The following is a 55,668-nucleotide window of genomic DNA, read 5'->3' on the forward strand; positions in this document are numbered from 1 at the left end:
TCCCGCCGCAGCGCCGTCCGCCACAGACCGCACAGCCGCGCCTCGGTGGGATCGCGGGGCTCCACCACCGGACGCACCCGGTCCGCCATCGAGTCCACATGGCGCGCCAGGGCCTTGGTGTCGATCTTGCCGCTCGGGGTCTGCGGCAGCTCGGGCAGGATCAGGATCCGGCCGGGGAGCATGTACTCGGGCAGCGAGGCGGCCAGGTCGTCCCGGATCAGCTCCTGCGGCCCCTTCATGTGGACCTGGTCCTCGTCCATGCCCTCGTGCCGGACCTGTTCCTCGCTGACCGTGCCGCCCACGCAGAAGTACGAGGGGCCGGTCGGCCGCCCCGCCCGCCGCAGGATCTCCGTCATCCGCCGGGCGGCGGGCAGGTCGTCCCCGGAGCGGGAGCTGTAGCCGGCCGGCATCAGCCCCAGGCGGGCCGTGTTGGTCATCAGGCGTTGCAGCTCGCGCCCCAGATCGACATGGCCCAGCCGGTCCCGGCCCCGCCCGGCGCGGCCGACGAGCGTGATGCCGAGGGCCGACCGTTCGTAGGCGGCCTGGTTGATGGCGATCACATGGCGTTTGAGGACCAGTTCGTCGCTGATCCGCTCCAGCCGGCCGTCCCGGTGCAGGTACTGGCCGCTGGGCAGTCCCGTCCCGCTGCCCGGGTGGAACTGCACGTACAGGTCGAGGTCCGGCCGCGGGGGCGCGGCACCGGCGGGCACCAGCTCGAAGGCGGCCAGGAAGAGGTCGCCGTCGTGCCCCCCGAGCCGCCGGGCGACGGCGCCGTCGTACGCCGTCCCCGCGAGGGCCAGTCCGTGGGCGGGCAGCACCTCGTCGAAGAGCCCGGCGATGTGCCCGGCCTCGATCTCCAGCACCTCCCGGACGTTCTTGCGGTACACCGCCTCGATGGCCGTCCTGCGGCCGACGAGACGGACCCGCACACCGGGCCGCGCACGGGGGCCGGCGGGCTCGGTCAGCACGAGTTCGTGGCGGACCGGGTGGTAGTAGTGGAGGCCCGCCGCCAGGCCCTCCACGCCGACGCACTCCAGGTACAGCTGGGCCGCGTACAGGGAGCCGGGGGAGGCGTAGGCGTACTTCGGCAGCAGCCGGTCCGCGCTGTGGTACTGCCCGAAGTGGCGCAGGATCAGGCCGAGTTCGTCCAGGGTCAGCTCCTCGGGGCGACGCGGAGCGACCGCGGCCGTGTCCGCTCCGGGCCGTCGGCCGAGCGCCGCCAGGACGTCCGCCACGACCGGCGGTCCGCCCTCGTAGAAGCGGTAGGTCTTGCGCGCGAAGGCCATCCGCCGCTGCTCCCGGTCGGCGACGGCACCCGGCAGGCGCACCGTGGGCCGTCCGGCGAGGTCGGCCGCGTCCCGCACCCCGGCACCGGCGAGCTGTGCCCGGACCTGGAGCCGGGAGGACTTCGAGGCGTGATGCGCGCCGAACTCGCCCTGGTCCATCAACGCGGCCTCACGCGGGCTGAGTTCGACGCAGGCGACCAGACCGCCCGCCCCGGTGACCGGATCCGTGCTCAGCAGGACGGCCGCGTTCCGCACCCAGTCGTGGGCCTCGACGGCCAGCCGCACCTCGTCCAGCTCGATCCTGAAGCCGCGCAGTTTCACCTGGTTGTCGGCCCGGCCGGCGAACTGGGCGGTGCCGTCGGGATTCCACCGGGCCAGATCCCCGGTGCGGTAGAGCCGTTCATGGCCGGGCTCACCCGGCCGGACAAAGGGGTTCGGCCGGAAGCGCTCCGCGGTGAGGTCGGGGCGGTGCAGGTAGCCGCGTGCCAACTGCACTCCGCTGATGTGCAGTTCACCTGTTTCGCCGTCCGTCACCGGACGGCCCCCGGGGTCCAGGATGTGGTAGCGCAGGCCCGGCACGGGTCTGCCGATCGGCACGGTCTCGGGGCCCTCGTCCAGGGCGGCCGGATCGACCGTGTGGGCCGAGGTGTTGATGGTGCACTCGGTCGGCCCGTACAGGTTGACCAGCGCGGTCCGGGGCAGCGCCCGGGTCAGCCTGCGGGCCAGCGGGCGGGTCAGCGCCTCGCCGCCGCTGAACAGATGGGTGAGCGAGGTGCACCTGCCGAGTTCGCCGGTGTCGACGAGGGCCTGGAGGAGCGTCGGCACGCACTGCAGCGCCGTCACCGCGTGCCTGTTCACGGCCTCGACGATCCGCACCGGATCCCGGTGGATGCCACCGGACCCGATCACCACCCGGCTCCCGCAGGCCGGGGCGAGGATCTCCCACTGGGCGGCGTCGAAACCGACCGGAGTCTTGTGCAGCACGGTCGCCCCCGGGCCCAGCCCGAAGGTGCCGGCGAGCCAGCGCATCTGGTGCGCCAGGGCCCGGTGCTCGACCGCCACGCCCTTGGGCCGCCCGGTGCTCCCCGAGGTGTGGATGACGTACGCCAGATCCGTCGGGCGCGGTCCTTCGGGCAGCACCGCCGGATCGGTGTCGGAGCGGCCCTTGACGAACTCCACGACGTCCTCGAGCGTGACCACGGTGATGCCCGGCCCGAGAAGCTCCGCGAGCCGGCCGCGCAGCGAGTCCTGGGTGAGCACCACCCCCGTCCGGGCGTCCCGGGCGACCAGGCGGATGCGCTCCTCGGGATAGTCGGGCGGGAGCGGAAGGTAGGCGCCGCCCGAGCGCAGCACGCCCCACGCACCGACCACCAGGTCCAGGGAGGGCTCGACGAACAGGCCCACACCGTCGTCCGCCGAGACACCCAGCCGGTGCAGGAAACGCGCCACGTCGTCGGCCCGGTCGGCCAGTTCGCGGAAGGTGAGTGCCTCCCCGTCGTGGACCACGGCGAGATCGCCGGGCCGCTCCCGGGCCCGGGCGCGCAGCAGATCGGGCAGACAGGGCCCGGCGGCATCCTGACTCTTCATCGACGTCCCCCCGTGCTCGGATCGCGCTTCGACCTCCGCTCGAACGTACGGACAGGAATTCGCACCGGCGCCGCGGGCCACCCCCGCAATCCATGAAGTGCGGCAACCCGAACCATGGTTCGCGTGGTCAACCCCGGTCCGCGGCGGCAGATTCGGGGCCGAGCATGCGCTCCCGGCGACGGACCGGACCTCGGGCGCGCGTCGAGGGAACCGACAGCGACGGAACCGAAGCGGGGGTCACATGAGCGAGCTATCGACCGGCAGCGTCATCGGCTCACTGGACGAACTCGTGGGCAACACACCGATGTTGAGGCTGAGACTGCCCGGACTGCCCGAGGACGCCCATGTGCTGGCCAAGCTGGAGGCGGCCAACCCGCTCTCCAGCATCAAGGACCGCGCCGCGCTGTTCATGCTGCGCGCCGCCGAGGAGAGCGGCGCCCTGCGACCCGGCGGGACGATCATCGAGTCGACCTCCGGGAACACCGGGATCGCCTTCGCCGCGCTGGCCGCCGCCCGCGGCTACGGCTGCCGGATCGTGCTCCCCGACAACGCCTCCCGCGAGCGCCTGCTCACCCTGCGCATGCTCGGCGCCGCGATCGAACTCACCGACCACACCCTCGGGTTCGCCGGCTGCGTGGAGCGCGCCGAGGAACTGCACGCCGCGACCCCCGGCTCCTGGTACGCGGCCCAGCACATCAACCCCGCCAACGTCCGCGCCCACTACGAGACCACCGGACCGGAGATCTGGCGGGACACCGCCGGCCGCGTCGACCACCTGGTCTGCGCGGTCGGCACCGGCGGCACCCTGACCGGGGTCGCCCGTCGGCTGCGCGAGCACAACCCGCGGCTGCGAGTCGTCGCCGTGGAGCCGGCCGGCTCGCCGCTGCTCTCCGGCGGCGCGCCGGGACCGCACCGCATCCCCGGTCTGAACGGCGGATTCACCAGCCCGGTCACGGACGTCACCCTCATCGACGAGGTCATCGCCGTCGAGGACGCCGACGCCGCGGCCGCCACCCGCGCCGTCGCCGCCGCCACCGGACTGCTCGTCGGTGTCTCCTCGGGCGCCGCCGCCCACGCCTGCGTGGAACTCGCCCGCCGCCACGACCTGTCCGGCGCCACCGTCGCCACCGTCTTCCCGGACACCGGGGAGCGCTACCTCAGCTGGTGGCCCGAGGCCCAGGACCTCCCCGCCCCCCCCGACGGCACACCCCGCTGACCGGCCGCCGCCGAGGCCCGGCCCGCCGCGACACACCGGTGACCCCGGCCCTCCAGACCTGCCCTTCAGCCGCGCACCTCACATTCGGCCCCGCTGTCTCGTCGGAGGTTCAGGCGCACGGACACCCCCGGACCGCACCCAGGAAACGGAGCACAACCGACCCATGAATCGCGAGCGTTGTCTGCTCCTCGTCGGCGCCACCGACGAAACCGTGGCCAAGGCACGGCAGTTGGGCCTGCACGTCCTGCTGTTGCAGCACCCCACCAAGGTCAACGCCGAGCAGGAGCGCCTCGCCGACCATGTCGAGGTCGTCGACTACACCCGCTGGGACATGGTCCGGCCGATCGCCGAACGCCTCCACCGTGCCCCCGGCTTCGCCGCCGCCACCTCCCTCACCGAGCCCGGTCTGGAGAACGCGGCCCGCGTCAACGACCTGTTCGCGCTCGGCGGCACCGGCCACGAGGTGACCCGGCGCTTCCGCGACAAGGCGGTCATGCGCGCCCATCTGGCCGACGGCCCCGACGCCGTCCGCGCCCGCCCCCTGCGCAGGCGGCCCGACCTGGACGCCTTCGGGGAGCGGTGCGGATACCCGTTCGTCGTCAAACCGACCGACGCCACCGCGAGCATCGGCGTGCACCGCCTCGACGGACCCGCCGACGCCGACCGGGTCTGGGCGGCCGTGCAACGCCTGTCCGGCACCCGCACCGACCGGGTGTCCACCCTGATGCTGCTCCAGGACTTCCTGATGGAGGAGTTCGTCGACGGCCCCGAGTACAGCGTGGAGTCCTTCAGCCGGGCCGGACGGCACGTCGTCATCGCCGTCACCGAGAAGTTCACCGACCCCGCGCACTTCGCCGAACTCGGGCACGCGGTACCCGCGCGTCTCGGCACGGAGACCGAGGAACGGGTGCGCGCGTCGGTCGTCGCCCTGCTGGACCGCCTCGGCTTCCGGGACGGCGTCTGCCACACCGAGATCCGGATCGGCGCCGACGGCCCCCGCGTCATCGAGAGCCACAACCGGATCGCCGGGGACGCCATCACCGACCTGGTCCACCACGTCTACGGCATCGACACGGTCAAGCTCGCCCTCGGCGCCCCCTTCGGCCTCGCCGAGCGGCTGCCCGACCGGCCCACGCCCCGCGGCGGAGCCGCCGTACGCTCGGTGGTGGGCCGGCCCGGCGACGTCGTCGCCTCGGTGGACGGCGAGTCCGAGGCGCGGGCGCTCCCCGAGGTGCTGGCGGTACGGATCAGCGCCGCGCCGGGCGAGACGGTACGGCCGCTGCGGGACAACTGGGACCGCCTCGGCCTGGTCGCCGTCTCGGGCGCGGACACCACCGACGCGGTCCGGCGCGGCGCCGAGATCGTCGGCACGGTGCTGAAGGTCCGGGTCGAGGACCCCGACGGACGGCCCGGCCTCGCCGAGGCCGCCCCGGTCAGCGACCGGACGGTGATACCGGCATGAGCGTCCTGGTCCTGCACCGCAACCCCTTCGCCGCCTTCCCCTACCGCCGGTGGCTGGACGGCGACGCCCCCGGCCTCGGCGAGCGCACCCCCTACCCCGGCGACGTCGTCGTACTCGCCGCCCGCGACAAGATCCTCTCGGCGGGGGAGCCGCTCCCGTCGGCCGCCGACCACGACCTCACCCACCTCGAACTCTTCGACACCCTCGACGACCCGGCGGTGCCCTCCCGCGCGCTCGCCCTCGCCGAGCGCCACCGCGTCACCCACGTCATCGCCCACCACGAGGCGGACATCGCCCTCGCCGCCCGGCTGCGCGAGCGCCTCGGCCTGGACGGCGCGTGGAGCGCCGACATCGCGCCGTTCCGCGACAAGGCCCTGATGAAGAGCCTCGCCCGGCGCGCCGGCATCGAGGTCGCCGCGCACGCCGTGCCCCCACACGCGGCGGAGGCCCGCGACTTCGCCGCCCGGCACGGACTGCCCGTGGTGCTCAAGAACCGGGAGGGCTACAACTCCATCGGGCTGACCGTCGTCACCGACCAGGACACCCTGGAGTCGCAGACCGCCCGCGCCTACCGGGACGGCCCGCGCCGGGACCTGCTGATCGAGGCGTACGTGCCGGGGCGGATGTGCCACGTCGACGGGCTGGTCGTCGACGGCCGCACCGTCGCCGCCTGGCCCTCCCAGTACCAGTACGACCTGGCCTCCTTCGGCGTCGACCCCGGCCCGCGCGTCGACCTGACCCTGGACGTCGACGACCCCCTCACCCCCCGGCTGCTCGCGCTGGTCGAGCGGACCCTCGCCGCCCTGAAACCGGCCGGCTCCCGGCTGCGCACGCACGCCTTCCACGCGGAGGTCTTCCACACCCCCGACGACCGTCTGGTGCTCTGCGAGATCGCCTGCCGGTCCGGCGGCGCCAAGATCCGGGAGGTCTTCGAGGTCCTCTTCGGTATCCGCCTCGCCGTCCACGTCACCCGCGCCGAGGCCGGGCTCGGCCTGCCCGAGGTCCACGGCGCCGTGGACGAGCGGGGCCTGCTGCGGCCGCGCGGGATGTCCGGGCAGGTGCTCACCATGAAGCGGCCCGGGCTGGTGCGGTCGCTGCCCGCCGTCCCCGACGAGGAGTGGGTGAGGGGGTTCTGGCTGTTCGCCGAGGAGGGCCAGGTGATCGCCCCCGCCTCGGGCTCCGCCGACTTCCTCACCGCGACGGTCGGCTCGGCCCCGACCCGCGCGGAGTGCGAACGCCGGCTGCGCGACCTCGGCGCCCGCGTGCACGCCGCGACGAAGATCGTGCCGGTGCCCGAGGACCGGCCGGCGGACGCCTCATGAGGCGGCGCCTGTCGTCCGTCCGCTTCAAGTACATGGCGGGCATGGTCGTCGACGCCACCGGCAGCGGCATGTACCTCCCGCTGTCGCTGCTCTACTTCCACCACGTCACCGGCCTCTCGCTGACCGAGGTCGGCGCGATCGTGACGGCCGCCTCCGTGATCGGCCTGATCAGCAACCCGGTCGCCGGCGTCCTCATCGACCGCTTCGGCGCCCGCGCCGTCCTGGTCGGCGGATACGTGCTGCGCGCCTCCGCCTTCTGTCTCTATCCCTTTGTCGACAACCCCGTCGCCATGTTCGCGGTGCTGCTGCCCGTGGCCCTCGGCGACACCTCCTACCCGCCGGCCATCCAGTCCTTCGTCGCGGAGATCGTCCGGGGCACCGAGCGGGACAAGCTCCTCGCCCTGCAACGCAGCCTGCGCAACGCCGGCATGGGCGCCGGCGGCCTCCTCGCGGGCGCCGCCCTCGCCCTCGACGACTCCGGGTTCTACGCCGTCGTCCTCGGCGCGGCCGCCGGGTACCTGTTCGCCGCGGCCCTGCTCGGCACCATCCGCACCGGCTCCGGCGCCCGCCCGCCCGGCGCCCGCGTCTCCCGCAGGGGCGGCTACCGCATGGTGGCCCGCAACCGGCCCTTCCTCGGACTGACCCTGCTCAACATTCCGACGGCCTTCGCCTACATGGTGCTCTCGGTCGCCCTGCCGGTGTACCTCACCCGTGAACTCGACGCGCCCGTCTCCCTGGTGGGCGTCCTCTACGCGGTCAACACCGTCGGTATCGCCGTGCTCCAGATCCCGGTCACCCGCCTCCTGGTGAGGTACCGCAGGACGCGCGCCGTGGCGCTCGGCGCGGGAGTCTTCGGGCTGTCCTTCGTCCTGTTCGCGGTGCTGGGCGGCCTGTCGACCGGGGCGGCGCTCATCGCCGGGGTGTTCGCCGCGACCGCCCTGTTCACCGTGGGCGAGCTGCTGCACGGCGCCACGGCCTCCGCGCTCGTCGCCGAGGCCGCCCCCGAGGCGACCCGCGGCCGGCACCTCGCCGTCTACCAGCTGTCCTGGGCGGTGCCCATCGCCCTCGCGCCGACCGTCCTCACCGCACTGCTCTCCCTGTCCGCCACCGGGATGTGGCTCCTCCTGGCGGCCGGGGTGGCGGGCTCCGCGCTCGGCGTGCTGCGGCTGGAACACCGGCTGCCGCCGGCCGCCGTGCACCCGGCACCGCCCGAGGCCGAACCGGCCGCGTCCGAACCCAGCCCGACCGGAAAGGTGGCATGACCCCCATGGGGATATCGAGTTGGCGTGTGCTCGGCGAGGAGGACCCGGAGTTCGCCCAGGAGGACGTCCCCGGGCAGAGCGGCCTCGTCAGCCAACTGCGCCCGCTGATCGTGGAGTTGACCGAGCCCGGCGACCTGGTCTTCGACCCCTTCGCGGGCTGGGGCACCACCCTGGTGGCCTGCGCCGCCGAGGGACGGCTCGGCGTCGGCACCGAGATCAACCCGGTCCGCGCCCGGCAGGCCGGCGAGCGCGTCGCCCGCCACCCCGGTCAGCGCATGCTGTGCGGCGACGCCCGCAGGCCCCCGCTCGACCCCGGCACCGTGGACCTGGTCCTGTGCGACCTGCCCTACTTCGGCACCAACCTGGACCTCGACGAACCCGACCCGGGCCAGCTGTACGCGCTGCGCGACTACGACACCTATCTGGCCGCGCTGGACGAGGCGTTCGCGGCCGTGGCCCGGGTGATGCGGCCCGGCGCGCACGCCGTGATCGCCGTCCAGAACCGGCGGATCGCCGACCGGTTCGTCCCGCTGGCCTGGGACGCCGCCCGGGTGCTGGGCCGCCATCTGACGCTGGGTGACGAACGCGTCCACCTCTACGACTGGCCGGTCAAGGACGAGGGCGACCCCCTGCGCACCAACCGCTCGCACGAATACCTGCTGATGGCCCGGAAGTGAACCACCCGGCCGCCCGGGGCCTGCCCGGCGGGCGCCCGCCGGGCGCCCGTCAGGCGTCCCGCCACAGCCGCAGTTTGTCCGGGTTGAGCACCGACCAGATCTGCCGGATCCGGCCGCCCGCCACATCGAAGGCGAGCACCGACACGGGCACCCCGTCCACCTCCGCCACCAGACCGGGCTGACCGTTCACCGTGGACTCCCGCAGGGTCAGCTCCGGCACCACCTCGATCCGCCCGGCGAAGAAGCGCGCCACCTCCTCGGCGCCCTCGATCGGCCGCAGCACCGCCCGTACCAGCCCGCCGCCGTCGCCGGTCGCGGTGGCGTCCGGCGCCAGCAGGCCGATCAGTGCGTCGATGTCCTTGGCCGCCCAGGCCCGTTTGAACGCCCTGACGGTGTCGGCGCGCCCGGCCGCGGGGGCCGACGGGGCGACGGCGGGCTGGGCGGCGCGGATCCGGCGGCGCGCGGAGGAGGCCAGCTGACGGCAGGCCGGCTCCGTACGGCCGACGATCGAGGCCACCTCGGCGAAGGTGTAGCGGAAGACGTCGTGCAGGATGAACGCCACCCGCTCGGCCGGGGTCATCACCTCCAGCACGACGAGGAACGCCATGTTGATCGACTCGTCGAGGGTGATCCGGTCGGCCGGGTCCGCCGCACCTCCGCCGCCCCACCGTCCGCTCACCCACTCCCGGCCCGCCGGCAGCGGCTCCGGGACCCACTCGCCGACGTACCGCTCGCGCCGGGCCCGCGCCGAACCCAGCAGATCGAGACAGATACGGCTGGCGACCGTGGTCAGCCAGCCGCCCGGCGACTCGATGGCCTCGCGCTGCCCCGCGGACATGGCGTACCAGCGGGTGTACGTCTCCTGCACCACGTCCTCGGCCTCGGTGAGCGAGCCGAGCAGCCGGTAGGTGAGGTTGATCAGCTGCTGCCGCTCGCTCATGATCGCGGCCAGGCTCGGATCGGTCCGTTCCTGCCCGGACCCGGATGCTTCGCTCATGGTGTCGCCGACTCCCTCGGTCGCTCGGTCCCCGTCAGGTCCGACGAGACATCGGGTCGAACTGTGAGGCCGGCGGCTCGCCTCACATTGTGCGGGGCTGCGTCGTCGTAACTGGTGAACGGAACATTAGCCAGGTCACGAAGGAAGGGAACCGATGTCGGAATCCGTGAATGTCTCGATCATCTACTACAGCGCCACGGGCACCGTGCACGCCTTGGCGCAGGCGGCGGTCGAGGGTGCGGAGAAGGCCGGTGCTCAGGTACGGCTGCGCAAGGTCCCCGAGACGACCCCGCAGGAGGTGATCAACCTCCGCCAGGAGTGGGTCCAGCACCTGGAGGACACCGCCGACGTCGAGAACGCGGGCCACGACGACCTGGAGTGGGCGGACGTGGTGCTGTTCGGCACCCCCACCCGCTTCGGCAACCCGGCCAGCCAGCTGCGGGTGTTCATGGAGAGCACCGGCCCGCTGTGGTTCCAGGGCAAGCTCGCGGGCAAGGTGTACTCGGCCTTCACCGCCTCCAACACCGCCCACGGCGGCCAGGAGTCCACGTTGCTGGCGCTCGGCAACACCTTCTACCACTGGGGCGGCATCATCGTCCCGCCCGGCTACACCGACCCGATCCAGTTCCAGTCGGGCAACCCCTACGGCACCTCTCATGTGGCCGGCACCGGTGCGCCCGGTGACGTCCAGTTGCAGGCGGCCCGCCACCAGGCCCGCCGGTCCGTCGAGATCGCGGCCGCGCTCAAGGCGGGCCGCGCCGCCTGAACCGGCGCGGTCCGCGCGGCCGTGAGCCGGCGGTTCCCGTGGCCGGGCGGGTCCCCACGAACCCGCCCGGTCCCGGGCCTGCCGTACCGGCCCGTCCTCAGCGGGCGCCCGTCCAGTTGTGGGCGACGTCCAGGACGATCCGGTCGGTCAGCACCTGCACCCGGAACGGCAGCCGGGCCCGCAGGCCGAGTCCGACCAGCGTCTCCCCTTCGAAGCTGCCGCCGAACCGGGTGTCCCGGAAGGTGCGGTACCCGGTGAGGTCGACTCCCGGCAGGGGCCTGCTCACCCGGCCCGGATAGGTGGGCTCGCCGGTCTCGTGGTCGTAGGCGGGCGCGGCCACCCGGACCTCCAGGACGGCGCCGCCGCCGACCGGTATCGGACGGCCGGAGCCGTCCTGGTACAGCCGCTCCACGTAGCGGACCGAGTAGCCGAGACCGGAGCGGCCGGCGCCCGGCACGTCGATGACCATCCGGTCGTAGCAGGCGTGCCGTCCGGTCCTGACGTTCGTGAGCGGTTCGGTGGTGGCGGTCGGCCTGACCTCCGGCAGGCTGCCCCAGCCGGTCGGACAGGCGGTCGCCTGTGTGGTGGCCGCCGACGCGGTGGCGGCGGGCAGGGCCGGAAGGGCCAGGGCCGCGACGGCGGCCAGGGTGATCGAGGTGGTTCTGATTCTTCGCATGTCGTCCCCCGACAAGTGCGTGGATCTGATATCGGGTGAGACAACCGGAATGGCCGAATGGTTGCGGTGCCGACGGAAGGATCACCAGCCCCGTCCGTGCATGAATGGCGCGCTCCGGATCGGGTACGCGTCCCGGACGACCTTCGCCGCTACCAGGGGATCTGTGATGGAGACACCCGCGAACCACCTCACCGCCACACCGGCACGGCAGGCGCTGGAGGCGCTGGCCGACAACCAGGACGACTCCGCGGCGCTGGACACCCTCGCCGGGAGCGAGGTGCTGGTGCCGGTGCCGGACGACGTCACCGACGAGGACGCCACCGATCCGGAGGCCGTCGCCCTGCCCGTCCTGGAGCAGCCGGACGGCGGGCCCGTGGTGCCCGTGTTCACCTCCGAGCCCGCGATGGCCGAGCTGCTGCCGTTCGTCGGCCGCTACCGCCTGGTCCCGCTGGGCGCGCTCGCCGCGCAGTGGCCGACCGACGAGCTGAACCTCGCCATCGACGCCGGGTCACCGCATCCGCTCACTCTCACCTCCGAAGGGGTGCGCACCCTGCTGGTCCGGCCCTGAGCCGGGGCCGGACCAGCCCGGCCACCGACGTGACGGAGGGGGGAGCGGCCGGGCCTTCCGGGCGGCGCCTCGCGCGGGGCCGAGTGGCACCGACTCCGCTCGGGCAGCGCGCTCACGGTCGCCGTGTCCCGAAGATAGGACCGCCGCCGGGCGCCGTCGCTCCCTCTTGCGCGGTGCCTGTCCGCAATACGCGGCGGACCGGAAACGGCCGGATTCAGCCCGAGGAGCGCAGCGTCCGCGACGGGGACTCCCCGAAGCGCTCCCGGTAGCGGCGCGCGAACCGGCCCAGATGCGCGAAGCCCCACCGGTAGGCGACCTCCGCCACAGTGGTCGAGCCGGGAGCGGCCGCCTTGAGCTGCTGGTGGACGCGGTCCAGGCGCACCTCGCCGACGTACGCCATCGGAGCCACCCCCACATGCTTGCTGAACGCCTCCTGAAGGGTGCGCACACTCACCTGGGCGATCTCCGCGAGCCGAGCGGCGTCGTAGGGCTCGGCGGGCAGTTCCTGCACGACGTCCATGACCCGTTTCACCGCGGCGGGCCGCATCGGTGGCGGCGGCCCCTCCAGTTCGGCCCGGCAGGAGTGGTCGGCGGCCAGCAGCAGCCCTTCGAGGAGGGTCTGTTCGAGCCGGGCCCGGATGATGGGGCGGCGCAGCAGACCGTCCGGGATCTCGTGGTCCTGGAGCATCCAGCGCACCAGTCGCGCCCAGCTGAGGCCGGGCCCGCACGCGACGTCGATGTACGGCTCGAAGCGCGGCGGGCGGCGCACCGGCCGGCCGAGCATGGCCTCCAGGCCGCTGAGCAGGGCCACCTTGTCGATCTTCACGGTGAGGGAGTGGCAGTCCGGCGACCAGTCGTCGACGCGGACGCCGTACTCGGGGTCGACGATGACGGCCCGCCGGGAGGTGGCGCCCAGTTCCCGGCCGCGGCCCTGCCGGATGCCGAAGGTGCCCGTCAGGGGCACGGTCACGTGGTAGACGCCGGGTTCCCCGCAGCTCATCCGGACCCCGGTGCCGAAACTGATGTCGCCGACGACCAGCGGGGCGAGGTCGACGACGCTCAGCCTGGTGCGGAACCGGGCGGCGGGGCCGGTGACTTCGAGCCGCAGGTCGTAGTAGTGGGCGGCGATCGCCTCGTGGCTCTCCTCCACCGACCGCGTCGTGTACGCGAAGTACGCGCCGGTACCGTCCTCGTGCACGGTCAAGGTGATGTCTCCCCGTCCCCTCACAGGGTTGTGGGAGTGATGATGCCCGGGGTCCGCGGATCGGAACAGCCCGCCGGGCCCGCGGTCAGGCCGGCAGCGTCCGGGCGAGCGCGTCCCGCTGGAGCGGGCGGACCTCGGCGTGCAGCTCACGGCCCCGGTCGGTGAGGGTGACCCAGACTCCGCGCCGGTCCTCCGCGCAGATCGAGCGCTCCACCAGGCCGTCCTTCTCCAGGCGTCCGATCAGCCGGGACAGGGCGCTCTGGCTCAGATGCACCCGGCCGACGAGGTTCTGCACCCGGCAGTGGCCGCCCTCCTCGGGGGTGGTGGTGGCGAGGATGTCGAGGACCTCGAAGTCGCTCGCGCCGAGCCCGTGCGGATGCAGCACGCGGTCGATCTCGCACATGGTGCGCGCGTGCACCGACAGGATGTCCCGCCACTGTTCCTCTAGCCCGGCCCCGGCCGTCCTGACTGCCATACCCGCACCGTAGCACCGATCCGGCCAATTGTTGAGTGTGCAACTAGTGCATGTGCAATCTACCGGGCCGCGGTCACTTCCCGGGGTCCTGGAGAAGTCCGATCGGGTTGCCCTCGGCGTCCTTGAGGGAGGCGATGAGCCGGCCGCCGCCGACGTCGGCCACGTCCTGGAGCACCTCGGCGCCCGCCGCCACCAGCGCCTGCTGGGTCGCGTGGATGTCGTCGACGTGCCAGTAGGCGACCGGGCCCGTCATGCCCTTGGCGTGGCCGTTGGGATCCAGTCCGACGTCCTGTCCGGCGTCCTTGTAGCCGACGTAGTACGGCTCGTCCGCGTAGGGCTCGGTGCCGAGCAGGGCGCCGAAGACGGCCTTGGCCCGGGCGAGGTCCTTGACGGGGTAGATGATCGTCTGCACGCCGGCGGTCATGGGGCACTCCTCGAAGGAACGGTCCGACGCGTTTCGCCGGTGTCCTCACGCTAGGCCGGGCCCCGCACGTCCCGCTTCTCGAAAACTGACCGCCTGCCCCGGGCGAGCCCCGAAGCGCCGGAGCGCGCCGCACGGCCGGCAGGCCGAGCGGCGCGCTCGCGGGGATACGGGAGGGAGCCCGTCAGGCCGACGCGCGCCGGACCAGCTCCGTCGGGAGGATCACCGCGGCCGGGTCCTCGCCCCCTATCTGCGCCAGCAGCACCCGGACCATCTCGGTGCTGATCCGGTCCCAGGGCTGGCGGATCGTGGTGAGTGCGGGACGGGCGGCGACGGCGGCGGGCGAGTCGTCGAAACCGCCGACCGAGACGTCCTCCGGCACCCGGCGGCCGGCCCGCTCCAGCGAGGTCAGCACACCCTGCGCCATCAGGTCCGAGGCCACGAACACCGCGTCCAGGTCCGGGGCCTGCGCGAGCAGCCGGTCGGCGCCCGCCTCACCGCTGGCCCGGCTGTAGTCACCGGAGACGATCAGCCGCTCGTCGGCTTCGATCCCCGCCTCGGCCAGCACCTCCCGGTACCCGGCGAGCCGCTCGACACCGCCCGGGGTGTCCAACGGGCCGGTGACCACGCCGATCCGGCGACGGCCCAGCGAGAGCAGATGGCGCACCATGTCGCGGGCGCCGTCCCGGTCGTCCGCCGCCACATAGCTGACCTTGGACCCCATCCCGATCGGCTTGCCGCAGGCGACCAGCGGCACCCCCGCCTCCCGCAGCCGCTCGGCGACCGGGTCGCCGGAGTGGCTGGAGACCAGCAGCACGCCGTCGACATGGCCCGCGGTGATGTACCGCGTGATGCGCCGCCGTTCGTCCTCGGTACCGGCGATCATCAGCAGCAGCGGGATGTCGTGGGCGGCCAGCGCCTGGGTGCAACCCCGCAGCAGCACATTGAAGTTGGGGTCCTCGAAGAACCGCTCCTGGGGCTCGGTCAGCAGGAAGCCGACCGAGTCCGAACGTCCGGTGATCAGGGAGCGGGCGTGCCGGTTCACGACGTAACCGGTCTTGCGGATGGCGGCGTTGACCGCGTCCTGCGCCGCCGGGCTGACGTAGTGACCGCCGTTGAGGACCCGTGAGACCGTGCCCCTGGAGACTCCCGCCTCGCGTGCCACATCGTGGATCGTCGGCGGCCTGCGCCGGCCCCCCGTGTTGCTCATGGTCATGACTTTACGGCCCCGGACAGCAGATCAAGACTCCAGAACCGCTGGATGACCAGGAAGAGCGCGATGAGCGGGACCACCGCGATCAGTGCTCCGGTGATCACCAGCGTGTACAGCGCCGGGGTGTTGGCGCCCTGTTCGAGGAGTGTGTACAGACCGAGCGTGATCGGGAACTTCTCGTCGTCGCTGAGCATGATGTAGGGCAGCAGGAAGTTGTTCCACACGGCCACGAACTGGAACAGGAACACCGTCACCAGGCCGGGCACCATCATCGGCAGGGCGACCCGGGTGAAGATCCGCCACTCGCTCGCGCCGTCCATCCGCCCGGCCTCGACCACGTCGGAGGGCACGGCCGCGGCGGCGTAGATGCGGGACAGGTACACGCCGTAGGGGGAGAGGACCAGCGGCAGCAGCACCGACAGATAGGAGTCGGTGAGGTCGGCCTCGGCCAGCAGCAGGTACTGCGGAACGGCCAGGATCACCGGCGGCATCAGCACGCCCGCCAGCAGCACGTTGAAGATCGTCTCCCGGCCGCGGAAGCGGTAGATCGCCAGCGCGTAGCCGCTGAACGCCGAGACGACGGTGGACAGCAGCGCGCCGAGACCGGCGTACAGGGCGGAGTTGCCCATCCACTGCCAGTACAGGCCGTCGCGGTAGGCGTTCAGGTCGGAGACGTTCTGGGTGAAACCGCTGCCCGGCAGGAAGGTGAAGGTGGAGAAGAGTTCGCTGCCGGACTTGGTGGCCGCGATCACCACCCAGGCCACGGGCAGCAGACAGTAGGCCGCGCCGATCAGCAGCGTGAGGGTGGGCAGCAGCGCGATCCGGCCGCGCAGCGGCGGGCGCTGGGCGGTGCCGGGCGTGGTGCCGGCCGCGTGCCGGGCCTTGCGGACGGCGAGGGAGCTCATCGTGCGGTCTCCTGCTTCTGACGGCGGTTCGCGGCTCGCAGGAAGCCGAAGGAGAGCACCAGCGTGGCCAGGGCGATGATCACGGCCTGGGCGGCGGCGGCATGGATGTCACCCTTGCCGAAGGCGTCCTGGTACACCTTCATCAGCGGACTCCAGGTGGTGGAGACGGAGTTGGTGAGCGGCTTGAGGGTGGTCGGCTCGTTGAACACCTGGAGCGTGGCGATGATCGAGAAGAAGAAGGTGAGCACCAGTGAGGGCGCCACCATCGGGATCTTGATCTTCAGGGCGACTTGCAGCGGGGTGGCGCCGTCCAGCTTGGCCGCCTCGTACACCTCGGCGGGGATGGCCCGGAGCGCGGTGTAGATGACGATCATGTTGAAGCCGGTGCCGCCCCAGACCGCGATGTTCGACAGCGCCAGGTAGAGCGGGCCGCCGTCCAGCAGGTCCGGCTGCGGCATGCCCAGCCGGTCGAGCACGAAGTAGAAGGGGCTGACGTCCGGCAGGTACAGGAAGCCCCACAGCAGCGCCGCCACCACTCCGGGGATGGCGTACGGCAGGAAGATCGCGAGCCGGGTGAAGGGGGTCAGGCGCACCTTGTCGGAGTCGAGCATCAGCGCGAAGACCAGGGCGAGGCCCAGCATCACCGGCACCACGATGCAGCCGTAGCCGAGCACGCGCAGGGCGCCTGCCACCAACTCGCTGTCGCCGAGGGCGTCGGTGTAGTTCTGCAGGCCGGCCCAGACCTCCGTGCGGGCGCCGGCGCCGAGGCCGAGCCCGGAGACCTGCACCTTGCGGAAGCTGAGGTAGACCGCGTAGCCGATGGGCAGCGCGAAGAAGAGCAGGAACAGGACTGTTGCGGGGAGGAGGAAGAGGTAGGGCGCGCTTCGCGCTCGTTTGAGGGTGGTGGCGGGAGACGGGAGGGCGTACGGGGCCCCCTTGACCCCGTACGGCCTCCGGCGTGCGGTCGTCACTCCGCGACCTCGAAGCCCTGCTTCTTCATGTCGGCGACGGTGTCGTCCTGCATGGCCTTCAGGGCGGCCCCGAAGTCCGACTTGTTCTTGGCGGCGGCGCCGAAGGCGTCCTTGAAGGTCGTGTAGGCGACGTTCACGTTCGGGCCCCAGGCGGACGGAGCGGTGCTCTTGGCTATCTCGGCGGCCTGGGTGTAGAAGTCCGCCTGGTTCGAGAAGTACTCCGGCGGGGTGGCGAACGCGCCGGACGTCTGGGCGTTGGTGGCGGCGGGGTAGATGCCGCTCTCCTTGGCCAGCGCCTGAAGGGCGTCGTCGTCGGTGTTCAGCCAGGCGGCGAACTTGGCGGCGGCGGCCCGGTGGTCGGAGTCCGTGGTGACGGCGGTGGAGGAGCCGCCCCAGCTGCCGGTGAGGTTCTCGCCCTCGGACCACTGGGGGAGCGGGGCCATGGCCCACTTGCCCTTGGTGTCGGGCGCGGCCGTGGTCAGGGTGCCCGGCGCCCACACGGCGGAGACCCAGGCGATCTGCTTGCCGGTGTTCAGCGCCTTGTTCCAGGCCGGGGTGTACATCGGCTGGTTGTCGATGGCGCCCTCCTTGACGAGGTCGCCCCAGAACTTGGCGACCTTCTGGGTCGCCGCGTCGTTGATGCCGACCTTCCAGGACTGGCCCTCGGTGGTCCACCAGGCGGCGCCGGCCTGCTGGGCCAGACCCGCGAAGAGGCCGGAGTCGTTGGCGGAGAAGGTGGTGAGGTCGGTCTCCGGGGACTTCTTCTTCAGCTGCCGGGCGGTCTCGGCGAACTCCTCCCAGGTCTTGGGGACGTCGAGGCCGTACTTCTTGAAGAGGTCCTCGCGGTAGTAGAACATCATCGGGCCGATGTCCTGCGGGACCGCGTAGACGGCGTCCGTGCCCAGCGTCGTCTGCTGCCACACCCCGTCGGCGAACTTGGTCTTGGCCTCGCCGGTGTCCTCGGCGATGTCGGCGAGGGCGTCGTTGCTGACCAGCGTCGGCAGCGCCTGGTACTCGGCCTGCACCAGGTCCGGGGCCTTGCCGGCCTTGTGCGCGGTGAGGATCTTGGTGACCAGCGTGTCGCCGGACGCCTGCTTCTTCACCGTGACGGTGATCTTGTCCTTCTTGCCCGGCCCGTCGTTCCACAGCTCGACGACCTTGTCCATGCCGGGCGTCCAGGTCCAGTACGTCAGCGAGACCGGTCCGGATTCGGCCTCGGTGTCGTCCTCGGAGGAACCGCAAGCGGCGAGGGCGGTGGCGCCGAGTGCGACGGCGACGGCGGACGCTGCGACCTTGAAGAGTCGCCGGCGCTGGGTGTTGGGCATGGATCTCTCCCCTGACCTGGGGTCCTCGCCTGGTGCGAGGACCTGCCATGCTTCTGTGAGCGTTCACAGTAGAGAAACATCCCGGACACTTGTCAATGGTTGTTGCTGTGCGGTTATGTTGGGCTCGCACCGCCGCCGCTGTCTGTGCACGTTCCCAAATGATCGATTAATCGGGAGAGATTCCATGCCGGAGACCACCCCCAAGGGCCTCACCGGGCTCGCCTTCGGTGGGGACTACAACCCCGAGCAGTGGCCGGAGAGCGTCTGGCACGAGGACGTCCGGCTGATGCGCGAGGCCGGCGTGACGATGGTGAGCGCCGGGATCTTCTCCTGGGCCCTGCTGGAGCCCGAGCGCGGCGGTTACGAGTTCGGCTGGCTGGACCGCCTGCTCGACCTGCTGCACGAGAACGGCATCCGCGTCGACCTCGGCACCCCCACCGTGGTCCCGCCGGTCTGGTTCTACCGGGAGCACCCCGAGGCCCTGCCGCTGGCCGCCGACGGCACCCGCTACGAGTTCGGCTCCCGCGGCGCCATCTGCCACAGCAACGCCGACTACCGCGCGGCCGCCGCGAACATCACCACCAAGCTCGCCGAGCGCTACGCCGACCACCCGGCCCTGGCCATGTGGCACGTCCACAACGAGTACGGCGTCCCCGTCTCCGCCTGCTACTGCGAGTCCTGCGCCGCGCACTTCCGCCGCTGGCTGGCGACCACCTACGGCACCGTCGAGGCCGTCAACGAGGCCTGGGGCACCGCCTTCTGGGGACAGCACTACACCGACCTCGCGCAGATCAACCCGCCGCGCACCACCCCGACCGTCGGCAACCCCGCCCAGGCGCTCGACTACCGGCGCTTCGCCGACGCCACCCTGCGCGAGAACTTCGTCATGGAGCGGGACATCCTGCACCGGCTCACCCCGGGCATCCCGGTGACGACCAACTTCATGACCGCCCTCAGCCAGTGCGACTCCATCGACTACTGGGCCTGGGGCCGCGAGGTCGACATCGTCACCAACGACCACTACCTGATCACCGACGGCCGCCGGACCCACGTCAACCTCGCGATGGCCGCCGACCTCACCCGCTCGGTCGCCGGCGGAGCGCCCTGGATCCTGCTGGAGCACTCCACCTCGGGTGTCAACTGGCAGCCCCGCAACCCCGCCAAGGCCCCCGGCCAGATGGCCCGCAACTCCCTGTCCCATGTGGCGCGCGGCTCCGAGGGCGCCATGTTCTTCCAGTGGCGGCAGTCCCGGCGCGGTGCCGAGAAGTTCCACTCGGCGATGCTCCCGCACGGCGGCACCGAGACCCGCGTCTGGCGCGAGGTCGTCGAACTCGGCGCGCACCTCGACTCGTTGAGCACGATCCGCGGCACCCGCACCCGGGCCGACGTGGCCGTCCTGTGGGACTGGCAGTCCTGGTGGGCGCAGAACCTCGACTGGCGGCCCAGCGAGGACCACGACCCGCGCGAGCGCGCCGACGCCTTCTACGAGGCGCTCTGGGACCGCCACCTCACCGTCGACTTCGCCCACCCCGAGGCCGACCTCTCGGCCTACCCCCTGGTCGTCGTCCCGGCCCTGTACCTGATGACCGAGGCGGCCGGGGACAACCTCGGGCGGTACGTCGAGAACGGCGGCACGGTCGTGGTGTCGTACTTCTCCGGCATCGTGGACGAGCACGACGCCGTCCACGAGGGCGCCTACCCCGGCCCGCTGCGCGACGTCCTCGGGCTGACCGTCGAGGAGTTCTCACCCCTGCTCCAGGGCGACTCGGTGCGCCTGGACGGCCCCGGGGGCGCCGGGCTGACCGGCGACGTGTGGACCGAGTTCGTCGTGCCGCGCGGCGCCGAGACGGTGTGGACGTACGCCGACGGACTCACCGCGGGCCGCCCCGCCGTCACCCGGCACCGGCTCGGCGCGGGCACCGCCTGGTACGTGTCGACCCGCCTCGACGCGCACGGCCTGGACGAACTCCTCGGCCGGGCCGCCGAGGACGCCCGTATCGCCCCGCGCGAGGGTCTGCCGCACGACGTCGAGGTGGTCCGCCGGGACGGCGAGTCGGGCAGCTACCTCTTCGCCATCAACCACAGCCCGTCGGACGCCAAGGTGCCGCTGGAGGCGCACGGCACCGAACTCCTCACGGGCGAACGGGCCGCGGGCCGCCTCGAAGTGCCCGCCGGAGCCGTCCGGGTCGTCCGGCTCGACGGCTGAACCGAACTCCCCTCCGCCCGCGCGTGCCACGAGAGCCGCGGGCGGAGGGGCGCCCCCGGCCGGCCGCTCGGCCGGGGGTACCCCCATCCCCATTCATGTCGAAGGGACGACGGACGAAGATGTTCCATCCCAGACGCACCCTCAGGGCCCTGCTGCTCCCGCTCGCGGCCGGGCTCGCCCTCACCGCGCTCCCCGCGCAGACCGCCCAGGCCGCCAGCACGCTGACCAACGGCGGCTTCGAGACCGACGGCACGGGCGCCGCCACCCCGTCCGGCTGGTCCGAGTACGGCTCCACCGGGGCCAGTTACGTCGAGGCCGGCGGCCACGGCGGCAGCTACCGGCTCAGCCACTACGCCTCCACCGCCTACAAGGTGGAGACGTACCAGTACCTCTCGGGCCTGACCAACGGCACCTACAAGCTCACCGCCTGGGTCCGCTCCGGCGGCGGCCAGAACTCCGCCTACCTCGCCCTGAAGAACTGCGGCTCCACCGAGCAGCGCACCGACCTGCCGGTCTCCAGCAGCGGCTGGATCCGCATAGTCGTACCGGTCCGCGTCACCAACAACCAGTGCACGATCAGCATTTACAGCGACGCCAACGCCGGCAACTGGATCAACGTCGACGACCTGACCTTCGCCTCCGGCACGTCGGGCACCACCATCAAGGGCTCCGACGTCTCCTCGCTCGCCAAGAGCGAGGCCCTCGGCGGCGGTTACAAGACCGCTTCCGGCACGAGCGGCGACGCCCTCGCCATCCTCAAGTCCGCCGGACAGAACTACGCCCGGCTGAAGGTCTGGGTGGACCCGGCCGACGGCTACAACAACAAGGCCCGGGTCCTGGCCATGGCCAAGCGCGTCAAGGCCCAGGGCATGAAGCTGCTGGTCGACTTCCACTACTCCGACACCTGGGCCGACCCCGGCGCCCAGGCCAAGCCGGCCGCCTGGGCGGGCCACTCCTACAGCCAGCTCAAGACGGACGTCTACAACCACACGTACGACGTCCTCAACGCGCTGAAGGCGCAGGGCACCACCGCCGACATGGTCCAGGTCGGCAACGAGATCAACGGCGGCATGCTGTGGTCCGAGGGCTCCACCTCCAACTGGACGCAGCTGGCCGGACTACTGAACTCCGGGTACAACGCGGTCAAGGCGGTCAACTCCGGCACCACCGTCGCACTGCACCTCGCCAAGGGCGGTGACCTGGGCGGCACCCGCTGGTGGTTCGACAGCGCGGTGGCGAACGGGGTGAAGTTCGACGTCATCGGCCTGTCGTACTACGGCTACTGGCACGGCACGCTCTACGACTTCCAGACCACGCTGGACGACGCCGCCACCCGCTACGGCAAGCCGGTCTACGTCGCCGAGACGGCCTACCCCTTCCGCCTCGACAGCGACGACTCGCACGAGAACATCATCGACCTCTCCAGCGAGCTGGTCTCCGGCTACCCGGCCACGACGGCCGGGCAGACCCGGTGGATGAACGACATCGCCAGCATCGTGGAGGCCGTGCCCAACGGCCGTGGACTGGGCATCTTCTACTGGGAGTCGACCTGGACCGCGGTCACCGGCAACGGCTGGGACCCCACCGATCCCTCCTCCGGCAACGGCTGGGAGAACCAGGCCCTGTTCGGCTACGACGACAGGGCCCTCCCTGCCATGGCGTGGTTCAGCCACCGCTGACCCCGCCCTGACCGACCGGGGCCCGGCCGCGCGACCCCGCGGCCGGGCCCCGCCGTGCGCCCCGACGGCGAACAGCTGACCCTCGTACGGCAGTTCGGTACCGGCCAAGACCTCGCGACTGCCGGACATGTCGGCACCCGCTGCGGGACAGTGGGAACACGCGCTCGGAACAGGACCGGACGGAGGGGACGTGATGTTGAGGACTCCGGTGAGTGAACGGCGTCTGGACATCCTGGAGTGGCTGAAGGATCCGTCCGCGCATTTCCCGCCCCAGAGTCACGGCGACCTCGTCGAGGACGGTGTCACCTCCACCGCGGTCGCCGCGAAACTCGGGGTGCCCCGGCAGGTCGCCGACACCCATCTGGGCCTGCTCTCCGGCATCGGCCTGCTGCGCACCCGCCGCATCAGACGGCGCACCTACTACCGGCGGGACGAGATCCGCATCGCCGAGGTCGCCCGCATGTTCGAGAAGGGCTGGTAGAGGTGCTCACGGAGACCCCCCGGACGCTCGTCGCGCACCGGTACGTCGCGATCGGCGGCCGGGGCCCCGAGGACGTGGTGGCGGACGCGCGCGGCCGGGTGCTCACCGGCGTCGAGGACGGCCGGATCCTGCGGCTGGACCGCCTCACCGACCCCGCGGGCGTCCGCGTGGAGGTCCTCGCCGAGACCGGTGGCCGCCCCCTCGGCCTCGAACTCCTCACCGAGGACAGCCTGTTGGTGTGCGACGCCGAGCGGGGACTGCTCCGCGTCGACCTCACGGACGGCACCGTGCGCATCCTCGCCGACTCGGTGGCGGGAGAGCGCCTGCGATTCTGCAGCAACGCCGTCGCCCTGTCCGACGGCAGCGTCTGCTTCACCGTCTCCAGCCGGCGCTACCCCCTGCGGCACTGGATCGGAGACATCGCCGAACACACCGGAACGGGCCGCCTGCTGCGCCTCGCTCCCGGCAGCGAGCGCCCCGAAGTCCTCCTGGAGGGGCTCCAGTTCGCCAACGGGCTGGTGGCGAGCGGCGACGAGTCCTTCCTCGTCGTCGCCGAGACCGGCGCCTGCCGGCTCACCCGGTTCTGGCTCACCGGCCCCCGGGCCGGCCGGAGCGAACCCTTCGCCGAGAACCTCCCCGGCATGCCCGACAACCTCTGGCGCGGTGCCCCCGACGGCCCCCTCTGGGTCGCCCTCGCGGGCCCCCGCGTCCCGCCCCTGGAACTGCTGCACAAAGGCGCCCCCGCCGTCCGCCGGGCCGCCGCCCGGCTCGCCGTCCGGGTGCCGTTCCGCCCCACCGGCACCATCGGCGCCCTCGCCTTCGACGACACCGGCGCGCGGCTCCACCACCTCACCGCCCGGCACTCCCGCTTCCGGATGGTCACCAGCGTCTGCGAGGCCGCCGGCCACCTCGTCCTCGGCAGCATCCGGGAGCCCGGCGTGGCACTGTGCGAGCTGCCCTCCCTGAAGTGACCTCCCCGAAGTGTCCGGCCCGAAGTGTCCGGCCTGATCGCCCGGCGTTAGTCTGAGTCCCGGCCGCGCCGACCCGCGCGGCGCGGCGGTGGGGCCCGCCGTATCCGAACCGCCGCGCGGCCGCCGCCAACGGTCCCTGCTTGCGATGGCGTGCGCCCGGGGCACCGGGCCCGGCGAGTAGGAGACGTACGGACATGACCGGCCCCCGGACGAGGACCCCGCCCGGGCGGGAGCCGCTCCTGCGCGGCCAGGGACCCGCGCTCGCCGTGGTCGCCGCCGGCGGGGCGCTCGGAGCCGCGGTCCGCTACGCGCTGACCCTGTGGTGGCCGGTCCAGCCGGGCGGATTCCCCTGGGCGACCTTCTGGACCAATGCCGTCGGGTGCGCCGTGATCGGCGCGTTCATGGTGGTCGTCACCGAGGTGCGGACGACCCACCCCCTGCTCCGCCCCTTCTTCGGCACGGGCGTCCTCGGCGGCTTCACCACCTTCTCCACCTACGCCGTCGACATCCGCACCCTGTTCGGCTCCGGCCACCCGCAGACGGCCCTGGCCTACCTCGCCGCGACCCTCGTGGCCGCCCTCGCCGCGGTCGCCCTCGCCACCGCGGGCACCCGCGCCCTGCTGAAGGGCGGGAACCCCTCGTGAACTGGCTGCTGGTCGTCGCGGGCGCCATGGTCGGCGCCCCGCTGCGCCACCTCACCGACCGCGCGGTGCGGACCCGGTACGACGGGGTGTTCCCGTGGGGCACCCTCGCTGTCAACGTCACCGGCAGCCTGGTCCTCGGTCTGCTCACCGGCGCCGCCGCCGACCCCCAGCTCCGGCTGCTGCTCGGCACGGGCCTGTGCGGGGCGCTCACCACGTACTCGACCTTCTCCCACGAGACCCTGCGCCTGACGGAGTCCGGCGCCGGACGCACGGCCGTGCTCAACGTCACCGCGAGCCTGACGGCGGGCCTCGCGGCGGCGTTCGCGGGGGTGTGGGCGGGCCAGATGATGTGGGGGTAGGGGGCGGCCTCTCGGGAGCCGGCCCGGGGCAGCCGTTCCGCCCGTCCTTGACAGCGGGCCTCCGATGGTCGGATCATCCGACTCGTGAACCTGTCAGACAGCCGGACAGCCGGACAGCCGCCGAGGCGGATCAGCGCGATGGAGGCGGTCCTCGCCCACTTGCGCACCGCCATCGAGCGCGGCGAGTACGCCGTGGGGGACAAGCTGCCCTCCGAGGCCGAGCTGTGCCGCGCGCTGGAGGTCAGCCGCCCCGTGCTGCGCGAGGCGCTGCGGGCCCTGCAGACCATGGGGCTCACCGTCTCCCGGACCGGCAGGGGCACCTTCGTCGTCGCCCACACCGTGGAGGACCCCACCTTCGGCGACTACGCGGCCAGCGATCTGCTGGAGGTCCGCCGGCACGTCGAGATCCCGGTCGCCGGGTACGCGGCCCTGCGCCGGACCCCGGAGAACCTCGACCACCTGGCGCATCTCCTGGACCGCATGGAACGGGAGACGGACACCACGGCGTGGGTCGCGATGGACACCCTGTTCCATCTCGCCGTGGCCGAGGCCGCCCAGAACCCGGTCTTCCGCAAGGTCATCGAGGAGATCCGGGACGCGCTGGCCCGCCAGTCGGCCTTCCTCACCGAACTCGGCGGCCGTCGCGAGCAGTCCAATGGCGAGCACCGGGCCATCGTCGAGGCGCTGGCCGACGGCAGCGAACGGGACGCGACCGAGGCCATGGCCCACCACCTCGACCGGGTCGAGACCACCCTCACCGACATCGTGCGCGCCGGACGCCCGGGCTCCACCATGGAAGGCGGAGCGGGGCGGTGAACGCGAGGCCGCCCACAGCGGTGTGCAGAAACGTTCCGCCCGAGACCTGCGGCGGCGCCCCCGGGACTGGTGACGCCGGACCCGAGACCTGCGGCGTCGACCCCGGGACGCCGGCCCCGGACCCCGCATCCATCAGGCCGAGGCGCGACCCGCGCACCGGCGGCAACCCACCACCCATGAATCAGGCAGCGATGTACAGCAGTTCCCTGGCGGACGCCCCCCTCGTCCGCGAACCCCTCCACGCCCCCGTCGCCCACCTCGTACGCGGCGGGGTCGTCGAAGGCGTCCACCACGGCTCGGTCGTCGTCCTCGGCGCCGAGGGCCAGCTCCGGTTCCAGCTCGGCGACATCGAGGCCGCCTTCTACCCGCGCTCGGCCCTCAAGCCCGTCCAGGCCGTCGCCATGGTCCGGGCCGGGCTGCCGCTCGACGGCGAACTCCTCTCCCTCGCCGCGGCCAGCCACTCCGGCGAGGAGCGGCACCTGGCCGGCGCCCGGCGCATCCTGGAGCTGGCCGGACTCGACGAGGACGACCTGGGCAACGTGACCGACCTGCCGTTCGACCCGGTCGTGCGGGACACCTGGGTGCGCGAGGGCCGGGCGCCCTCCCGGCTCGCCCAGAACTGCTCCGGCAAGCACGCGGCGATGCTGTACACCTGCCGGCTCAACGACTGGCCCCTGGACGGTTACCTCGACCCCGGGCACCCGCTCCAGCAGGCCGTCGCCGAGATCGTCGAGGACCTCACCGGGCAGCGGATCGCCCGGGTGACCGTCGACGGCTGTGGCGCCCCGCTCTTCGCGGTCTCCCTGCACGGCATGGCCCGGGCCACCGCCCGCCTCACCACCGCCGCGCCGGGCACTCCCGAGGCCCGGGTGGCCGACGCGATGCGCACGCACGCCGAGATGGCCTCCGGCACCGGCCGGGACGTGGCCGCGCTGATGCGGGCCGTGCCGGGACTGCTCACCAAGGACGGCTTCGAGGGCGTCCAGGTGGCCGCGCTCCCCGACGGGCGCGCCGTCGCCGTGAAGATAGCCGACGGTGCCGTGCGGGCGCGGATCCCCGTGACCGCGGCCGCGCTCGCCCGGGCCGGAGTCGACCCCGCGCTGCTCACCGGGTTCGCCGGGGAGGCGCTGCTCGGCGGCGGCCGTCCGGTCGGCGAGATCCGGCCGGTGCGCGCGCTGGACTCCGTCACCCCGACCGCGTACACGCCCGTCTGATCGGAGGCGCCGGATGCGGGGCCGCGGCCCCGCGCTCAGCGGCGCCCGACGGGCCGCCGTGTGGGCCCCGGGCCGGCGCCTTCACGCCCCGCCGCCGCGGTCCTCCGTCCCGGAGGCACAATGGTGATCATGAGTGTTCCGTCGTCGTCCCGGACCTTCCAGCCGGTCCTGGAGCGCATCGCCGACGAGATCGGCCGCACCCCGGGCCGGGGCCGCGCCGCCGACTACATCCCGGCGCTCGCCGCCTGCGACCCGCGCAGTTTCGGCATGGCCGTCGCCGAACTGGACGGCTCCGCGTACGGGGTGGGGGACTGGCGGGAGCCGTTCTCCACCCAGTCGATCACCAAGGTCTTCACCCTCGCCCTCGACCTGGCCCGCGAGGCCGACGAACTCTGGGAGCACGTGGGCCGCGAGCCCTCCGGCAACCCGTTCAACTCCCTGGTGCAGCTGGAGTACGAGAACGGCATCCCACGCAATCCGTTCATCAACGCCGGGGCCCTCGTGGTCACCGACCGCCTCCAGACCCGCACCGGCGACGCGGCCGGCGCGCTCCTCGCCTTCCTGCGCACCGAGAGCGGCAACCCCGACCTGGACTTCGACCTGGACGTCGCCGCCTCCGAGACCGCGCACGGCGACCGCAACGCCGCCCTGGCCCATTTCATGGCCTCCTACGGCAACATCGACAACCCGGTGCCCGGCCTGCTGGACCAGTACTTCCGCCAGTGCTCGATCCGCGCCTCCTGCGCCGACCTGGCCCTGGCCACCACCTTCCTGGCCCGCCACGGGGTCCGGGCCGACGGCTCCCGGCTGCTGACCCGCAGCCAGGCCAAGCAGGTCAACGCCGTCATGCTCACCTGCGGCACCTACGACGCGGCGGGCGACTTCGCCTACCGGGTGGGCCTGCCCGGCAAGAGCGGGGTGGGCGGCGGCATCATCGCCGTGGTGCCCGGCCGGTGCGCGCTGTGCGTGTGGAGCCCGGGCCTGGACGAGCGCGGCAACTCGGTGGCGGGCGTGGCCGCCCTGGACCGCTTCACCACGCTGACCGGGCTGTCGGTGTTCTGACCGCCGGGCCGAAGTCCCACTCCGGGCCGGGACCGCCGAACAAACCGGTTGAGCCCGCCGACGCGCACCGGCGAAGATCGCTCACATGTTCTCGCGCAAGCTTCGCCGCCCCAAGAACCCCGCCCTGCTGAAGGCGTGGGAGACCCTCGACGCGGGCGACATCCCCGGCGCCCTGCGCCAGTTGCGGTCCGGCACCGACGAACTCCCGCTCGGCGAGCTGGCCCTGGTGGTCGCCCGCGCGGCCGGCTCCGCCGGGTTCGACGACCTCAAGGAAGCCGCCGACGCCCTCGCCGCCCGCCCCGACCGGCCGCAGGAGCTGTACGACTTCGGGTACGCGTGCGTCGAGCGCGGCATCGCCCACCTGGCGATCCCCGCCCTGCGCGAGGCCCTGCGGCAGCTGCCTGGCTCCCCGGCCGTACTGCGCGAACTCGTCTCCGCCTGCGAACGCGAGGAGCGCCACGCCGAGGCCGTCCAGGTGCTCACCGCGTACCAGGGCGACCTCGCCGACTGGCCCGACCGCTACCTCCTCGTCCACAACGCCCTCATGGCCGGCGACCTCCCGCTGGCCCGCCGCGAGCACGCCCTCCTGCCCGACCCGCAGGACGAGCGGTGGCGGCCCGCCCGGGCCCGCCAGAACCGCGTGCTGGAGCGGGCGGCGAGCGTGGCGGCGGCAAGCCCGCTGGACGGCACGGACCTGCGGGGCTGGCAGTTCGCCCTGGGCGGCACCGTCCTCGGCACGCTCTCCCCGTACGGCTTCGACGCGGGCATGACCGGCCGGTACGCCTGGCTCCAGGACAGCAACGAACAGTGCCTGCGCGGTCTGACGCGGCTGCGGACGGTGCTGGCGGCCGCCGGGGTCGAGCCGAAGTCGGTCTCGCTGCTGCCCGACCGCGACAGCCGCATCCTCGGCCTGGCCGCCGCCGAGGTGCTCGGTCTGCCCGCGCTGCCGTTCGCCCCCGAGCGCCCGGACACCGTGGTCGTCGCCTACGACCTCAACGAGGTCGAGCCCGCGATCCTGGAGCGGCTCCACGTCCGCACGGCGGGCCAGGTGCTGCACGAGCACGCCGGTTGCTGGACCGACACCCCGGCCGTCACCCCCGACAGCGTCACCCTGCTCCACCAGTCGGCGACCGCCCCCTGGGCCGGCGTACTGCGCCAGTCGCAGGACGGCGGCGTCGAGCGCTCGGCCCCCGACGAGCGCCCCGAGTCCGAGATCGCCGCGGAGATCGTGGCCGCCGACCCCACCGAGGACGAGGGCGACGGCTCCACACCGGCCGACCCCGACGAGCGGCTCACGGAGTTCGTCAGCGCGGTCCGCGACACCTGGCTCCGGGGCGACCGCGACCGGGTGGCGTCCGCCGGACCGGTGCCGAGCTCACGCTTCCTCTGAAGGGCCGCCGGCTGAAGGGCCGCCGACCGCTCGGCTACCGCTCGGCGGCGTCCCACCCGTCCACGACGACCTCGTCGCCGACGGACAGCTCGCCCGGCCGCAGCACGGAGAACTTCGTACCGAACACCACGCCCCCGCCCAGGGCGCGCCGGTAGCGGGCGAGCGTCCGCAGCGGCTCCTTGCCCCGCCGCTCCCCGGTCTCCTGATCGACCAGGGTGACCGCGCAGCGCACGGCGAGCTTGGCCCAGCCCAGTTCCGCCCCGCCGATCCGCACCCGGCGCACCCGGTCCTCGGCGTGCGGCTCGGCCGCCCAGTCGGTGCCGTCCACGACGACGTTCGGCCGGAACCGGCTCATCGGCAGCGGCTGGCCGCCCTGCTCGGCCATCCGCCGGTCCAGCAGGGCGAGGGAGGCGCGGGACAGCAGATGCACGGCGCTGCTGTCGGCGTACCCGGAGGGCCCCGGGGTCCAGCCGTCGGCGATCCGGTCGTGCTCGGGCGGTACCCGGACCAGCCGGCTGGGCGTGCCGAGGACCTCCGTGAGCCAGCCGGCGGCCTCGTCGCCCTGGTCGATCCCCTCGAAGGAGGCGCCGAAGAGGTCGACGCGGCGGCGCGGGGCGCTGGTGGTGACCTCGATGTGCACCGCCGTGCCGTCCGCGTCGAGCCGGAGCCCTGCGCCGTCGGCGCTCACCACGGGCCGGATCAGGGCGAGGCGGGGATGACGGCGCTGGGTGCGGTAGACGCCGTTCCCGTCGGTGACCATGAAGGTGCGGTCGTGCGCGAGCCCCGCCGCGGTGAGCGGCGCGTCGCTCAGCGACAGACCCGCGCACCCCTTGACGGGGTAGCAGATGAGATCGACGACCTCGGCCATGTCAGGTCCCCCCAGTCCCGCCCGCCGCCAGGTTAGGACACCCGCCCGACTCCCGGGCGGGCGCGACCGGCCCCCGTGCGGGACGCGCCACGCACCGGACACACGTCGGCTTTCCCCCGGAGGTTCCCGCGTCGGGTTCCGGCCACCCGGCACGGGCACTCTGGCCGCGTGTTGGCCATGGCTCCTCCCGTCGATCTCCGCCGTTGCCAGGTGCTCGGACTGGCCGGCACCGCCTTCCTCGCGGCAGGCGGTGGAACAGCGGGAGCGCTTCCCGTCCGGGACCTTCTCGCGCCCTCCTCCGCCGAGGCCGCCCTCGGCCTGATCGGCGTGTACTTCGGCGTCGTCCTGCTGATCGCGGCCTGGGCGCTGATGGGCCGCCTGCTGCTCACCTCGGCGCCGCCGACCCCGCGCGCCCTGCTGGCCACCCTCGCCCTGTGGGCGGTTCCGCTGCTCCTCGCGCCGCCGCTGTTCAGCCGGGACGTCTACAGCTACCTCGCGCAGGGCGCCATGGTGGACGCCCACCTCGACGTGTACGCGCACGGCCCGGCCCGGCTCGGCGGCCCCCTCGCCGAGGAGGTCGCCCCGCTCTGGCAGCACACCGGAGCGCCCTACGGACCGGTCTTCCTCGCCCTGGCCTCCGGACTGTCGGCGCTGACCAGCGGTGAACTCCCCGCGGGCCTGGTCGGCATGCGGCTGGTCGCCCTGCTCGGGGTCGCCCTGATGGCGGCCGCGCTGCCCCGGCTGGCCCGGCACAGCGGCGCCGACCCGGCCGCCGCGCTCTGGCTCGGCGCCCTCAACCCGCTGGTGCTGCTGCACCTGGTCGCCGGCGCCCACAACGACGCCGTGATGCTCGGCCTGCTCGGCCTCGGCCTGGTCGCGGCCCTCGGCCGGTGGCCGCTGCTCGGCGCCGTACTCGTCACGCTCGCCGCCCTGGTCAAGGCACCCGCGGCCCTCGGAATCGCCGCGGTGGTCGTGCTGCGGCTGCGGGCCGGTCACCGCCCGATTCCCGCCGTGCTGGGCACCACGGCCGCGGTCGCGGCCACGACGGTCGCCGCGACCGCCGTCGCCGGCACCGGATACGGCTGGATCGGTGCCCTCGACACCCCGGTCTCGCCCCACAACTGGGCGCTCACCAGCCTCCTCGGCCGCGCGACCCGCGCCCTGCTGGAGGGGCTCGGCAGCGACCTGGCGCCGCTGGCCGTACCCGTCTGGCACGCCCTGGGCATCGCCGCCGCCGCGGTCGCCGTCGCCGTCATCTGGCTGCGGCTCAGAGCGCGCCCGGTGTACGCGCTCGGCCTCAGCCTCGCCGCCGTGGCCGCCCTCGGCCCCGCGATCCGCCCCTGGTACGCCCTGTGGGGCCTGTTCCTGATCGCCGCCGCGGCCCCGAGCGCCTCGGTCCGGCACCGGGTGGCGGCCGTCGCGGGCGTGCTGGCGCCGGCCACCCTGCCGAGCGGGGGCCAGGCCGACGCCGGACAGCTGGTGCTCGCCGTCTCCGGCGGGGTGCTCGCGGTGGTCGTGCTGTGGCAGGCCCACCAGGCGGAGCTGGCGCCGGCCTGGGGGCGTACCGCATGAGGCCGCCCCGCACCGACCTGGGGCGGCTGGCCCTGCTGTTCGTCCTGGCCGCCGCCGTGACCGCGTTCACCGCGACCGTGCCGCTGCTGCGCGACTGGTTCGACCTGCGCGTCTACCACGGCACGGTGGACAGCTGGGTGCACCACGGCGGCCGGATCTACGACTACCTCGTCCCCGGCACCGGGTACGGCTTCACCTATCCGCCGTTCGCCGCCGTCGTCATGCTGCCCATGGCCCTGCTGGACCTGCCCGCCGCGGTCGCCGTATCGCTGCTGCTCAACGCGGTGGCGCTGGGCGTGGTCCTGCGCATCCTGGCCGGACGGGACCTGCGGCGCCACGGCTGGTACGGCTGCGCCCTCGCCGTCTGCGCGCTCGCCCTGTTCGAACCGCTGCGCGACACCTTCAGCTTCGGCCAGGTGAACGTCGTCCTGCTCGCCCTGGTGCTGACGGACGCCTGGCTGCTGGCCACGGGGCGGGCGCGGCCGGCGGGCGTGGGGATCGGTCTCGCCGCCGCGATCAAGCTGACGCCGGCGGTCTTCATCGGTCTGCTGCTGCTCTCCCGCCGCCGGCGGGCCGCCGGTGTAGCGACGGCGGTGGCGGCCGGGGCGACGCTGCTGGCGGCCTGGGTGGCCCCGGACGCGTCCCGCCACTACTGGACGAAGGCCCTGTGGGACACCACCCGGGTGGGCCGCCCGGACTACGTCTCCAACCAGTCGCTCCAGGGCGTCCTGGCCCGGCTCGGTGAACCGGATCGGGCCCTGTGGGCGGTGGCCGTGCTGCTGGTGCTGGGTGTCTGGGCCCGGCGCGCGAGCCGGGCGGTCGCCGCGGGGGAGTGGACCGCGGCCTTCGCCCTGACCGGCCTCGTGGCCTGTCTGGTCAGCCCCATCACATGGGTCCACCATCTGGTGTGGCTGCTGCCCGCCTTCGCGGTGCTGGTGCGCGCCGGGCACCCGCGGGTCGCGGGCGCCCTGTACGCGGTGATGTGCACGAGCGTGGTGTGGCTGTGGTTCGACGACTCCTCCGGCGTCGACGGGTTCCTCGGCTCCAACCTCTACGTCTGGATCACGCTGGGTCTGCTGCTGTGGCTGCCGGTCGGTCAGCCCTCCTCCGGACGGCACCTTCCCGGACGGAGCGTCACCGCCACGGCGGCCGCGCCCAGTCCGGCGGCGCCGGCGACCATCCAGGCGGCACTCCAGCCCGGCCCCGGGTCCGCGCCCCCCGGAGCCGCCGCCGGGGCGACGGGGTCGGCGGACGCGGCCTCGGGACCCGGCTGCGGGGCGGCCTTCAGCGCGTCCAGCGAACCCACCGGATCGACCCGCCCGGCGGCCGAGAAACCCCAGTCGAGCAGTTCCCGGGCCTCCTCGTAGACGGTGAGGCCGCCGCCGGCCTGGGGGTTCATCACCGTGACGACCAGGGTGCGGCCGTCCCTGCGGGCGGCGCTGACCAGGGTGTGCCCCGCCTTGCTGGTGTAGCCGTTCTTCACGCCGATCAGGCCGGGATAGCGGCCGACGCCGTCGGCGCCGGTCAGCAGCCGGTTGGTGTTGCGGATGCCGTACGACCAGCCCCCGCGCCCTGGGAACCTGGCCTCCGCGGTGGCGCAGTACCGGGCGAAGTCCTTGTTGCGCAGCCCCGCCCGGCCGAACACCGCCAGGTCGTACGCCGAGGAGACCTGGCCCGGCGCGTCGTACCCGTCCGGCGAGACGACGCGGGTGTCGAGGGCGCCGAGCGCCCGCGCCTTGGCCTGCATCTGCCTGGCCGTGGCACGCCAGCCGCCGTTGAGGCGGGCGAGGACGTGCACGGCGTCGTTGCCGGAGTTGAGGAACACCCCGTTCCACAGATCGGAGACCCGGTACGTGTGGCCCTCGGCGACCCCGACCAGGCTGCTGCCGGGGCCGATGCCGGCGAGTTCCTCCTCGCTGACCGTGTGCCGGATGCCGCCGGGCAGGGAGGGCAGCACGGTGACGGCGAACAGGGTCTTGAGGGTGCTGGCGGGCGGCAGTCTGCGGTGCGCGTCGTGCGCGGCGAGCACCTCGCCGGTGCCGGCGTCGGCGACCAGCCACGAGAGCGCGGAGACCCGCGGGGTGCGGGGTGCCCCGGAGTGCGGGCGTACCTGCGTACCGGAGCGGCGCAGCAGTGAGGGCTGCGGAAGCGTGGCGACGCGCGCCCGCTCGGCGCCGCCGGGGTCGGCCGGGCCCCGGTCGGCGGCCGTGGCGGGCGCGAGCCCGAGCAGGCCCGCCACACAGAGCGCGCCGGCCGAGACGGTCACCCGGGATGAGAATCCGATCTTCATATGATCAAACTAGAAAGGGTGGGGCGGGACGGCGTGCTGCCCTGACGGAGCGTCGCCCGCGAGCACCCGGATGCCGCACGCGTTTGTGGGATCGTCCGCGGTCACTTCGGCTGGGGCAGGGTCGGCCGGACCCGGTGCAGGAAGGTCGCGTTGTCCGGCGTCTGCCGCATCCGCTCCAGCAGTGTCTCCAGCCCGTCCTTGGCCGTCAGGACCCGGCGCAGGCCCTGGGCCGCGCTCAACTCGGCCGGGGGTAGCAGCAGTTCCTCGCGGCGGGTGCCGGAGGCGGCGATGTCGATGGCCGGGAAGACCCGGCGCGAGGCCGCCTCGCGGCTGAGGCGCAGCTCCATGTTGCCGGTGCTCTTGAGCTCCTCGAAGAAGAACTCGTCGGCTCGGGAGCCGGTCTCCACCAGCGCGGTGGCGAGGACCGTCAGGGAGCCACCCTCCTCGGCGGCCCGCGCGGCGCCGAAGAACCGCTTCGGCCCGATGAGCGCGGAGGCGTCGACGCCCCCGCTGAGGGTGCGGCCGCCCGCGGCGGCGGCGTTGTTGTGGGCCCGGCACAGCCGGGTCAGCGAGTCGAGCAGGATCACGACGTCGTCTCCCGCCTCGACGAGCCGCTTGGCCCGCTCGACGACGAGTTCGGCCAGCGCGATGTGCTGCCGGGGCGTGCGGTCGAAGGTCGAGGCGTACACCTCGCCGCGCACCGAGCGCCGCATCTCGGTGACTTCCTCGGGGCGTTCGTCGAGCAGCACCACCATCAGGCGGCACTCGGGGTGGTTGCCGGTTACGGCCGCGGCGATCTGCTGGAGCAGCACCGTCTTGCCGGTCTTGGGCGGGGCCACGATCAGGCCGCGCTGGCCCTTGCCGACCGGTGCGACGAGGTCGGTGACGCGCCCGGCGAGCCCGGCCGCCGGGTGTTCCAGGCGGAGCCGCTCGCTGGGGTGCAGCGGGGTCAGGTCGGCGAAGCGGCGGCGGTCGCGGTCGGGTGCGCGGCCGCCCACCCGGGCGACCTCGGCGAGGGCCCTTCGGCCGTCGCGGACGCCTTCGACGAGGTCGCCCCTGCGCAGGCCGTGGCGGCGGATCAGCGTGGCGGGCACCTGGAGGTCGGAGGCCGTGGGCACGAGGTCGGCCGCACGCAGGTGGCCCTTCCCGCTCGCGTCGATGTCGAGGACACCGGTGACGGTCTGGGCCGCGGACTTCTGTACGGGGGGTTCGAGTGTGGTGGTCATGAGAGGGGGTCCTTTCACGGACGTACGGCATGGGGCATGCGAAGGGGGAGAGCCGCGGGAACGAGGCGGACTGAGCGCCTTCGGGCGGCGGGGAACAGCACCCCGGGTACGGCGGAACCGCGCGTCGCGAGGTGGTGGGGAAGCCGGTACGTCGACCGGCTCGCTGAAGGAGAACTGGCACCGGCGCCCAGGACAGGGCGTACACAAGTGCTGACGGGACCGTACCACGCCGTCTCGGTGCGTGGCGAGGGTTCCCTGCGGCGGCGCGGGCGGCTCTTCGCTCTCGCGCGGCCGGCGGACGTCAGGTCCCGGAGTCGTCAACGCGGCGACGGCCGGGTCTATTCCGGCGCGCGCCACGGCGGGGGACCCGAAAGGGTCAACCGGCCCCCGGGGCAGGGCGGTTCGATGCCCGCGCCGGGGGTTCGGGGTCATGCCTTGGACACAGTGGGCGCGCGGTGCGCCCCGGGGTCAGACGGAACGCGCCTGCGCGTCCGCCGCGATCTGCTCGAACTGCGCGCCCATCGCGGCCGCCAGCGCCTGCGCGGCCGACAGCGGACGGACCATCACCGTGAACTCGTCGATCAGACCGTTCTCGTCGACGTGGAGGAAGTCGCAGCCCTGGATCTCGCGGTCGCCGACCCGGGCCGTGAAGATCAGCGCGTGGTCGCGGCCGTTCGCGTCGTTGATCTCCCGGACGTAGCGGAAGTCCTCGAAGACCCGCGAGACCCCGCGCAGGATCGCCGCCGTCATCGCCTTGCCGGGGTACGGCTTGAACACCGCGGGGCTGGTGAAGACGACGTCCTCGGCCAGCAGAGCCTCGGCGGCGTCGAGGTCCCATTTCTCGATCGCCTCGCGGAACGCCTGCATCGCTCCTCCATAGTCAATTTGTTGAGTAGGTGCGGATGACATTAGTCACCTGCTGCTAGCGTGTCCACATGTCGCTGAAGTACGCCGTCCTCGCCGCCCTCCTGGAGGGGGAGGCGTCGGGCTACGAGCTGTCCAAGGTGTTCGACGTCTCGCTCGCGAACTTCTGGGCCGCGACCCCGCAGCAGCTCTACCGGGAGCTGGAGCGGCTGGCCCGGGACGGCCTGGTCAGCGCCCGCGTCGTGCAGCAGGAACGCCGGCCCAACAAGCGGATGTTCACGCTGACCGAGACCGGCCGCGAGGAGCTGCGCGCGTTCGCCGTCGAACCGGTCCGCAGGCCCGCCGCGATGCGCGACGAACTGCTCATCAAGATCCAGGCCATGGACGAGTCCGACCCGGCCGCCACCCGCGCCCTGATCGAGGAGCGGATGTCCTGGGCGCAGGGCAAACTCGCCCGCTACCAGCGCGTCAAGGACCGGATGCTGGACGGGCGGACCGAGGACGAGTACCTGCGGGAGACCGACCGCGTCGGCCCGTACCTCACCCTGCACGGCGGCATCGCCTACGAGCGGGAGGTCCTGCGCTGGTGCGAGCGCGTCCTCGCGGTCGTCGAGCGGCGCGCGCCGCTGGGCTGAGGCGCCTCCCCGGGCCGAGGCGCCCCCACGGGCCGGGGGCGTCCCTTAAGCTGGCGCCGATGTTCAGCCCCGAAGGCCCCTCCCTGCGCGAACTCGCCGTCCAGGCGCTGTCGTCCGTCGAACGCGGCTACGACCTGCTCGCGCCCAAGTTCGACCACACCCCCTTCCGCACCCCCGACTCCGTGCTCGACGCGGTCGGCGCCGCACTGGAGGGCATGGGCCCCTTCGGCACCGGGCTCGACCTGTGCTGCGGCACGGGCGCCGGCGTGGACGTGCTCACCCGGGTGTGCCGCGGCCGGGTCACCGGCGTGGACTTCAGCGCCGGCATGCTCCGGGTCGCCCGCGCCCGCACGTTCGGCCCACAGGTCTCCTACGTCCGTGCCGACGTCCGCGCCCTGCCCTTCGCCCCGGCCTTCGACCTGGTGGTGAGCTTCGGGGCCTTCGGGCACTTCCTGCCGCGCGAACTGCCGGACCTGTTCGCCCGGGTGCGCTCCGTGCTGCGGCCCGGCGGCGCCTTCGTCTTCCCCGTGGTGGCCCCGCCGCGGCCCCTGTCGTGGGCGTACTGGATGCTGCTGGGCTTCGACGCGGTGATGCGGGTGCGCAACGCCGTGTGGCGCCCGCCGTTCGTCATGTACTACCGCGCCTTCCGGCTCGGCGAGGTGCGCCGGGAGCTGGAACGCGCCGGGCTGACGGTGGAGCTGACGGCGCTGCCCGAGTTCGGGCAGCGCCGCGACGGGAGCCCCAGGGTGCGGATGGTCGTCGCCCGCAGACCGGCGGGTCAGCCGGCCGCCGGGAGCGTGAACTCGTAGACCAGGGCGTCCTGGCGGGCGTCCACCAGCAGTTCGGTGATCTCCAGCGGGCGGGCGTACTGGTCGTGCACGCGCCGGGTGACCCGCACCGAGGACGCGCCCGCGAGGGGGGTGATGGAGTCCCGGTGATGCAGGGTCAGGCCCGCCTGGCGCATCCAGTCGTAGGTGCGGCGCAGCTGGGCGCAGGAGGAGCCGCCCGCGCGGTCCCGGTAGCGGCCCAGCTCCCGCACCTCCGCCAGCGCCACGGCCGAGAACGACGTCACGGCCGTCCGGCGTCCGGCTCCGTCGGCGTCCGCGGACTCGTAGCGGTGCATCAGGGTCGGGCGGTGCGGGGCGAGGCCCAGGGCCCTGGCGTGCCCGGGCGGGGGCTTCTCCCAGGTCACCGTCGCGCGGTCCACGGTGCCCGGATCGGCGGTGCGGGCGCCTATTGGGAAGGTCAGCGCGGCGGGGGTCTCCACCGGCGCTCCGGGGAGTGCGGCGTGGCTGCCGCGCCGGTCGGTGGCGACCACGCCGTCGTGCCGCAGCACCTCCAGCGCCTGCCGTACGGTTTCCCTGCTGACGCCGTAGTGCCGCGCCAGATGCCGCTCGCCCGGCAGGCGCTCCCCGGGCGGGATCGTGCCGTCGCGCAACTCCCCGAGCAACTGCGTGGCGACGTGCCAGTAGAGGGGCTGTCCCTCGGTGGCCTGATGGTCTTGCGGGGTGGTGCGGGCCATGCCGCGCCCTCCTGTTGGTGACGTGCCGTAGCCGTGGCGACTCATTGCGCCACCAGATCTAGCATTGGTCTAAACCACCAGGGAAGGGTGTCGGGCCGGTTCGGCCGAAACCGGCCCGCGCGCCACGGCTCTGTCAGGCGTACGAACGCAGCCAGTTCAGCTTGGCGAGGTCGTGGTAAGGGCCGCCGCCCTCGTGGTCGTTGAAGTCGTAGACCTCGATCGTCTTGTCCTCGTGCGCCCAGGCGTTGAAGGCCGCGAACACCGTCGAGGGCGGGCAGGTCTGGTCCTCCAGGGCGGCCGAGAACAGCGCCGGCGCCGTGCCGCGCGCGGCGAAATGCACACCGTCGAAGTAGGACAGCGTCCGCTGCACCTCCGCGGCGCGGCCGCGGTGCGTCTTGAGGTAGAGCGCGATCTCGCGGTACGGGTGACGGTCCGTCAGGGTCGTCGAGCGCGGGAAGTCGCACAGGAACGGCACGTCCGGCGCCACGGCCGCCAGGTCCGGTACCAGGCCGCCGACGGCGATGGATATCCCGCCGCCCTGGCTGGAGCCCATCGCCACGGTGCGCGAGGAGTCGGTCAGCGGATGCGAACGGGCGGCCTCCACGGCCCGTACGGCGTCCGTGAACACCCGCCGGTAGTAGTAGTTCTCCGGCGCGTCGATCCCGCGCGTCATGAACCCCGGGAACGCGGGCGCGCCGCCCACCGGATCGGCGGTCGCGCCGCCGCCGCCCCAGGCGCTGCCCTGTCCGCGGGTGTCCATCACGAAGTGCGCCCGGCCCGAGGACGCCCACAGCAGCCGCTCGTGCGGGAGCCCGCGTCCGCCGCCGTAGCCGACGAACTCCACCACCAGCGGGAGGGGTTCCTCGGCCGCCGCGGGCAGGATCAGCCAGCCCTTCACCGGGTGGCCGCCGAACCCGGCGAACGTCACGTCGAGCACCGTCACCGTGGACAGGCCCGTGTCGACCGGCTCGAAGCGGGCGTCCAGGTCGTGTTCGCGCGCCTCCTGGAGCGTCTTGGACCAGAAGGCGTCGAAGTCCTCGGGCGCGGCGGACTCGCTGCGGTATTCGCGCAGTTCGTCGAGCGGAAGGTCGAACCAGGGCATGAGTGACCGCCTTTGGGATGAGGAGGTGCGAGCGGTCACACCGTACGTGGGGGGTCGAGTCTTTCGCCAGGTCGAAGAGGGTAAAGCGCTTTCTTTTTCAGGTGCGGGGCGGACCCGGGCCCGCCCCGCCGCGGTCAGCCGAAGCGTTCGATCCGGATGTGCTCCACCGGCTGGCCGGCCGCCACGAGCAGCCGCGAGGCGTGCTCGGCGAACGCGTTGGAGCCGCACACGTACGCCTCCCAACCGCCCTCGGGCGCCTCGGCCAGCAGCGGCGCCACATGGGCGGCCGACAGACGTCCCACCGGGACGCCCTCGGGGGCGCTGCGCGTGAACACCGGGGTCGTCTCCGCGCCGTACTCCCGGGCGTAGATCAGCTCCTCGGGGCCGCGCGCCGACACCAGCAGCCGCAGCGGCACGTCCAGTCCGCGCGCCCGGTGGTGCCGGACCATCGACATCAGCGGAACGACGCCCGAGCCGGCGCCGATCAGCAGCGCCGGCCGGTCCCCGGGCCAGGCGAAGAACCCGCTCAGCGGGCCGCGCACCGCCACCAGGTCGCCGGGCCGGGCCTCGGTGTGGAACCAGCCGGAGACCTCGCCGCCCTCGACGTGGTCCAGGGTCAGCTCGATGTGCCCGCGGTCGTCGGGCGCGGACGCGATGGAGTAGTGCCGCTGGGCGCTGTAGCCGTCCTCGGCGGTCAGCCGCACCGTCAGATGCTGGCCGGGCAGATGCCCCGCCCAGTCGGGCACCGCGAGCCGCACGCTCACGGCGCGCGGCGTCTCGCGGCGGATCGCGGTGATCGTGGCGGTCTGCCACGCCGTCGCCGCCTGCTGGTTCACCGCGATCCGGCCGGGCACGGCGAACCGGGTCGGGGGTGCGAAGGCCGCGGTGGCCGTGGTCACGGTCGTGTCAGTCACCGGAGTACCGCTCCTCCGCCCAGGGGTTGCCGCGGTCGTGGTAGCCGTTCCGCTCCCAGAATCCCGGCTCGTCGTGGTCGAGGATCCGCAGTCCCGCGATCCACTTCGCGCTCTTCCAGAAGTACAGATGGGGCACCAGCAGCCGCGCCGGACCGCCGTGCTCCGGCGTCAGCGGCCGCCCGTCGTACTCCCAGGCGATCCACGCCCGCCCGTCCCGCAGATCCGCGAGCGGGAGGTTCGCGGTGTAACCGGTGTGGGAGTAGGCCACGGCGTGAGTGGCCGAATCATGGGGGCGGACCCTATCCAGGAACGCGTCCATCGAGACGCCCCCGAACCGCACCCCGAACTTCGACCAGCTCGTCACGCAGTGGATGTCGCCCTCGTACGCCGACCCCGGCAGCGTGTGCGCCTCGTCCCAGGTCCAGGTGCGCGGCCGCTCGACCAGGCCGTCGACGCGGAACGTCCACGCCTCGGCCGTGAGGTCCGGGGTGACCTCGGCGGACAGGACGGGCCAGTCGTCGCCGGCGTCGTACTGGCCCGGCGGCAGGCCGGGCCGGTGGACGCGGTCACGCCCGGTGAATCCTCGGGTGACGTTCATGGCGGGTGGTGCCTCCTGGCCGCCGCGCCGGGCGGCCGTGCTCATGGGTGTGCCTTCGTTGCGCCTTCAACCGTACTGGTCCGTCCGGGCGGGAATAGCCGCGGGCCGATCCCGCTTGGCCTCTGTGTCGGTGGAGCGGAGAGAGGGAACAGATGTCCGAGGCGTACGACGGGGTCCTCGACCACCCGGCCAGGGCCGCGCTGACCGGCCCCCACGCCCGGTTCGCCGAGGCGCGCGGCCGGGTGCTGCGCTACCACGCCGACGTCGCGCCCTGGGTGGCGGTGCCCGACGACCCGAGCGACGCCGACTGGGCCGACGTCGCAGCCCTCACCGGCCCCGGCGGCGAGGCCCTGCTGCTCGGCTTCCCCGGGAGCGCTCCCGCGGGCTGGCGGACCGTCTTCCGCGCCGAGGGAGTGCAGCTCGTCGGCGAGGACGTGGCCGGGGAACCGGACCCGGAGGCGGTCCTCCTCGGCCCGGCCGACGTGCCCGAGATGCTCGACCTGGTCGCCCGGACCCGCCCCGGCCCCTTCCTGCACCGCACCCGGGAACTGGGCACCTACCTGGGCATCCGCCGCCGCGGCACCCTCGTCGCCATGGCGGGGGAGCGGCTGCGCCCGCCGGGCTGGACGGAGATCAGCGCGGTCTGCACCGACCCCGCCGTGCGCGGCCAGGGCCTGGCCGGACGCCTGGTGCGGGCCGTCGCCCACGGCATCCGGGAGCGCGGCGAAATCCCCTTCCTGCACACCGGCGCCGACAACGCGGGCGCGATCCGCCTGTACGAGTCCCTCGGCTTCCACCACCGCCGCGACACGGTCTTCTACGGCACGCGGGTCCCGGACGGCGTCCTGGAGCCGACGGCTTGACCGGGAGCGCGGGCGGCTCGGCGGAGCCGATGCCCTGACCCGGGCCACGGACGGCTCGCCGGAGCCGCGGCCACCCCGGGGCGCGGGCGGCGGGGCGCAGCCAGTGGTCTGCCCCGGGTTCCGGGTGGTGTGTCGGGGCTGGTGGGCTGACGTGGGGCGCGGGCGGCTTGTTCTGCGTCGCGGGTGCCCCGCCCGAGGTTGCCGCATGGCCTGAGTTCCGGATGGCCTGGTGGGCTCTGTGGTCTGCCCCGGGTTCCGGGCGGCGTGCTGGGCCGGTGGGCTGACTCGGGACGCGGGTGGTGTGATGGCGTCGGCGGTCTGTTCCGCATCGCGGAGGCCGTGCCCGCGGCTACCGCATGACCCGGCTCCCGGAGGGCCTGGTGGACTCTGCCGTCCGCCCCGACTTGTGGACGGATTGCCGGGCCCTGCGGCCTGCCGCGGGTCCCGGGCGATGCGCTGGAGTCGACGGGCCGACGCGGGCGCGGACGGCGTGATGGAGTCAGCAGTCCGATCTGGGGCGCGGACGCCTTGCACGAGGCTGCTGGTCGCCCCGAGTCCCCAAGGGCCTGTCGGACCCTGCGGGCCGACTCGGGTCCCGGGCGGCGTGCCCGGGGCCGTGGTGTGATCCGAGTCGCCGGGTGCCCTGCTGGAGTTCGCCGCCTGATCCGGGCCCCGCGGGGTCTACCCGGCGCTTCGGTCGGCTGTAGGACCGGGCGCGGCGTTGTAGCGCACGAGGTACGCGGCGAAGCGTTCCAGGTCCGTCTGTGGCCAGTCCGTGAGTCGTTCCCGGACGACCTCCCGTCGGCGCTCGGTGACCTGGCCGAGGAGTCGCCGCCCGGCGTCCGTCAGGTGCAGCAGTTGGCCCCGCTGGTCGTCCGGGTCGATGCTCCGCCCGATCAGCCCGTCCCGCTCCAGCACGGCCACCTGACGGCTCACCGTCGACTTGTCCAGCGCGTAGTGCGCGGCCAGGTCGGTGGCCCGGCAGCCGCCGCTCTCCTCCAGATGCCCGAGCAGGGTGTACGACACCAGCGACAGCTCCGGGTGCATCCGTCCGGCCGAGGCGCGGGCCCGGCGGGCGAAGGCCGTCATCTCGCGCTGGATGGTCTCCACGGCCGTGTCCGGAACGTCCCTCGTGCTCATGGTTGCAGAGTACAACTCCGCTCCCCGGGGCACCCCCGCACGCGGTGATCGCCGGTGTACTCTTGCCCTCCGTCCGAGGACCGTCCCGGACGTGTCGAGCCGAGGGGGTGAGACCCATTACCGCTCTGTCAGGTCGGGTGCTCTCCCCGTGCGTCGGTGCGGTCGCCGGTCGTCGGTGACCGCGGGAGCGCCCTTCGGATCCCGAAAGGCTCCCCTTGTCCTCCCTGTCCTTCTCCCACGGCTCCTCCCATGACGCCGTCACGGCCCGGCTCCGCGCCGCGGGCTGTGTCTTCGCCGAGGACGAAGCGCGGCTGCTGATCTCCGCCGCCACCGCCCCGGCCGACCTCGCCGCGCTGGTGGAGCGGCGCGCCGCCGGCCACCCGCTCGAACTCGTCCTCGGCTGGGCCGAGTTCCGGGGCCTGCGCATCGACGTGCAACCCGGTGTCTTCGTCCCGCGCCGCCGTACCGAGTTCCTGGTCGAGCAGGCCCTCGCGCACGCTCCCCACGCCCGCGTGGTGGTGGACCTGTGCTGCGGCTCGGGTGCCGTCGGTGCCGCCCTGGCCGCCGCGCTGGGCCCGGTCGAACTGCACGCCGCCGACATCGACCCGGCCGCCGTGCGCTGCGCCCGCCGCAACATCGCCCCGTACGGCGGACAGGCCCACACCGGTGACCTGTTCGGGGCGCTGCCGGGCGCCCTGCGCGGCCGGATCGGCATCCTCGCCGCGAACGTCCCCTACGTGCCCACGGCCGACATCGCGCTGCTGCCCGCCGAGGCCCGCGACCACGAGCCGCCGGCCGCCCTCGACGGCGGCGCGGACGGCCTGGACCTGCTGCGCCGGGTGGCCTCCGAGGCGGCACGCTGGCTGGCGCCCGACGGCTGCCTGCTGGTCGAGACGAGCGAACGCCAGACCCCGGCCGCCCTCGACGCCTTCCGCCGGGGCGGCCTGACGGCGCGTCCGGCACGCTGCGAGGAGCGGCACGCACAGGTGGTGGTGGGCACGGTGCCCTAACTCGCCTGTGAGGTCTCCGTGTTGTTGTTCCAGGGCGGTGCGTGCCCCGGTCCGTTCTCCTGGTCGTGGCGGGGGAACCGGTCGGGCCGCTCGTGGGGGTCCCGCTTCTCCTTGTGCCAGGTGCCCGACAGGACATGGTCGGCGGTCCGCTCACCGCTGTCGGAACGGGTGCCGATCACCACGACCTCGTCCCCGTCCTTCAGACCGTCGGAGTCGCCGTCCCGGTGGACCTCTGTGCCGTCGGCGACCGTCCAGGCCCACTCGGTGCCGTCCTCGCTGCGGACGGTGACCCGGTCGCCGTCCACGTCCCGCACGGTGCCGCGCTGCCAGACGCGGACGATCCACTCGTCCCCGTCCCGCACCGTGGTCTCGCCGTGGACGGCACCGCCGCCGGGGCCGAACCACGGTCCGGGGTGGTGCCGTTCGCCGGGCCGGTCCGGGGTGCCGGAAGGCGCCGACGCGGAGGCGGACGGGTCGGTGCCGGCCGACGTCGCGGCGTAGGCGACGGTGCCGCCGAGGGCGAGTACGGCGACCGCCGTCGCCGCGGTGACGGTCCGCGCGCGTGCGGAGCGCCCCCGCCACCGGTGGCCGCGCGGCAGGTCCGGGTCGGGACCGCCCGTGAGTACGTCCGCCCCGTCGACGCCGGGTTCCCGGTCCGGATCGTGTGTCATGGCTCGCTCCCTCGGCCACGGCGGCCCGGCCGTCCTGGGCCACACCTTGCTGTGATTGTGGTGCGAGGGCGGTAAGAAGCCGGTAACGGTTGCCTGTGAATGCCCGACGGCCGGCTCAGCCCGGCTGGACCGGTGCCACGGCCCGTGCGATGAGCAGGGCGACGTCGTCGGAGTTGTCCGGCTGGCGCAGGGTGCGCAGCAGCAGGTCGCACACCTCCTCCAGCGGGCGGTCGGGCCCGGTGAGCAGGTTCAGCAGCGCGTCCAGCCGTTCGTCCAGCGGGTGTTGGCGGGTCTCGACCAGGCCGTCGGTGTAGAAGACCAGCCGGTCACCGGGGTCCAGCGTCACCGTGGTGGTCGAGAACTCCACTCCGCCCACGCCCAGGGGTGCCCCGGTGGGCAGTTCGAGCAGCTCGGGGGCGTGCCCCGCGCGGAGCCGGACCGGCGGCAGATGCCCGGCGTTGGCGATCCGGCACTCGTGGCGGTGCGGGTCGTGGACGGCGTAGACGCAGGTGGCGATGGAGTGGTCCAGGCCCTCGGTGGTCTTGTCCAGGTGCTCCAGCAGACGGGCGGGGTCGAGACCGAGGGCGGCGAGTGCGTTGGTCGCGGTCCGCAGCCGTCCCATCGTCGCGGCGGCGCTCACCCCGCTGCCCATCACATCGCCGACGGCCAGCGCCGTCCGCCCGGAGTCCAGCGGGATCACGTCGAACCAGTCGCCGCCCACCTCGGCGGTGGCGCCCGCGGGCTGGTAGCGGGAGGCGACCTCCAGGCCGCCCGTCACCGGCGGGTGGCTGGGCAGCAGACTGCGCTGGAGGGTGAGGGCGGTGTCGCGGGCGTTCTGGTACCAGCGGGCGTTGTCGATCTGCACCGCGGCCCGGGCCGCGAGCTCCCGCGCCAGCAGCAGGTCGTCCTCCCCGAACGGCAGCGGGTTGGAGCTGCGCTTCAGGTCGAGCGCGCCCAGCACCTCGCCGCGCGCGATCAGCGGAACCGCCAGGTACGAGTGGACGCCGGCACGGGCCAGCCGTACGGCGGACTCGGGGGACCGGGCGATCCTGGGCAGGTCCGCGGGTTGGACCTCGGCCACCAGGACCGGACTGCCGGTGCGTACGCACTGGGTGACCAGCCGGTCGGGCTCGTACCGGGCGATCCGGCCGGGCAGGTCGGCGGCGTCGAGCGCCTCGGAGGGGCCCACCGCCTGGACGGCCAGGGCACGGATCACGGCGGGTTCGGCGGGGCCGAGGATGCTGCGTCTGCCCTCCACGACCGCGTCCAGCAGGTCCACGGCCGCGATGTCGGCGAGCTCCGGGACGGCGACGTCGGCGAGTTCGCGCGCCGTGCGGCCCAGTTCGAGGGTGGTGCCGATACGGGCGGAGGCGTCGGCGATGACGGCGAGGCGCCGACGTGCCGAGTCGGCCTGGATCTGGGCGTGGCGCTGCTCGGTGATGTCCACGATCATGCAGGCCACGCCGGTCGCGGCGCCCGGGGCGTCCTCCAGCCGGTACATCGAGACCGACCATGCGTGGTCCTCGTCCGGGTCGGCCGGGGTGCGGCCCACGGTGGCCCGGTCGACCAGCGGTGCGCCGGTCTCCAGCACCTGGCGGGCCGCGGCCTCCAGGGCGGCCGCGTCCAGGCCCGGCAGGACGTCGTGGAGGGTGCGGCCCAGGTGCTGATCGGTCGGCATGCCGTTGATCCGCTCCAGCGCCGGGTTGACGGAGACGTACCGCAGATCGCGGTCGAGGACGGCGAGCCCCAGCGGTGACTGCTGGACCATACGGGCGGAGAGCGCCAGTTCCCGCTCCAGGCGGCGCACCGTCGACTGGTCGGCGGCCAGGCCGAGTGCGTAGAAATAGCCCCGGTCGTCCTGGAGCCGCTGGTTGCGGAACTCCACCATCCGGGTGCTGCCGTCCTTGTGGCGGATGGGGAAGGCGCCGGACCAGCTCTCGCCGGTCTCCATGACGTCGGCGAACAGCTTCAGCACGACGTCCAGGTGGCGCTCGTGGATCATCAGCCGGACGGCGGACCGGCCCAGCGCCTCGTGCGCCGCGTAGCCGAAGAGCTGTTCGGCCTGGGGGCTCCACAGCACGATCCTGCCCTGTGCGTCCAGCACCACGGAGGCCATGCCGAGGACGTCGAGCAGTCCGCCCGGGTGCGGGCTCCAGCGCACCGGCTCGTCGTCCCGGGCCACGGGAGGTCGGGCTGCAGTCATCCCACGCACCGCCTTCGCCTGATCGCACGGCACGCCGTCCCCCGTGCCGACTCCCCTTGTTCTATCGCGTTCAACCGTTCTCGCGACCTCTCGCGTAGCTCACCTCCACCATCTCTCAACACGACGAAGATCGTCCGGAACCGGAGCGCGTCTGCCCGAGTGCGCGCCGGCGCCACCCTGCCGACCACCGCCGTTCCGATATTGGTCTGTACATGACCACCTCGGCCCGCCAGACTGTCCGCCGAACACGCACGCCCACCCCCCGACCCAGGAGCCGACCCATGCCCTCGCGTGCCCGGCAACGTTGTCATGCGCTTCTCACCGGCCTCGTCGCCCTCGCCAGTGCCGCCGTCCTGTCCGGTGCCCCGCCCGCCGTCGCCGCCGACACCTGGACCGAGGTCGGCTCCGACCGGGCCGACCCGCTGACCGAGAGCCAGGGCCTGGCCTCGGTGGAGGTCCCGGCGGGCAGCCCCAACCGCTACACCGGCATCGGCACCATCCCGATCGGCCTGTCGAGCCGGGGCTGGAACCACGTCGGCGACCCGGACGCCTCCTACGACGGCCACTACATCGAGCCCTACCAGGCCGACTCCGGCACCGCGAAGATGTTCCGGGTCCAGGCGCCGGGCGGCGCCTGGGCGGAGTACGTGCACACGCTCGCCGGCGGTGAGGCGCTGAACAACTCCTGGGTCGCCGTCGCCCCGGGCGGCCGGTGGATGCTGGCGGGGGAGTGGGGCACCATGAACCGGCTGCTCGTCTTCCCGACCCCGGGCGTCAACCCGGACACATCCCCCTCGGTGAACCTCCCGCTGGCCTCCACCGTCCGCCTCGACCGCCCCGTCCGCGACGTCCAGGGCTGCGACTTCTCGGGTCCGACCACGCTGCTGTGCTCCTCGGACGATCCGGCCGGGACCCTCTTCGGCATGACCAAGCCGCTGCTGCGGATCGACCTGTCCGCCGAGCCGGGCGCCACGGACGTCACCGGGAACGTCACCGCCCTGCGCCGGCTCCCGCTGCGCAGCGGCTGCTCGGGCACCTTCGAGACGGAGGGCGTCGACTTCGACCGCCGTACCGGCACTCTGCGTGTGATCGTCCTGTCGCCCGGATTCTGCGTCCTGACCGACAGCAAGACCTACCGCTTCACCCGGAGCTGACCGGGGCGCTCCTCCTGGGGCCGCGCTTCCCGGAATGTAGTGGTTCTCTGGGAGTGCGGCACATGCCGCCGGCGGACCCGGCGCCGTGCCGGAGCGGCCCCGAGAGGAGCGATCAGGATGGACAGCGAGCGACTGCACCCGGAATCCGTCTCCGTGGAGATCAGCGGGTGCAGCAAGGAGGACGCCCGGATCGTGTTCGAAGCCCTGTGCGCGTACTACGACTCCGACCGGCGCTCCGACGACATACCCCAGGAGTGGCACGAGACCCGGCCGACGGTGTGGCTGGGCACCTTCGACGTCTCCGAACCGCACCCGGGCGCCAGCCCCGGCGGCCGGCTCTCCCGGTCCGTCGAGGCGGACGTGCAGGGCGGCTACTGGGCCATCGACCGGTTCCGCACCACCCTGCACGACCTGTTCACGGTGCACGACCTCAGCACCGCCTCCGGCGACCAGGAGCGCGAGCTGCACGTACGCCTGGAAAGCCGGTGACCTGGATCTCTCTTGTTCTGCAACTAGTTGCATAATCCGTGCGCGGTCCTCTACAACAGTGAGGACGACACCGCGTACGGAGGCGCCCGATGAGCCGATACCCGCATCTGCTGAACCCGCTCGACCTGGGCTTCACCACGCTGCCCAACCGCGTGCTCATGGGCTCCATGCACGTGGGCCTGGAGGAGGCCGAGCGCGGCTTCGAGCGCATGGCAGCCTTCTACGCCGAGCGGGCGCGCGGCGGCGTCGGCCTCATCGTCACCGGCGGCATCGCCCCCAACGACGAGGGCCGCCCGTACCCCGGCGGCGCCAGGATGACCGACGAGGCGGAGGCGGAGCAGCACCGGGAGGTCACCGACGCGGTGCACCGCGAGGGCGGCCGCATCGCGATGCAGATCCTGCACTTCGGCCGGTACGCCTACCACCCCGAGCTGGTCGCTCCGAGCCCGATCCAGGCGCCCATCAGCCCCTTCCCGCCGCGCGAGCTGTCGGACGCCGAGGTCGAGCGGACCATCGACGACTACGCCCGCGCCGCCCGCCTCGCCCGGCACGCCGGATACGACGGCGTGGAGATCATGGGCTCCGAGGGCTATCTGATCAACGAGTTCATCGCCGCGCAGACCAACCACCGCACCGACCGCTGGGGCGGCTCGTACGAGAACCGGATGCGCTTCCCGGTGGAGATCGTGCGCCGGGTGCGCGAGGCCGTCGGCGAGGACTTCATCATCATCTACCGGCTGTCCATGCTGGACCTGGTCCCGGGCGGCTCCACCCTGGACGAGGTGATCACCCTCGCCAAGGCCGTCGAGGCGGCCGGGGCGACCATCATCAACACCGGTATCGGCTGGCACGAGGCCCGTATCCCCACCATCGCCACCTCCGTGCCGCGCGGTGCCTACACCTGGGTCACCAAGCGCCTGATGGGCGAGGTGAGTGTCCCGCTGGTCACCACCAACCGCATCAACACCCCCGAACTGGCTGAGCAGTTGCTCGCGGACGGCGCCGCTGACATGGTGTCGATGGCCCGCCCGATGCTCGCCGACCCCGACTTCGTGAACAAGGCCGCCGAGGGCCGGCCCGAGGCCATCAACACCTGCATCGGCTGCAACCAGGCCTGCCTGGACCACACGTTCAGCCTGAAGATCACCTCCTGCCTGGTCAACCCGCGGGCCTGCCACGAGACCGAGCTGGTGCTCTCCCCGACCCGGCTGCGCAAGCGCGTCGCCGTCGTGGGCGCCGGACCGGCCGGCCTCGCCTGCGCGGTGACCGCCGCCGAGCGCGGCCACGACGTCACCCTCTTCGACGCGGCGAGCGAGGTCGGCGGCCAGCTCAACGTGGCCCGCCAGGTTCCCGGCAAGCAGGAGTTCGACGAGACCCTGCGCTACTTCCGCCACCGCCTCGACGAGCAGGGCGTGGACGTCCGGCTCGGCGCCTGGGTGACGGCCGAGGACCTCGTCGGTTACGACGAGGTCGTGGTCGCCACCGGCGTCACCCCGCGCACCCCGGACATCCCGGGCGTCGACCACCCGAGCGTGGTCGGCTACCTCGACGTGCTGCGCGACCGGGTGCCGGTCGGCGAGCGGGTCGCGGTCCTCGGCGCCGGCGGCATCGGCTTCGACGTCGCCGAGTTCCTCACCGACGGCGGCGACAAGGCGCACGAGGACCCCGAGACGTACTTCCGGCTCTGGGGCGTCGACACCTCCTACGAGGGCCCGGGCGGACTGGCGGCCCCGGAGCGCCCCGCCCCGCCGCGCACCGTCCACCTGCTCCAGCGCAAGGCCACCAAGGTCGGCGCCGGCCTCGGCAAGACCACCGGCTGGATCCACCGCACCGAGCTCAAGCACCGCGGCGTCACCATGGTCCCCGGGGTGCGCTACGACCGGATCGACGACGCCGGCCTCCACGTCACCGTCGGCGAGGAGAGCACGGTCCTGCCCGTCGACACCATCGTCCTGTGCACCGGCCAGGAGCCGCGCCGCGACCTGTACGAGGAACTGGTGGCGGCCGGCCGGACCGTGCACCTGATCGGCGGCGCCGACGTGGCCGCGGAACTCGACGCCAAGCGGGCCATCAAGCAGGGCACCGAGGTGGCGGCGGCCTTCTAGGGCCCGTGCCCGGCAGCCGCCGTCGGTGCCGTCCTCGCCGTCCTCGCCGTACTTAGGATGACGTCATGTCACTCCCGCACGCGATCCTCACAGCCCTGCTCGAAAGGCCGTCCTCGGGGCTGGAGCTGACCCGTCGCTTCGACAAGTCGATCGGCTACTTCTGGTCGGCGACGCATCAGCAGATCTATCGCGAGCTGGGAAAACTGGAGGGCGACGGGTTCATCCGCACCCTCCCGGCCGAGCAGCCGGCCCGTGGGCAGAAGAAGAGCTACGAGGTCCTGCCCGCGGGCCGTGCCGAACTCGCCCGCTGGAGCGCCGCCTCCCAGGACCCCAAGCCGCTCAGGGACACCCTGCTGCTGCGGCTGCGGGCGGCGGCCGTGGTCGGCACCGAGGGCATCGAGGCAGACCTGCGCCGCCATCTGGAGCTGCACCGGCGCCAGCTCGCCGAGTACGAGGCCATCGAGAGGCGTGACTTCCCGCCCGGCAAGGACGGACAGGAGGACCGGCTGCGGCACCTGGTGCTGCGGGCGGGCATCGACCTGGAGACGTTCTGGGCGCGCTGGCTGGAGCACGCGCTGACGGAGTTCGCCGAGCTGCCCGGCGGCGCCGCGGGGGACGGGGAAGGCTGAGGCCGGCCGGGCGTCGCTGGGGCGCCCGGCCGGCGTGTCCGGTCCGGTCAGAGGCGGTAGGGCCGCGACCGGCGGCGCAGGAACCACACCGTGGCGCCCGCGCCGAGCACCAGCAGTCCGCCGCCTGCCGCCAGCGTCAGCGTGCCGAAGTCCTTGGAGGCGCCGCCCAGACCGCCCATGACGCCCCGTGAGGGGGACGCCGTCGCGGTGACGGTGGGCGAGGCGGCCGCCGAGACGACGACGGCCTGGGTGCCCGCGGTCTGGCTGTTGAACGCGCACTGCACGATGACGGTGTACGTGCCCGGGCTGACGCTCGACCAGGCGGCCGACTGCAGGCTCGTGGTGCCCGACAGCGCCACCTGGCGGCCCTGGGCGAAGCTCGCCTGGCTGCTGGTGAGCAGGGCGGCGGTGCCCCAGCTGCCGGCGGAATCGGTGCGGCTGCACGCGCTGGTGGTGACCGAGACGGTGGAGCCGCTGGTGCTCACCGAGATCCCGGACTGCGCGGCGGCCGTCGAGGCGGTCAGGGCGAGGGGAAGCGCGGCGGCGGCCGCCACGGTCAGCCCCGTGCGGAGAAGTGGCGATGAGTTGCGCATGTGGACTGCCCTCCGGCGGCACGGTCGGCGGTACATCCCTTGCGCCGCCGAGGGTCGGGGATCGCCCGTGCGCCTCAGGGGCAGCCAACGTCCGCGCGGCCCGCACCGCATGCGGACGGCCCCCGGCCAGGTGACGGATTCCCACGTCCGGCCCAGGGAGGGGCGGGTCGCGGGGTCCGGCGGGTGGAGGGGCGGTTGACCGGGTTCGGTCGGTGGAGGGGCTGGGGAGCGGGGCCCGGCGGGTGGAGGGGCGGTGTTGCGGGGGCCGGCGGGTGGAGGGGCGGGGCGCGGGGTTCGGCCGGTGCAGGGTCCGCGCTCCCGCTTCCGGCTCGGGGCCCGCTCGCCGTCCGGCCGATGTCGGGCCCCCCGCACCGCTTCCGGTGCTTGTTGAAGTGGCCCGCTCCCCGTCCGGCGTCTGGGAGGGCCCCTGCTCACGTCCGGCGCCTGGGAGGGCCCGCTCACCGTCCGACCGCGTGCGCGCCCCGCGCTCTCACCGCCTCTCCCCGCCCGTCGTCACCGTCTGCTCCGGTGAGAAGCCGCCCCAGGTGCCGTCCGGCAGCCGTGCCCGCAGTCGTACGCGATGGCTGACGCCTGCCTCCGTGCCCGCGTAGAAGCTGTACACGGCGCGCTCGCGCGGCGCGTCGCCGCCGAACACCACCGAGGTGGCCGCGTGCCCGTCCAGGTGCACCTGGTACTCCGTGACCACGCCGTCGGTGCTCGGCGGCACCCAGCTGAGGTCGATGTAATAGGCGCCGTCCCCCTTGTCGCGGTGGCTCGTCGCCCGGAATGCGGCCGGGGCCGTTCCGCCGCCGTCGTCGGTTCCGGGCGTGGTGAGGCGGACCGGGCCGCCGGGCGCGGAGACGTTGTCGGCGGCGTCCCGGGCGCGGACCGTGAAGGTGTAGCGGGTCCCCGGCCGCAGCCCCGTGACCACGGCGGCCGTCTGGTTCCCGCCCACACTGTGGATCTTCGAACCGCCCTGGTGGATGTCGTACGAGGCCACACCCCGGTCGTCCTTCGCCGCCGACCAGGACAGCTGGACCGCCCTGCCGCCCACCGCGCGCCCCTCGACGGCACCCGGCGCCGCCGGGGCGGCACGGTCCGCCGGGCCCGCCGCGGGGGTCGTGGCACGGACCTCCTCGCTGGGCGGCCCGAGCCGGCCCTCGCTGTCCCGGGCGCGCACGGTGAAGACGTAGGACGTGGACGGGCGGAGCCGGATCACGTCCACCATGTGTTCGTCACCCGGCACCTCCCTGACCTTGGTGGTGCCGCGATACACCTCGTAGCCGTCGATGCCCTGGCTCGCCGTCACCGCGTTCCACATCACATGCACGCTGGTCGCGCTGCCCGCCTCGGCGGTGACGCCTCCCGGCGCGCCGGGCACCGGGCCCTCGTCGGCGCCGCCCGGCCCTCCGCAGGCGACGGCGACCAGGGCGAGCGCGGCGCAGAGCAGGGCGAGCCCGCGCGGACGGGCGGGTACTCGAACGCGTCGCACGGCTGTTCCTCCCCGGCGGGCGGGTCCGCGGCGGAGCGCCTCCACTCCGGCACGGAAATGGTCCGGACCAATATGACGCGTCTGACGCGGCCACATCAAGAGGGCGGGGTGTGGGAGTGCCCGGCGGGCGGCTGCGTATGCTGGCCTCTCACGGCTGAACTTCCCGTGCCGGCCGGGGAGTTCACGCCGGTGGCGCGGACCGCTGTCGTCGCTGATCCCGCGCCGGCCGTGCGCGGCCGGGAGTCCGAGCGGACACAGACTCAGACTCCCGGCCGCCGCCGGAAGTTCCGCGCGGGACCGCCGCCGGGCGGGCGTGTGCACCGTCTGGCCCCCGAATGGTGGCCCCACCGACGGCCTGGCACCAGGGTGGGCTGAGTGTCCGTCAGTGTTCCGCCGGAGAGGGTCCCTTATCGTGCGTGCCAAGTCGCTGACCCTGGCCGCGGTGAGCGCCGTCCTGCTCGCCCCGACCACGTTCCCCGATCCCGTGCCCGCGGCCGGGGAGGTGCCGGTGACGCGTCCCCCGGACGAGGTCCGCGCCGCCGACCTGCTGGCCAAGGTGCGCGGCTGCGCCGAGATCTCCCGTGAGCGCTACGGCAGCGACGACGGGGACGCCCCGACCGTCCCGGTCTGCGGCACCCGGGAGGCCGTCTTCTGGAAGGGCGACCTCGACATCGACTGCGACGGCCGCCCCGGCGCCCGCTGCAACGCCCGCACCGACCCCTACTTCAGCGACGCCACGGCCTTCACCCAGTCCGACGGCCGCTACCTGGACGCCGAGCACCTGCCGTACGTCGTCGTGCCCGCCCCGAGCCACCGCTGGGACTACCGGGACCACGGGATCGGCGGCGGTTCGGTGGTCGCGCTCGTGTACCGCGACCGGGTGCGCTACGCCGTCGTGGGGGACGTCGGGCCGAGCGACATCATCGGCGAGGCCTCCTACGCCGCCGCCGAGGCGCTCGGCGTGCACCCGGACCCGCACGGCGGCGGAACGCCCTCGGGCGTCACCTACATCGTCTTCAAGGACACCCGGGTCGAGCCGATCGAGGACGCCGCGGCCGCCGAGAGGGCGGGCCAGCGGCTGGTACAGGGGTTCCTGCGCGGCCGCTGAGCCACCGCCGGACCGAACAGCGCCCCGCACCCCCAAAGGGGCGGGCGCGGGGCCGCGGTCACACCTTCCGATACGTGTACGCCTCCTCCGCGGCCGCCCGCACGGCCGCGAGGTCCGCGCCGGCGGCCGCCGTGACGACCGCGGCGATCGCGCCCTCGACGAAGGGCGCGTCGATCAGCAGCGTCCGCTCGGGCAGTTCGTCGCCCTCGGAGAGCAGCGCCTTCACGGTCAGCACCGCGCTGCCGAGGTCGGTCAGGACCGCGACCCCGGCGCCCCGGTCCACCGCCGCCGCGGCGGCCGCGATCAGTTCCGAACTGGTGCCGAGTCCGCCGCCCTCCGTACCGCCCGCGGGCGCGACGGGCACCGTGTCCCCGCCGCCCGCGAGGCTCCTCGCCAGCTCGGCCACCGATTCGGCGACCGCCGCGCTGTGCGACACCAGCACGATCCCGACCCGCTCGCCGTCACTCACCGTTCGCCTCCGCCAGAGCCGCCACCAGCAGCGCGGACGAGGTCGCCCCCGGATCCTGGTGGCCGATGCTGCGCTCGCCCAGATAGCTCGCCCGGCCCTTGCGCGCCCGGAGCGGAGTGGTGGCCAGCGCGCCCTCCTCGGCCGCGGCCCGCGCCGCGGCGAAACCGGAGCCGAGCGCGTCCCCGGCCGGCAGCAGCGCGTCGATCATCGTCTTGTCCCCGGGCGACGCGCCCCCGAGCGTCATGACCGCCTCGACCCCGGTGCGGAACGCCACCGCGAACTGCGCCTCGTCGATCTCGGCGGCCTCCCCGAGCGCCTTGCCGGTGCGCCGCAGCAGAGTCCCGTACAGCGGTCCGGATGCGCCGCCGACCGTCGAGATCAGCTGCCGTCCGGCGAGGGTGAGGACCGCACCCGGCGTCGCGGGGGACTCCTTGTCGAGGGTCGCGGTCACGGCGCGGAAACCGCGCAGCAGGTTGCTGCCGTGGTCGGCGTCGCCGATCGGTGAGTCCAGGGCGGTGAGCCGTTCCGCCTCGCGTTCCACGGACGCGGCGGTGGCGGCCATCCAGCGGCGGAAGAAGTCGGCGTCGAGCACACAATCTCCTTGCTTGGTAGAAACGTTGACACCCGGCCGGGCCCGCTCACATGCCCCAGCGCAGCCCGGCCGTGCGGACCGGCGCGTCCCACAGACGCAGCAGCTCCTCGTCGATCTGGCACACGGTGACCGAGGCGCCGGCCATGTCGAGGGACGTGACGTAGTTGCCCACCAGGGTGCGCGCCACGGCGACCCCGCGCTCGCCGAGCACGCGCTGCACCTCCGCGTTGAAGCCGTACAGCTCCAGCAGCGGGGTCGCTCCCATGCCGTTGACCAGCACCAGCACGGGGTTGCGCGGGGGCATGTCCTCCAGGATCGCGTTCACCGCGAACTCGGCGATCTCGCCCGAGGTCATCATCGGGCGCCGCTCCCGGCCGGGCTCGCCGTGGATGCCGATGCCCAGC

At 73.4% G+C, this 55,668-nt stretch carries 53 protein-coding genes and 1 pseudogene (2 of these 54 running past the window's edge); 28 read left to right on the plus strand and 26 right to left on the minus strand.

Annotation, left to right across the window (positions count from 1 at the left end; genetic code table 11):
- On the minus strand, positions 1-2,873 hold the 5' portion of the coding sequence (locus tag ABT296_RS01265; protein WP_351922275.1) for a non-ribosomal peptide synthetase family protein. Its footprint begins 1,105 nt before the window's first position; 2,873 of the gene's 3,978 nt are visible here — the first part of the coding sequence; the start codon lies at positions 2,871-2,873; the stop codon falls past the left edge of the window.
- A gap of 241 nt (positions 2,874-3,114) precedes the next feature.
- Here ABT296_RS01265 and ABT296_RS01270 point away from each other — a divergent pair, with 241 nt between their 5' ends.
- From ABT296_RS01270 to ABT296_RS01290, 5 genes are all read left to right on the plus strand, one after another.
- The gene (locus ABT296_RS01270) at positions 3,115-4,089 is read left to right on the plus strand and encodes a PLP-dependent cysteine synthase family protein (RefSeq protein ID WP_351922276.1); all 975 of its coding nucleotides are present in this window, start codon (positions 3,115-3,117) and stop codon (positions 4,087-4,089) included.
- Positions 4,090-4,252: 163 nt separating this feature from the next.
- On the plus strand, positions 4,253-5,551 hold the full coding sequence (locus tag ABT296_RS01275) for an ATP-grasp domain-containing protein (protein WP_351922277.1): 1,299 nt from the start codon (positions 4,253-4,255) through the stop codon (positions 5,549-5,551).
- The gene (locus tag ABT296_RS01280; protein ID WP_351922278.1) at positions 5,548-6,873 is read left to right on the plus strand and encodes an ATP-grasp domain-containing protein; all 1,326 of its coding nucleotides are present in this window, start codon (positions 5,548-5,550) and stop codon (positions 6,871-6,873) included. The genes ABT296_RS01275 and ABT296_RS01280 overlap by 4 nt, the downstream gene beginning before the upstream one ends.
- Entirely contained in the window at positions 6,870-8,135 is a 1,266-nt protein-coding gene (locus ABT296_RS01285) for an MFS transporter (RefSeq protein WP_351922279.1), read from the plus strand. The genes ABT296_RS01280 and ABT296_RS01285 overlap by 4 nt, the downstream gene beginning before the upstream one ends.
- Before the next feature lie 5 nt (positions 8,136-8,140).
- Entirely contained in the window at positions 8,141-8,812 is a 672-nt protein-coding gene (locus ABT296_RS01290; RefSeq protein ID WP_351922280.1) for a TRM11 family SAM-dependent methyltransferase, read from the plus strand.
- Between the two features lie 49 nt (positions 8,813-8,861).
- Here ABT296_RS01290 and sigJ read toward each other — a convergent pair whose 3' ends face one another.
- On the minus strand, positions 8,862-9,809 hold the full coding sequence (gene sigJ / locus ABT296_RS01295; protein WP_351922281.1) for an RNA polymerase sigma factor SigJ: 948 nt from the start codon (positions 9,807-9,809) through the stop codon (positions 8,862-8,864).
- Between the two features lie 154 nt (positions 9,810-9,963).
- On the opposite strand from sigJ, the gene wrbA reads away from it, so the two are divergent.
- The gene (wrbA, locus tag ABT296_RS01300) at positions 9,964-10,575 is read left to right on the plus strand and encodes an NAD(P)H:quinone oxidoreductase (protein WP_351922282.1); all 612 of its coding nucleotides are present in this window, start codon (positions 9,964-9,966) and stop codon (positions 10,573-10,575) included.
- Between the two features lie 97 nt (positions 10,576-10,672).
- Here wrbA and ABT296_RS01305 read toward each other — a convergent pair whose 3' ends face one another.
- A complete protein-coding gene (locus ABT296_RS01305; protein ID WP_351922283.1) occupies positions 10,673-11,251 on the minus strand; it encodes an AMIN-like domain-containing (lipo)protein in 579 nt (192 codons plus the stop codon).
- A 166-nt stretch (positions 11,252-11,417) separates the two neighbouring features.
- Here ABT296_RS01305 and ABT296_RS01310 point away from each other — a divergent pair, with 166 nt between their 5' ends.
- Positions 11,418-11,819 carry an SseB family protein gene (locus ABT296_RS01310; protein ID WP_351922284.1) on the plus strand — a complete coding sequence of 134 codons (402 nt, stop codon included), beginning with the start codon at positions 11,418-11,420 and terminating at the stop codon, positions 11,817-11,819.
- A gap of 214 nt (positions 11,820-12,033) precedes the next feature.
- Here the strand turns inward: ABT296_RS01310 and ABT296_RS01315 are convergent, their stop codons facing one another.
- The 7 genes from ABT296_RS01315 to ABT296_RS01345 form a co-directional block, all read right to left on the minus strand.
- Entirely contained in the window at positions 12,034-13,017 is a 984-nt protein-coding gene (locus tag ABT296_RS01315; protein ID WP_351922410.1) for an AraC family transcriptional regulator, read from the minus strand.
- A gap of 91 nt (positions 13,018-13,108) precedes the next feature.
- A complete protein-coding gene (locus ABT296_RS01320; RefSeq protein ID WP_351922285.1) occupies positions 13,109-13,498 on the minus strand; it encodes a MarR family winged helix-turn-helix transcriptional regulator in 390 nt (129 codons plus the stop codon).
- 73 nt (positions 13,499-13,571) lie between these two features.
- Positions 13,572-13,922 carry a VOC family protein gene (locus ABT296_RS01325; protein WP_351922286.1) on the minus strand — a complete coding sequence of 117 codons (351 nt, stop codon included), beginning with the start codon at positions 13,920-13,922 and terminating at the stop codon, positions 13,572-13,574.
- Positions 13,923-14,103: 181 nt separating this feature from the next.
- Complete coding sequence (locus ABT296_RS01330) at positions 14,104-15,135, minus strand: LacI family DNA-binding transcriptional regulator (RefSeq protein ID WP_351922287.1); 1,032 nt, start codon at positions 15,133-15,135, stop codon at positions 14,104-14,106.
- On the minus strand, positions 15,132-16,037 hold the full coding sequence (locus ABT296_RS01335; RefSeq protein ID WP_351922288.1) for a carbohydrate ABC transporter permease: 906 nt from the start codon (positions 16,035-16,037) through the stop codon (positions 15,132-15,134). Before ABT296_RS01335 ends, ABT296_RS01330 begins: the two co-directional genes overlap by 4 nt.
- The gene (locus tag ABT296_RS01340) at positions 16,034-17,008 is read right to left on the minus strand and encodes a carbohydrate ABC transporter permease (protein ID WP_351922289.1); all 975 of its coding nucleotides are present in this window, start codon (positions 17,006-17,008) and stop codon (positions 16,034-16,036) included. The genes ABT296_RS01335 and ABT296_RS01340 overlap by 4 nt, the downstream gene beginning before the upstream one ends.
- Entirely contained in the window at positions 17,005-18,333 is a 1,329-nt protein-coding gene (locus tag ABT296_RS01345; protein ID WP_351922290.1) for an ABC transporter substrate-binding protein, read from the minus strand. The genes ABT296_RS01340 and ABT296_RS01345 overlap by 4 nt, the downstream gene beginning before the upstream one ends.
- 184 nt (positions 18,334-18,517) lie before the next feature.
- On the opposite strand from ABT296_RS01345, the gene ABT296_RS01350 reads away from it, so the two are divergent.
- The 10 genes from ABT296_RS01350 to ABT296_RS01395 all read left to right on the plus strand — a co-directional run bounded on the left by ABT296_RS01350 (position 18,518) and on the right by ABT296_RS01395 (position 29,155).
- On the plus strand, positions 18,518-20,539 hold the full coding sequence (locus ABT296_RS01350; RefSeq protein WP_351922291.1) for a beta-galactosidase: 2,022 nt from the start codon (positions 18,518-18,520) through the stop codon (positions 20,537-20,539).
- A gap of 119 nt (positions 20,540-20,658) precedes the next feature.
- A complete protein-coding gene (locus tag ABT296_RS01355; protein WP_351922292.1) occupies positions 20,659-22,218 on the plus strand; it encodes a glycosyl hydrolase 53 family protein in 1,560 nt (519 codons plus the stop codon).
- Positions 22,219-22,411: 193 nt separating this feature from the next.
- Positions 22,412-22,699 (plus strand): helix-turn-helix domain-containing protein, encoded by a 288-nt coding sequence (locus tag ABT296_RS01360; RefSeq protein WP_351922293.1) that lies wholly within the window; start codon positions 22,412-22,414, stop codon positions 22,697-22,699.
- 2 nt (positions 22,700-22,701) lie between these two features.
- On the plus strand, positions 22,702-23,670 hold the full coding sequence (locus ABT296_RS01365; protein WP_351922294.1) for an SMP-30/gluconolactonase/LRE family protein: 969 nt from the start codon (positions 22,702-22,704) through the stop codon (positions 23,668-23,670).
- 194 nt (positions 23,671-23,864) lie between these two features.
- Entirely contained in the window at positions 23,865-24,314 is a 450-nt protein-coding gene (locus tag ABT296_RS01370; protein ID WP_351922295.1) for a fluoride efflux transporter FluC, read from the plus strand.
- On the plus strand, positions 24,311-24,673 hold the full coding sequence (gene crcB, locus ABT296_RS01375) for a fluoride efflux transporter CrcB (RefSeq protein WP_351922296.1): 363 nt from the start codon (positions 24,311-24,313) through the stop codon (positions 24,671-24,673). Before ABT296_RS01370 ends, crcB begins: the two co-directional genes overlap by 4 nt.
- A gap of 84 nt (positions 24,674-24,757) precedes the next feature.
- Positions 24,758-25,489 carry a FadR/GntR family transcriptional regulator gene (locus ABT296_RS01380; RefSeq protein ID WP_351922297.1) on the plus strand — a complete coding sequence of 244 codons (732 nt, stop codon included), beginning with the start codon at positions 24,758-24,760 and terminating at the stop codon, positions 25,487-25,489.
- 191 nt (positions 25,490-25,680) lie between these two features.
- Entirely contained in the window at positions 25,681-26,703 is a 1,023-nt protein-coding gene (locus tag ABT296_RS01385; protein ID WP_351922411.1) for an asparaginase, read from the plus strand.
- A 120-nt stretch (positions 26,704-26,823) separates the two neighbouring features.
- Positions 26,824-27,765 carry a glutaminase gene (locus tag ABT296_RS01390; RefSeq protein WP_351922298.1) on the plus strand — a complete coding sequence of 314 codons (942 nt, stop codon included), beginning with the start codon at positions 26,824-26,826 and terminating at the stop codon, positions 27,763-27,765.
- Between the two features lie 85 nt (positions 27,766-27,850).
- The gene (locus tag ABT296_RS01395) at positions 27,851-29,155 is read left to right on the plus strand and encodes a hypothetical protein (protein WP_351922299.1); all 1,305 of its coding nucleotides are present in this window, start codon (positions 27,851-27,853) and stop codon (positions 29,153-29,155) included.
- Between the two features lie 34 nt (positions 29,156-29,189).
- On the opposite strand, the gene ABT296_RS01400 is transcribed toward ABT296_RS01395, so the two are convergent.
- Positions 29,190-30,023, minus strand: coding sequence for an MOSC domain-containing protein (locus ABT296_RS01400; RefSeq protein WP_351922300.1), 834 nt, complete (start codon positions 30,021-30,023; stop codon positions 29,190-29,192).
- 177 nt (positions 30,024-30,200) lie between these two features.
- Here ABT296_RS01400 and mptB point away from each other — a divergent pair, with 177 nt between their 5' ends.
- Both mptB and ABT296_RS01410 read left to right on the plus strand, forming a co-directional pair.
- Positions 30,201-31,595: a polyprenol phosphomannose-dependent alpha 1,6 mannosyltransferase MptB gene (mptB, locus tag ABT296_RS01405; RefSeq protein ID WP_351922301.1), complete on the plus strand. Its 1,395-nt coding sequence runs from the start codon at positions 30,201-30,203 to the stop codon at positions 31,593-31,595.
- On the plus strand, positions 31,592-32,962 hold the full coding sequence (locus tag ABT296_RS01410) for a glycosyltransferase family 87 protein (protein ID WP_351922302.1): 1,371 nt from the start codon (positions 31,592-31,594) through the stop codon (positions 32,960-32,962). The genes mptB and ABT296_RS01410 overlap by 4 nt, the downstream gene beginning before the upstream one ends.
- 83 nt (positions 32,963-33,045) lie before the next feature.
- Here the strand turns inward: ABT296_RS01410 and ABT296_RS01415 are convergent.
- The 3 genes and pseudogenes from ABT296_RS01415 to ABT296_RS01425 form a co-directional block, all read right to left on the minus strand.
- Positions 33,046-33,885, minus strand: a pseudogene (locus ABT296_RS01415) (D-alanyl-D-alanine carboxypeptidase family protein); the annotation flags it as partial.
- A 101-nt stretch (positions 33,886-33,986) separates the two neighbouring features.
- Positions 33,987-35,111, minus strand: a complete 1,125-nt coding sequence (rho, locus tag ABT296_RS01420) for a transcription termination factor Rho (protein ID WP_351922303.1) — start codon at positions 35,109-35,111, stop codon at positions 33,987-33,989.
- 468 nt (positions 35,112-35,579) lie between these two features.
- Positions 35,580-35,978 carry a nuclear transport factor 2 family protein gene (locus ABT296_RS01425; protein ID WP_351922304.1) on the minus strand — a complete coding sequence of 133 codons (399 nt, stop codon included), beginning with the start codon at positions 35,976-35,978 and terminating at the stop codon, positions 35,580-35,582.
- 68 nt (positions 35,979-36,046) lie between these two features.
- On the opposite strand from ABT296_RS01425, the gene ABT296_RS01430 reads away from it, so the two are divergent.
- Complete coding sequence (locus ABT296_RS01430) at positions 36,047-36,610, plus strand: PadR family transcriptional regulator (RefSeq protein ID WP_351922305.1); 564 nt, start codon at positions 36,047-36,049, stop codon at positions 36,608-36,610.
- 59 nt (positions 36,611-36,669) lie between these two features.
- On the plus strand, positions 36,670-37,419 hold the full coding sequence (locus tag ABT296_RS01435) for a class I SAM-dependent methyltransferase (protein WP_351922306.1): 750 nt from the start codon (positions 36,670-36,672) through the stop codon (positions 37,417-37,419).
- On the opposite strand, the gene ABT296_RS01440 is transcribed toward ABT296_RS01435, so the two are convergent.
- From ABT296_RS01440 to ABT296_RS01455, 4 genes are all read right to left on the minus strand, one after another.
- Positions 37,389-38,132, minus strand: a complete 744-nt coding sequence (locus ABT296_RS01440) for a GntR family transcriptional regulator (protein ID WP_351922307.1) — start codon at positions 38,130-38,132, stop codon at positions 37,389-37,391. The two genes, ABT296_RS01435 and ABT296_RS01440, sit on opposite strands and share 31 nt — an antisense overlap.
- Before the next feature lie 133 nt (positions 38,133-38,265).
- A complete protein-coding gene (locus tag ABT296_RS01445) occupies positions 38,266-39,234 on the minus strand; it encodes an acetylxylan esterase (RefSeq protein ID WP_351922308.1) in 969 nt (322 codons plus the stop codon).
- A gap of 134 nt (positions 39,235-39,368) precedes the next feature.
- The gene (locus tag ABT296_RS01450) at positions 39,369-40,148 is read right to left on the minus strand and encodes a ferredoxin reductase (RefSeq protein ID WP_351922309.1); all 780 of its coding nucleotides are present in this window, start codon (positions 40,146-40,148) and stop codon (positions 39,369-39,371) included.
- The gene (locus ABT296_RS01455; RefSeq protein WP_351922412.1) at positions 40,141-40,746 is read right to left on the minus strand and encodes a sulfite oxidase-like oxidoreductase; all 606 of its coding nucleotides are present in this window, start codon (positions 40,744-40,746) and stop codon (positions 40,141-40,143) included. Before ABT296_RS01455 ends, ABT296_RS01450 begins: the two co-directional genes overlap by 8 nt.
- Before the next feature lie 152 nt (positions 40,747-40,898).
- Between ABT296_RS01455 and ABT296_RS01460 the strand changes: the two genes are divergently transcribed.
- Positions 40,899-41,609, plus strand: coding sequence for a GNAT family N-acetyltransferase (locus ABT296_RS01460; protein WP_351922310.1), 711 nt, complete (start codon positions 40,899-40,901; stop codon positions 41,607-41,609).
- Between the two features lie 681 nt (positions 41,610-42,290).
- Here ABT296_RS01460 and ABT296_RS01465 read toward each other — a convergent pair.
- A complete protein-coding gene (locus tag ABT296_RS01465) occupies positions 42,291-42,749 on the minus strand; it encodes a MarR family winged helix-turn-helix transcriptional regulator (protein ID WP_351922311.1) in 459 nt (152 codons plus the stop codon).
- A 215-nt stretch (positions 42,750-42,964) separates the two neighbouring features.
- On the opposite strand from ABT296_RS01465, the gene ABT296_RS01470 reads away from it, so the two are divergent.
- A complete protein-coding gene (locus ABT296_RS01470) occupies positions 42,965-43,759 on the plus strand; it encodes a putative protein N(5)-glutamine methyltransferase (protein WP_351922312.1) in 795 nt (264 codons plus the stop codon).
- Here ABT296_RS01470 and ABT296_RS01475 read toward each other — a convergent pair.
- Both ABT296_RS01475 and ABT296_RS01480 read right to left on the minus strand, forming a co-directional pair.
- Entirely contained in the window at positions 43,756-44,430 is a 675-nt protein-coding gene (locus tag ABT296_RS01475; RefSeq protein ID WP_351922313.1) for a hypothetical protein, read from the minus strand. The two genes, ABT296_RS01470 and ABT296_RS01475, sit on opposite strands and share 4 nt — an antisense overlap.
- A gap of 115 nt (positions 44,431-44,545) precedes the next feature.
- Positions 44,546-46,633, minus strand: a complete 2,088-nt coding sequence (locus ABT296_RS01480) for a SpoIIE family protein phosphatase (protein ID WP_351922314.1) — start codon at positions 46,631-46,633, stop codon at positions 44,546-44,548.
- Positions 46,634-46,914: 281 nt separating this feature from the next.
- Between ABT296_RS01480 and ABT296_RS01485 the strand changes: the two genes are divergently transcribed.
- From ABT296_RS01485 to ABT296_RS01500, 4 genes are all read left to right on the plus strand, one after another.
- Positions 46,915-47,787, plus strand: coding sequence for a hypothetical protein (locus ABT296_RS01485; protein WP_351922315.1), 873 nt, complete (start codon positions 46,915-46,917; stop codon positions 47,785-47,787).
- A gap of 117 nt (positions 47,788-47,904) precedes the next feature.
- The gene (locus ABT296_RS01490; RefSeq protein ID WP_351922316.1) at positions 47,905-48,276 is read left to right on the plus strand and encodes a hypothetical protein; all 372 of its coding nucleotides are present in this window, start codon (positions 47,905-47,907) and stop codon (positions 48,274-48,276) included.
- 89 nt (positions 48,277-48,365) lie between these two features.
- Positions 48,366-50,381, plus strand: a complete 2,016-nt coding sequence (locus ABT296_RS01495; protein WP_351922317.1) for an FAD-dependent oxidoreductase — start codon at positions 48,366-48,368, stop codon at positions 50,379-50,381.
- 65 nt (positions 50,382-50,446) lie between these two features.
- Positions 50,447-51,010: a PadR family transcriptional regulator gene (locus tag ABT296_RS01500; RefSeq protein WP_351922318.1), complete on the plus strand. Its 564-nt coding sequence runs from the start codon at positions 50,447-50,449 to the stop codon at positions 51,008-51,010.
- Positions 51,011-51,057: 47 nt separating this feature from the next.
- Here the strand turns inward: ABT296_RS01500 and ABT296_RS01505 are convergent, their stop codons facing one another.
- Together ABT296_RS01505 and ABT296_RS01510 are read right to left on the minus strand one after the other, a co-directional pair.
- Positions 51,058-51,603, minus strand: coding sequence for a hypothetical protein (locus ABT296_RS01505; RefSeq protein ID WP_351922319.1), 546 nt, complete (start codon positions 51,601-51,603; stop codon positions 51,058-51,060).
- A 490-nt stretch (positions 51,604-52,093) separates the two neighbouring features.
- Positions 52,094-53,095: a fibronectin type III domain-containing protein gene (locus tag ABT296_RS01510; protein ID WP_351922320.1), complete on the minus strand. Its 1,002-nt coding sequence runs from the start codon at positions 53,093-53,095 to the stop codon at positions 52,094-52,096.
- A gap of 412 nt (positions 53,096-53,507) precedes the next feature.
- Between ABT296_RS01510 and ABT296_RS01515 the strand changes: the two genes are divergently transcribed.
- Positions 53,508-54,203: a glycoside hydrolase family 75 protein gene (locus ABT296_RS01515; RefSeq protein WP_351922321.1), complete on the plus strand. Its 696-nt coding sequence runs from the start codon at positions 53,508-53,510 to the stop codon at positions 54,201-54,203.
- Positions 54,204-54,261: 58 nt separating this feature from the next.
- On the opposite strand, the gene dhaM is transcribed toward ABT296_RS01515, so the two are convergent.
- The 3 genes in view from dhaM to dhaK are tightly spaced (at most 46 nt apart) and all read right to left on the minus strand, a layout consistent with a single transcriptional unit that may run on beyond the window.
- Positions 54,262-54,672: a dihydroxyacetone kinase phosphoryl donor subunit DhaM gene (gene dhaM, locus ABT296_RS01520; RefSeq protein WP_351922322.1), complete on the minus strand. Its 411-nt coding sequence runs from the start codon at positions 54,670-54,672 to the stop codon at positions 54,262-54,264.
- Positions 54,665-55,264, minus strand: a complete 600-nt coding sequence (dhaL, locus tag ABT296_RS01525) for a dihydroxyacetone kinase subunit DhaL (protein WP_351922323.1) — start codon at positions 55,262-55,264, stop codon at positions 54,665-54,667. Before dhaL ends, dhaM begins: the two co-directional genes overlap by 8 nt.
- Positions 55,265-55,310: 46 nt before the next feature.
- Positions 55,311-55,668 carry the 3' end of a dihydroxyacetone kinase subunit DhaK gene (gene dhaK, locus ABT296_RS01530; RefSeq protein ID WP_351922324.1) on the minus strand. 635 nt of this gene lie beyond the right edge of the window, so 358 of the gene's 993 nt are visible here — the last part of the coding sequence; the start codon falls outside the window, past its right edge; the stop codon is at positions 55,311-55,313.

Source organism: Streptomyces sp. NPDC000983, assembly GCF_040299205.1.
In the GTDB taxonomy this organism is placed as follows: Bacteria; Actinomycetota; Actinomycetes; order Streptomycetales; family Streptomycetaceae; genus Streptomyces.

Coding starts and splice junctions, on each gene's coding strand:
- ABT296_RS01480 (WP_351922314.1), bottom strand. CDS start 46,633: ATGACTGCAGCCCGACCTCCCGTGGCCCGGGACGACGAGCCGGTGCGC.
- ABT296_RS01460 (WP_351922310.1), top strand. CDS start 40,899: ATGTCCGAGGCGTACGACGGGGTCCTCGACCACCCGGCCAGGGCCGCG.
- ABT296_RS01475 (WP_351922313.1), bottom strand. CDS start 44,430: ATGACACACGATCCGGACCGGGAACCCGGCGTCGACGGGGCGGACGTA.
- ABT296_RS01390 (WP_351922298.1), top strand. CDS start 26,824: ATGGTGATCATGAGTGTTCCGTCGTCGTCCCGGACCTTCCAGCCGGTC.
- ABT296_RS01490 (WP_351922316.1), top strand. CDS start 47,905: ATGGACAGCGAGCGACTGCACCCGGAATCCGTCTCCGTGGAGATCAGC.
- ABT296_RS01290 (WP_351922280.1), top strand. CDS start 8,141: ATGGGGATATCGAGTTGGCGTGTGCTCGGCGAGGAGGACCCGGAGTTC.
- ABT296_RS01440 (WP_351922307.1), bottom strand. CDS start 38,132: ATGGCCCGCACCACCCCGCAAGACCATCAGGCCACCGAGGGACAGCCC.
- ABT296_RS01455 (WP_351922412.1), bottom strand. CDS start 40,746: ATGAACGTCACCCGAGGATTCACCGGGCGTGACCGCGTCCACCGGCCC.
- ABT296_RS01275 (WP_351922277.1), top strand. CDS start 4,253: ATGAATCGCGAGCGTTGTCTGCTCCTCGTCGGCGCCACCGACGAAACC.
- ABT296_RS01325 (WP_351922286.1), bottom strand. CDS start 13,922: ATGACCGCCGGCGTGCAGACGATCATCTACCCCGTCAAGGACCTCGCC.
- ABT296_RS01355 (WP_351922292.1), top strand. CDS start 20,659: ATGTTCCATCCCAGACGCACCCTCAGGGCCCTGCTGCTCCCGCTCGCG.
- ABT296_RS01385 (WP_351922411.1), top strand. CDS start 25,681: ATGTACAGCAGTTCCCTGGCGGACGCCCCCCTCGTCCGCGAACCCCTC.
- ABT296_RS01400 (WP_351922300.1), bottom strand. CDS start 30,023: ATGGCCGAGGTCGTCGATCTCATCTGCTACCCCGTCAAGGGGTGCGCG.
- wrbA (WP_351922282.1), top strand. CDS start 9,964: ATGTCGGAATCCGTGAATGTCTCGATCATCTACTACAGCGCCACGGGC.
- ABT296_RS01360 (WP_351922293.1), top strand. CDS start 22,412: ATGTTGAGGACTCCGGTGAGTGAACGGCGTCTGGACATCCTGGAGTGG.
- rho (WP_351922303.1), bottom strand. CDS start 35,111: ATGACCACCACACTCGAACCCCCCGTACAGAAGTCCGCGGCCCAGACC.
- ABT296_RS01500 (WP_351922318.1), top strand. CDS start 50,447: ATGTCACTCCCGCACGCGATCCTCACAGCCCTGCTCGAAAGGCCGTCC.
- ABT296_RS01495 (WP_351922317.1), top strand. CDS start 48,366: ATGAGCCGATACCCGCATCTGCTGAACCCGCTCGACCTGGGCTTCACC.
- ABT296_RS01395 (WP_351922299.1), top strand. CDS start 27,851: ATGTTCTCGCGCAAGCTTCGCCGCCCCAAGAACCCCGCCCTGCTGAAG.
- ABT296_RS01270 (WP_351922276.1), top strand. CDS start 3,115: ATGAGCGAGCTATCGACCGGCAGCGTCATCGGCTCACTGGACGAACTC.
- ABT296_RS01410 (WP_351922302.1), top strand. CDS start 31,592: ATGAGGCCGCCCCGCACCGACCTGGGGCGGCTGGCCCTGCTGTTCGTC.
- ABT296_RS01350 (WP_351922291.1), top strand. CDS start 18,518: ATGCCGGAGACCACCCCCAAGGGCCTCACCGGGCTCGCCTTCGGTGGG.
- ABT296_RS01435 (WP_351922306.1), top strand. CDS start 36,670: ATGTTCAGCCCCGAAGGCCCCTCCCTGCGCGAACTCGCCGTCCAGGCG.
- ABT296_RS01485 (WP_351922315.1), top strand. CDS start 46,915: ATGCCCTCGCGTGCCCGGCAACGTTGTCATGCGCTTCTCACCGGCCTC.
- ABT296_RS01505 (WP_351922319.1), bottom strand. CDS start 51,603: ATGCGCAACTCATCGCCACTTCTCCGCACGGGGCTGACCGTGGCGGCC.
- sigJ (WP_351922281.1), bottom strand. CDS start 9,809: ATGAGCGAAGCATCCGGGTCCGGGCAGGAACGGACCGATCCGAGCCTG.
- mptB (WP_351922301.1), top strand. CDS start 30,201: ATGGCTCCTCCCGTCGATCTCCGCCGTTGCCAGGTGCTCGGACTGGCC.
- ABT296_RS01370 (WP_351922295.1), top strand. CDS start 23,865: ATGACCGGCCCCCGGACGAGGACCCCGCCCGGGCGGGAGCCGCTCCTG.
- ABT296_RS01330 (WP_351922287.1), bottom strand. CDS start 15,135: ATGACCATGAGCAACACGGGGGGCCGGCGCAGGCCGCCGACGATCCAC.
- ABT296_RS01430 (WP_351922305.1), top strand. CDS start 36,047: ATGTCGCTGAAGTACGCCGTCCTCGCCGCCCTCCTGGAGGGGGAGGCG.
- ABT296_RS01345 (WP_351922290.1), bottom strand. CDS start 18,333: ATGCCCAACACCCAGCGCCGGCGACTCTTCAAGGTCGCAGCGTCCGCC.
- ABT296_RS01465 (WP_351922311.1), bottom strand. CDS start 42,749: ATGAGCACGAGGGACGTTCCGGACACGGCCGTGGAGACCATCCAGCGC.
- ABT296_RS01335 (WP_351922288.1), bottom strand. CDS start 16,037: ATGAGCTCCCTCGCCGTCCGCAAGGCCCGGCACGCGGCCGGCACCACG.
- ABT296_RS01280 (WP_351922278.1), top strand. CDS start 5,548: ATGAGCGTCCTGGTCCTGCACCGCAACCCCTTCGCCGCCTTCCCCTAC.
- ABT296_RS01285 (WP_351922279.1), top strand. CDS start 6,870: ATGAGGCGGCGCCTGTCGTCCGTCCGCTTCAAGTACATGGCGGGCATG.
- ABT296_RS01425 (WP_351922304.1), bottom strand. CDS start 35,978: ATGCAGGCGTTCCGCGAGGCGATCGAGAAATGGGACCTCGACGCCGCC.
- ABT296_RS01310 (WP_351922284.1), top strand. CDS start 11,418: ATGGAGACACCCGCGAACCACCTCACCGCCACACCGGCACGGCAGGCG.
- ABT296_RS01320 (WP_351922285.1), bottom strand. CDS start 13,498: ATGGCAGTCAGGACGGCCGGGGCCGGGCTAGAGGAACAGTGGCGGGAC.
- ABT296_RS01305 (WP_351922283.1), bottom strand. CDS start 11,251: ATGCGAAGAATCAGAACCACCTCGATCACCCTGGCCGCCGTCGCGGCC.
- ABT296_RS01445 (WP_351922308.1), bottom strand. CDS start 39,234: ATGCCCTGGTTCGACCTTCCGCTCGACGAACTGCGCGAATACCGCAGC.